The 57,671-nt window shown below is 55.7% G+C and carries 47 protein-coding genes and 1 pseudogene (2 of these 48 running past the window's edge); 25 read left to right on the top strand and 23 right to left on the bottom strand.

All coding sequences use genetic code 11. The features are described 5' to 3' along the window. The 3 genes from MKZ35_RS08320 to MKZ35_RS08310 form a co-directional block, all read left to right on the top strand. Positions 1 to 567, top strand: the end of a protein-coding gene (locus MKZ35_RS08320) for a protein adenylyltransferase SelO (protein WP_482512764.1). Its footprint begins 1,035 nt before the window's first position; 567 of the gene's 1,602 nt are visible here — the last part of the coding sequence; its start codon lies beyond the left edge, outside the window; its stop codon occupies positions 565 to 567. 334 nt (positions 568 to 901) lie between these two features. Continuing rightward, complete coding sequence (locus MKZ35_RS08315) at positions 902 to 1,678, top strand: isocitrate lyase/PEP mutase family protein (protein ID WP_482512763.1); 777 nt, start codon at positions 902 to 904, stop codon at positions 1,676 to 1,678. Further along, positions 1,675 to 1,857 (top strand): Ada metal-binding domain-containing protein, encoded by a 183-nt coding sequence (locus MKZ35_RS08310; RefSeq protein WP_482512762.1) that lies wholly within the window; start codon positions 1,675 to 1,677, stop codon positions 1,855 to 1,857. Before MKZ35_RS08315 ends, MKZ35_RS08310 begins: the two co-directional genes overlap by 4 nt. Positions 1,858 to 1,860: 3 nt before the next feature. Here MKZ35_RS08310 and MKZ35_RS08305 read toward each other — a convergent pair. Then, positions 1,861 to 2,873: pseudogene (locus MKZ35_RS08305) on the bottom strand (IS701 family transposase). Between the two features lie 44 nt (positions 2,874 to 2,917). Between MKZ35_RS08305 and MKZ35_RS08300 the strand changes: the two are divergent. The 3 genes from MKZ35_RS08300 (at position 2,918) to MKZ35_RS08290 (ending at position 7,357) form a co-directional block, all read left to right on the top strand. Further along, positions 2,918 to 3,823: a bifunctional transcriptional activator/DNA repair enzyme AdaA gene (locus MKZ35_RS08300; RefSeq protein ID WP_482512761.1), complete on the top strand. Its 906-nt coding sequence runs from the start codon at positions 2,918 to 2,920 to the stop codon at positions 3,821 to 3,823. A gap of 139 nt (positions 3,824 to 3,962) precedes the next feature. Then, positions 3,963 to 6,182 carry an SNF2-related protein gene (locus MKZ35_RS08295; protein ID WP_482512760.1) on the top strand — a complete coding sequence of 740 codons (2,220 nt, stop codon included), beginning with the start codon at positions 3,963 to 3,965 and terminating at the stop codon, positions 6,180 to 6,182. Then, the gene (locus MKZ35_RS08290) at positions 6,143 to 7,357 is read left to right on the top strand and encodes a DEAD/DEAH box helicase (protein WP_482512759.1); all 1,215 of its coding nucleotides are present in this window, start codon (positions 6,143 to 6,145) and stop codon (positions 7,355 to 7,357) included. Before MKZ35_RS08295 ends, MKZ35_RS08290 begins: the two co-directional genes overlap by 40 nt. 160 nt (positions 7,358 to 7,517) lie before the next feature. Here MKZ35_RS08290 and MKZ35_RS08285 read toward each other — a convergent pair whose 3' ends face one another. From MKZ35_RS08285 to MKZ35_RS08260, 6 genes are all read right to left on the bottom strand, one after another. After that, positions 7,518 to 8,792, bottom strand: coding sequence for a glycoside hydrolase 5 family protein (locus MKZ35_RS08285; RefSeq protein ID WP_482512758.1), 1,275 nt, complete (start codon positions 8,790 to 8,792; stop codon positions 7,518 to 7,520). A gap of 74 nt (positions 8,793 to 8,866) precedes the next feature. Further along, positions 8,867 to 9,163, bottom strand: a complete 297-nt coding sequence (locus MKZ35_RS08280; RefSeq protein WP_482512757.1) for a hypothetical protein — start codon at positions 9,161 to 9,163, stop codon at positions 8,867 to 8,869. A 138-nt stretch (positions 9,164 to 9,301) separates the two neighbouring features. Further along, positions 9,302 to 9,757, bottom strand: a complete 456-nt coding sequence (locus MKZ35_RS08275; RefSeq protein WP_482512756.1) for a hypothetical protein — start codon at positions 9,755 to 9,757, stop codon at positions 9,302 to 9,304. A 379-nt stretch (positions 9,758 to 10,136) separates the two neighbouring features. Beyond that, positions 10,137 to 10,694: a nuclear transport factor 2 family protein gene (locus tag MKZ35_RS08270; protein WP_482512755.1), complete on the bottom strand. Its 558-nt coding sequence runs from the start codon at positions 10,692 to 10,694 to the stop codon at positions 10,137 to 10,139. 76 nt (positions 10,695 to 10,770) lie between these two features. Further along, positions 10,771 to 11,538 carry a hypothetical protein gene (locus MKZ35_RS08265; protein WP_482512754.1) on the bottom strand — a complete coding sequence of 256 codons (768 nt, stop codon included), beginning with the start codon at positions 11,536 to 11,538 and terminating at the stop codon, positions 10,771 to 10,773. Between the two features lie 72 nt (positions 11,539 to 11,610). Then, the gene (locus MKZ35_RS08260; RefSeq protein ID WP_482512753.1) at positions 11,611 to 12,171 is read right to left on the bottom strand and encodes a cupin domain-containing protein; all 561 of its coding nucleotides are present in this window, start codon (positions 12,169 to 12,171) and stop codon (positions 11,611 to 11,613) included. 361 nt (positions 12,172 to 12,532) lie between these two features. On the opposite strand from MKZ35_RS08260, the gene MKZ35_RS08255 reads away from it, so the two are divergent. The 3 genes from MKZ35_RS08255 (at position 12,533) to MKZ35_RS08245 (ending at position 15,086) form a co-directional block, all read left to right on the top strand. After that, complete coding sequence (locus MKZ35_RS08255) at positions 12,533 to 13,378, top strand: phytanoyl-CoA dioxygenase family protein (protein ID WP_482512752.1); 846 nt, start codon at positions 12,533 to 12,535, stop codon at positions 13,376 to 13,378. Between the two features lie 322 nt (positions 13,379 to 13,700). Then, positions 13,701 to 14,465: a DUF2490 domain-containing protein gene (locus MKZ35_RS08250; RefSeq protein WP_482512751.1), complete on the top strand. Its 765-nt coding sequence runs from the start codon at positions 13,701 to 13,703 to the stop codon at positions 14,463 to 14,465. Positions 14,466 to 14,840: 375 nt separating this feature from the next. Further along, complete coding sequence (locus MKZ35_RS08245) at positions 14,841 to 15,086, top strand: hypothetical protein (protein ID WP_482512750.1); 246 nt, start codon at positions 14,841 to 14,843, stop codon at positions 15,084 to 15,086. A 112-nt stretch (positions 15,087 to 15,198) separates the two neighbouring features. On the opposite strand, the gene MKZ35_RS08240 is transcribed toward MKZ35_RS08245, so the two are convergent. Together MKZ35_RS08240 and MKZ35_RS08235 are read right to left on the bottom strand one after the other, a co-directional pair. After that, positions 15,199 to 15,984 (bottom strand): oxygenase MpaB family protein, encoded by a 786-nt coding sequence (locus MKZ35_RS08240; protein WP_482512749.1) that lies wholly within the window; start codon positions 15,982 to 15,984, stop codon positions 15,199 to 15,201. Positions 15,985 to 16,133: 149 nt separating this feature from the next. Then, positions 16,134 to 17,363 carry a multidrug effflux MFS transporter gene (locus MKZ35_RS08235; RefSeq protein ID WP_482512748.1) on the bottom strand — a complete coding sequence of 410 codons (1,230 nt, stop codon included), beginning with the start codon at positions 17,361 to 17,363 and terminating at the stop codon, positions 16,134 to 16,136. Positions 17,364 to 17,656: 293 nt separating this feature from the next. On the opposite strand from MKZ35_RS08235, the gene msrB reads away from it, so the two are divergent. Next, positions 17,657 to 18,103 (top strand): peptide-methionine (R)-S-oxide reductase MsrB, encoded by a 447-nt coding sequence (gene msrB, locus MKZ35_RS08230; protein WP_482512747.1) that lies wholly within the window; start codon positions 17,657 to 17,659, stop codon positions 18,101 to 18,103. 20 nt (positions 18,104 to 18,123) lie between these two features. Here msrB and MKZ35_RS08225 read toward each other — a convergent pair whose 3' ends face one another. Next, positions 18,124 to 19,122 carry an N-acetylmuramoyl-L-alanine amidase family protein gene (locus MKZ35_RS08225; RefSeq protein ID WP_482512746.1) on the bottom strand — a complete coding sequence of 333 codons (999 nt, stop codon included), beginning with the start codon at positions 19,120 to 19,122 and terminating at the stop codon, positions 18,124 to 18,126. A gap of 458 nt (positions 19,123 to 19,580) precedes the next feature. On the opposite strand from MKZ35_RS08225, the gene uvrA reads away from it, so the two are divergent. The 4 genes from uvrA to MKZ35_RS08205 all read left to right on the top strand — a co-directional run bounded on the left by uvrA (position 19,581) and on the right by MKZ35_RS08205 (position 25,068). Further along, a complete protein-coding gene (gene uvrA / locus MKZ35_RS08220; RefSeq protein ID WP_482512745.1) occupies positions 19,581 to 22,127 on the top strand; it encodes an excinuclease ABC subunit UvrA in 2,547 nt (848 codons plus the stop codon). Between the two features lie 263 nt (positions 22,128 to 22,390). After that, positions 22,391 to 23,191 carry a HipA family kinase gene (locus MKZ35_RS08215; RefSeq protein ID WP_482512841.1) on the top strand — a complete coding sequence of 267 codons (801 nt, stop codon included), beginning with the start codon at positions 22,391 to 22,393 and terminating at the stop codon, positions 23,189 to 23,191. Beyond that, on the top strand, positions 23,169 to 23,555 hold the full coding sequence (locus MKZ35_RS08210; RefSeq protein ID WP_482512744.1) for a DUF3037 domain-containing protein: 387 nt from the start codon (positions 23,169 to 23,171) through the stop codon (positions 23,553 to 23,555). Before MKZ35_RS08215 ends, MKZ35_RS08210 begins: the two co-directional genes overlap by 23 nt. Before the next feature lie 184 nt (positions 23,556 to 23,739). Then, entirely contained in the window at positions 23,740 to 25,068 is a 1,329-nt protein-coding gene (locus MKZ35_RS08205; RefSeq protein WP_482512743.1) for a leucine-rich repeat-containing protein kinase family protein, read from the top strand. 265 nt (positions 25,069 to 25,333) lie between these two features. Here the strand turns inward: MKZ35_RS08205 and MKZ35_RS08200 are convergent, their stop codons facing one another. Continuing rightward, on the bottom strand, positions 25,334 to 27,502 hold the full coding sequence (locus tag MKZ35_RS08200; protein ID WP_482512742.1) for a M3 family metallopeptidase: 2,169 nt from the start codon (positions 27,500 to 27,502) through the stop codon (positions 25,334 to 25,336). 742 nt (positions 27,503 to 28,244) lie between these two features. On the opposite strand from MKZ35_RS08200, the gene MKZ35_RS08195 reads away from it, so the two are divergent. The 5 genes from MKZ35_RS08195 to MKZ35_RS08175 all read left to right on the top strand — a co-directional run bounded on the left by MKZ35_RS08195 (position 28,245) and on the right by MKZ35_RS08175 (position 32,674). Continuing rightward, positions 28,245 to 28,913, top strand: a complete 669-nt coding sequence (locus MKZ35_RS08195) for a carbohydrate binding family 9 domain-containing protein (RefSeq protein ID WP_482512741.1) — start codon at positions 28,245 to 28,247, stop codon at positions 28,911 to 28,913. Next, positions 28,910 to 30,796 carry a DUF5916 domain-containing protein gene (locus tag MKZ35_RS08190; protein ID WP_482512740.1) on the top strand — a complete coding sequence of 629 codons (1,887 nt, stop codon included), beginning with the start codon at positions 28,910 to 28,912 and terminating at the stop codon, positions 30,794 to 30,796. Before MKZ35_RS08195 ends, MKZ35_RS08190 begins: the two co-directional genes overlap by 4 nt. Before the next feature lie 166 nt (positions 30,797 to 30,962). Then, entirely contained in the window at positions 30,963 to 31,550 is a 588-nt protein-coding gene (locus MKZ35_RS08185) for a class I SAM-dependent methyltransferase (RefSeq protein WP_482512739.1), read from the top strand. A gap of 222 nt (positions 31,551 to 31,772) precedes the next feature. Beyond that, entirely contained in the window at positions 31,773 to 32,396 is a 624-nt protein-coding gene (locus tag MKZ35_RS08180; protein WP_482512738.1) for an ATP-binding cassette domain-containing protein, read from the top strand. Positions 32,397 to 32,461: 65 nt separating this feature from the next. Then, positions 32,462 to 32,674: a TOBE domain-containing protein gene (locus MKZ35_RS08175; RefSeq protein ID WP_482512840.1), complete on the top strand. Its 213-nt coding sequence runs from the start codon at positions 32,462 to 32,464 to the stop codon at positions 32,672 to 32,674. 294 nt (positions 32,675 to 32,968) lie between these two features. Here MKZ35_RS08175 and MKZ35_RS08170 read toward each other — a convergent pair whose 3' ends face one another. Next, complete coding sequence (locus tag MKZ35_RS08170; protein WP_482512737.1) at positions 32,969 to 33,529, bottom strand: hypothetical protein; 561 nt, start codon at positions 33,527 to 33,529, stop codon at positions 32,969 to 32,971. Between the two features lie 331 nt (positions 33,530 to 33,860). Between MKZ35_RS08170 and MKZ35_RS08165 the strand changes: the two genes are divergently transcribed. Next, on the top strand, positions 33,861 to 35,438 hold the full coding sequence (locus tag MKZ35_RS08165; RefSeq protein WP_482512736.1) for a flavin monoamine oxidase family protein: 1,578 nt from the start codon (positions 33,861 to 33,863) through the stop codon (positions 35,436 to 35,438). 244 nt (positions 35,439 to 35,682) lie between these two features. Here MKZ35_RS08165 and MKZ35_RS08160 read toward each other — a convergent pair whose 3' ends face one another. Both MKZ35_RS08160 and MKZ35_RS08155 read right to left on the bottom strand, forming a co-directional pair. Continuing rightward, positions 35,683 to 36,546: a universal stress protein gene (locus MKZ35_RS08160; RefSeq protein ID WP_482512735.1), complete on the bottom strand. Its 864-nt coding sequence runs from the start codon at positions 36,544 to 36,546 to the stop codon at positions 35,683 to 35,685. Positions 36,547 to 36,972: 426 nt separating this feature from the next. Continuing rightward, positions 36,973 to 38,838: a serine hydrolase domain-containing protein gene (locus tag MKZ35_RS08155; RefSeq protein ID WP_482512734.1), complete on the bottom strand. Its 1,866-nt coding sequence runs from the start codon at positions 38,836 to 38,838 to the stop codon at positions 36,973 to 36,975. A 395-nt stretch (positions 38,839 to 39,233) separates the two neighbouring features. On the opposite strand from MKZ35_RS08155, the gene MKZ35_RS08150 reads away from it, so the two are divergent. Beyond that, positions 39,234 to 40,118, top strand: coding sequence for a transposase (locus MKZ35_RS08150; RefSeq protein ID WP_482511702.1), 885 nt, complete (start codon positions 39,234 to 39,236; stop codon positions 40,116 to 40,118). A 33-nt stretch (positions 40,119 to 40,151) separates the two neighbouring features. Here MKZ35_RS08150 and MKZ35_RS08145 read toward each other — a convergent pair whose 3' ends face one another. The 9 genes from MKZ35_RS08145 to MKZ35_RS08105 all read right to left on the bottom strand — a co-directional run bounded on the left by MKZ35_RS08145 (position 40,152) and on the right by MKZ35_RS08105 (position 54,226). Then, positions 40,152 to 43,388 carry an AsmA family protein gene (locus MKZ35_RS08145; protein WP_482512733.1) on the bottom strand — a complete coding sequence of 1,079 codons (3,237 nt, stop codon included), beginning with the start codon at positions 43,386 to 43,388 and terminating at the stop codon, positions 40,152 to 40,154. A 445-nt stretch (positions 43,389 to 43,833) separates the two neighbouring features. After that, positions 43,834 to 48,762, bottom strand: coding sequence for a DNA repair ATPase (locus tag MKZ35_RS08140; protein WP_482512732.1), 4,929 nt, complete (start codon positions 48,760 to 48,762; stop codon positions 43,834 to 43,836). A gap of 93 nt (positions 48,763 to 48,855) precedes the next feature. Next, positions 48,856 to 49,284, bottom strand: a complete 429-nt coding sequence (locus MKZ35_RS08135; RefSeq protein WP_482512731.1) for an endonuclease domain-containing protein — start codon at positions 49,282 to 49,284, stop codon at positions 48,856 to 48,858. A gap of 158 nt (positions 49,285 to 49,442) precedes the next feature. Continuing rightward, positions 49,443 to 51,611 carry a flotillin family protein gene (locus tag MKZ35_RS08130; protein ID WP_482512730.1) on the bottom strand — a complete coding sequence of 723 codons (2,169 nt, stop codon included), beginning with the start codon at positions 51,609 to 51,611 and terminating at the stop codon, positions 49,443 to 49,445. A 103-nt stretch (positions 51,612 to 51,714) separates the two neighbouring features. Beyond that, positions 51,715 to 52,113, bottom strand: a complete 399-nt coding sequence (locus tag MKZ35_RS08125; RefSeq protein WP_482512729.1) for a PH domain-containing protein — start codon at positions 52,111 to 52,113, stop codon at positions 51,715 to 51,717. A 32-nt stretch (positions 52,114 to 52,145) separates the two neighbouring features. Then, entirely contained in the window at positions 52,146 to 52,766 is a 621-nt protein-coding gene (locus tag MKZ35_RS08120; RefSeq protein ID WP_482512728.1) for a hypothetical protein, read from the bottom strand. A 62-nt stretch (positions 52,767 to 52,828) separates the two neighbouring features. Then, on the bottom strand, positions 52,829 to 53,083 hold the full coding sequence (locus MKZ35_RS08115) for a hypothetical protein (protein WP_482512727.1): 255 nt from the start codon (positions 53,081 to 53,083) through the stop codon (positions 52,829 to 52,831). A 7-nt stretch (positions 53,084 to 53,090) separates the two neighbouring features. Beyond that, a complete protein-coding gene (locus tag MKZ35_RS08110) occupies positions 53,091 to 53,807 on the bottom strand; it encodes a PspA/IM30 family protein (RefSeq protein ID WP_482512726.1) in 717 nt (238 codons plus the stop codon). 11 nt (positions 53,808 to 53,818) lie between these two features. Beyond that, entirely contained in the window at positions 53,819 to 54,226 is a 408-nt protein-coding gene (locus MKZ35_RS08105; RefSeq protein WP_482512725.1) for a YbjN domain-containing protein, read from the bottom strand. Positions 54,227 to 54,434: 208 nt separating this feature from the next. Here MKZ35_RS08105 and MKZ35_RS08100 point away from each other — a divergent pair, with 208 nt between their 5' ends. From MKZ35_RS08100 to MKZ35_RS08085, 4 genes are all read left to right on the top strand, one after another. After that, positions 54,435 to 55,211: an XRE family transcriptional regulator gene (locus MKZ35_RS08100; protein WP_482512724.1), complete on the top strand. Its 777-nt coding sequence runs from the start codon at positions 54,435 to 54,437 to the stop codon at positions 55,209 to 55,211. Positions 55,212 to 55,756: 545 nt separating this feature from the next. Beyond that, entirely contained in the window at positions 55,757 to 56,347 is a 591-nt protein-coding gene (locus tag MKZ35_RS08095) for a TetR/AcrR family transcriptional regulator (protein ID WP_482512723.1), read from the top strand. A gap of 47 nt (positions 56,348 to 56,394) precedes the next feature. Next, positions 56,395 to 57,333, top strand: coding sequence for an alpha/beta fold hydrolase (locus MKZ35_RS08090; RefSeq protein WP_482512722.1), 939 nt, complete (start codon positions 56,395 to 56,397; stop codon positions 57,331 to 57,333). A gap of 157 nt (positions 57,334 to 57,490) precedes the next feature. After that, a protein-coding gene (locus MKZ35_RS08085; protein ID WP_482512721.1) for a putative quinol monooxygenase crosses the window boundary here: on the top strand, positions 57,491 to 57,671 show its 5' portion. The gene runs 113 nt beyond the window's last position; 181 of the gene's 294 nt are visible here — the first part of the coding sequence; it begins with the start codon at positions 57,491 to 57,493; its stop codon lies beyond the right edge, outside the window.

Raw genomic sequence — 57,671 nt, 5'->3', positions numbered from 1 at the left:
AGCCTAGATCACTACACCAGCACGCTGGCCGAAACTCAGCACGCCATGATGCTGCGCAAGCTCGGTCTCACTACTCAAGCAACAGGTGATGATCACGCCTTAACCGAAGCTCTACACGAAGCAATGGCCGAGTCGCAAGTAGACATGACGTTATTCTTCCGCCGTCTCTCACATGCTGCTCCTGCTTTGATAATAAGCCCGGAAAACCAGGATGCACTGTTCCAGGAGATAATTCAGGCTGCATCCTACGGCACGTCGCCCGAAGGAGAGCAGATGTTGCATCAGTGGCTGCAGCGTTACGCCAACCGACTCCGTCAGGAATCTGCTGACCCAGAGGCTATTCGCGAAAGCATGCTCAGCGCTAATCCGAAGTACGTGTTGCGCAACTACCTCGCTCAGCAGGCCATCGAAGCTGCCGAAACGGGTGATTTATCGGTGCTGAATCGGCTGATGGAAGTACTCAAAACTCCTTTTGCCGAGCAGCCTGAGCACGACGAGCTAGCCGCTAAACGCCCCGACTGGGCGCGCACGAAGGCCGGCTGCGCAACCCTGTCGTGCAGTTCGTAACCGGTCCCTTAGAACGAGGTAGAGACACAACTATGTGTCTCTACCTCGTTCCCTACTGCCCGAATCTATCAACGCGACTAGCCTCGACACTCAGAAGCAGGTTGAGTTAACTGTCGAATGGGCGGAAATAATGGAGGAATGCACCATTTCGCGTCTTGTCATTGTACGATTCCCGCGCGAGGAGACGCCAACTATTGCGTCTCTACCTCGTTTGGTTGCCTGAAGAATTAGCGCAAACAGCTTCTCAGACTTAAAAATTATTGCACAAAAAAATAGGTGTTCAATTTCCGGTTGCTGACCCTTGGTGTGCGGTCTACCTTCGTTCAAAAAAACGATGAACTCCTCCAACTACCACGTCTTTAAACAACTACATTATCTCCCCGAGCCGCTTTTGCTGCCCAACGTATGGGATGCCCGGAGCGCCATTATCTGTCAGGAAAGCGGCTTTAAGGCCATTGCCACTTCCAGTGCCGCTATGGCCAGTATGTTGGGCTACGCCGATGGGGAGAAGCTTACTTTCGACGAATTGCTGGCTGTAGTCAGGCGAATATGTGCGGTGGCTACGGTACCCGTTTCAGTAGATATGGAGGCTGGCTACAGCCGTAGCGCAGCTGTTATTTGCTCTCATATCGAGCAGCTACAGCAGGTGGGCGTAATCGGAATTAACATAGAGGACTCTGTAGTTGAAGACAGCAGAAAATTAGTTGATGCGCCCGTTTTTGCCCGCACTTTGGAACAGCTTAAAACCTTCTGTATCAACCACGGCATTGATCTGTTTGTCAACGCCCGCACGGACACTCATTTGCTGCAAATAGAAGAGCGTGTAGCCCAGACAACGGCCAGAATGCGCGCCTACGAAGACGCCGGCGCTGATGGCCTGTTTATTCCTGGCCTCACTAGCTTGCCTCACATGCAAGCGTTTTGTCAACAAACGAAACTACCTGTAAATGTGATGTGTATGCCCGATTTGCCCGCGTTTGATGAGCTAGCGAAAGCCGGGGTGAAGCGCATAAGCACGGGAAATTTTATGTTCGAGTTTTTGGCGAAGCAGCAAGAGAAAATGAGCGCTGGTATTCAGCACGAGCAAAGCTTTAACGCCTTGTTTCAATGAAAGCCGCGCCTGAGAAAACGAGGTCCTGGAGCCAGGAATATTATCGTGCCCTGGTCGAGAAAAACGTTGCCTACGAAGGGACGTTTATTGCCGCCGTCAAGACGACGGGAATCTTCTGCCGACCTACGTGCAGAGCCCGCAAGCCGAAGCCGGATAACGTCGAGTTTTTTCTGACATAGGACTTACGCACTTGCGGGGAGCAGGGCAGGAATGAGGGGCTTGGCGAGCAGCTGGCTCAAGTAGGGAGCCCATTGGTGCTGGTGGGCCTGATAAATCGTTTGGGCCGTTGATCGGGCAAACTCGCGCAGGGACACCCACGCCAGGTAGCAGCAGGCCAGATGGTTGCGCTGGGCCTGGGCACGGCGGCACTGGCATTTCTCGGCCCCGGTCAGCTGCTTGAAGCTGCGGTGAAACTCTTCCACCTGCCAGCGGGTGCGGGTGGTGGCCTCGACCAGCGGTTGGGTAAGCGTAAAGGCGAAGTTGTTGGTCACGACCCATTCAATGTCGCCGTTTGGGGCGACCAGCCGGAACAAGCGCACCGCAAACGGCACCTTCTGCAAGCGTACTTCCAAGCCGGTGCTCCACCCACCCGGCGGCGGGGCTACGTCGGCCAGGGACTGGTAGCCCCCTCTTTGCTGGCACTCACTAACCGGTTGCTTTTCAGGGTCGTGAAAAACGTCCAACCGGCCCGCTGAATCAGCTTCAGGTTGTCGCTGCCGCTGTACCAGGCATCGAACAGGAGCGTGCGGGCCTGAATTTTATTTTCCGCCACGACGTGGGCGAACATGGCCTGGAAATGCTCGTTTTTGGTCAGGCCATCCAGCTCCGGGGCATAGACGCGGTAGTCCAGGGGCAGAAAATCCCCGGCCTGTCCGCTGCTGTGGACCAGGTTAACCAGGCAGATGCCGGTGACCAGGCCATGTTCGTTGCCCGAATACTGGCGTTTGGCTACTTCAATGAAGCGACTGTAGCGCTTGTCCTGCACGCTATCATCGACCAGCAAAAAGGCCTCCGGCGAGTCGTGGAGCAAGGGCAAGACCAACTCGCGCAACTGCGTGGGCGAAAACGAGCTGCGGCGCAGAAATCGGTTCACTTGATCGTGGCTCACCTGCGACAGGTGCTCGGCCAAGTGCGTACACGTATAATTGCGGGGCGTACTAAGCAGGTACTCGATGTAAGTCGCTTGCGTCACCATAAAGCCAGGCTTTTTCTCAAGTTACTACTAAGTGCGTAAGTCCTATGACAACAAAACAGGCTATCCTGCACGGCTACCGGCCGTGTAAAGTGTGTAATCCGCTGGAAAAGTTGGGCGAAACCCCCGCCCATATCCAGGAGCTGCTGCGGGCAATGCACGCCAATCCATCGGTCAAATTGCAGGACGCACAGCTGCGGGCAAAAGGCGTGGAGCCGAGTACTTTGCGCCGGTGGTTTCTGAAAAATCACGGCCTTACGTTTCATGCGTATCAGCGCATGGTGCGCATCAATGCCGCCTTTAAAAAACTCCAGCGCGGCGACTCCGTGACGACTACTGCCTTTGAGGCCGGCTACGAGTCGCTGAGCGGCTTTCAGGATTCTTTTAAATCTGTGTTTGGCGTAGCGCCATCCAATAGCAAGCAACAGCAGGTGATTGATCTTATTCGCCTGGAAACCCCGCTGGGAACCATGATTGCCTGCGCCGTAGCCCAGGGTATTTGCCTGCTCGAATTCACGGATCGGAAGATGCTGGAGACTGAGCTGCAAGCCATAGCCAAGCTGCTGAACGCTACTATTGTGCAAGGCGCTAATCCGCACTTCGACCTGCTGGAGCTTCAGCTCAACGAGTACTTCGCGGGCCGGCGGCGGGAGTTTTCCGTGCCACTTTCTACGCCCGGCACCGACTTTCAGCAAGCCGTATGGCAAGCTCTGCAAACGATACCCTACGGCGCTACCCGCTCGTACCAACAGCAGGCAGCGGCCCTGCAACGGCCCGGCGCGGTGCGGGCCGTTGCGGCGGCCAATGGTACGAACCGAATCTCTATTCTGGTGCCTTGCCACCGGGTTATTGGCTCCGACGGCCAGCTGACCGGCTACGGCGGCGGGCTGTGGAGAAAGAAATGGTTACTCAATCTGGAAGCTCAAAGCCCGCAACCAGCTTTAGTAATCTAGACCAGTGTGGTACCACGGCTTTGGAGTCGTAGTACCACACCAGCCCAGATCTGGGGGGCATTTATTGGAGGCAGCCCGCAACCCGGTGGGCTCTACCTTTGCGTAGTGGCCTGCCAGCGTATTCCGGGCTACGCACCGCATGTTACATTCTCAGGATTCTTCTTCTTTGCCAGCGGCCGGGCCGCATCCGCACAAGTACGTGCTGCCGGGCCTGACCCTGGCCGAGCTGACCAGCGCTACGGTGGCGCAGCGTTGCGCCGGGCTGCCGCCTACGGATAGCCGCACGCTGGCTTCTATTCAGCCCGAAATGCTGGTGCTGGATAACGGCACATTTACCAGCTTGGCGCACGCGGCCAGCGAGTTGCGGTTTCCAACGGTGATTGTGCAGCAAAACGGGTCGGACCTGGTGTTGTCCTGCGCCTGTACTACTCCGAAAACTAGTCTGTGCGAGCATCAGGAGCTGGTGCTGCTCAGCATTTTGCAACGCAAGGAACTGCGCCTGTTCTTCGACAAACCCGCCCGCCACGCCTATCTGCGTGCCCTGGCCCGCGATTATGGCCTGGAGCAGGCGGAAGACCTCGATGCGCATTTTGAGCTGATATATACTCGCCCGTCATCGGTAAGCGCGATGCCTCGGCAACCCGGCTTATACGCGGTTACGGCCACTACCAAGCACGAATTGATCACCCAGTTGCTGCCCACGAAACAAGGCCCAGCCGCTGATTTGCCCCCCAGCCAGCAGTTGCTGGTGTTGAGTAAGCACCGCTATTACGGCCACCTGACTATTTACCTGGCGGAGGCGGCTATGACGGCTACGGGCAAAGTCAAAAACCCGGTGACTGTCATCAATCCGCTGGATGGCATCTGGCAGCTTCAGCACCCCGACGAGGTCAAGTTTTACACCGCCATTTCCCACTTTCAGCGCAACTACGAAGACACCCGCTCCAGCGCTGCCATCAGTGCCTTGCGGGCCGTGGTGCATAACCCCGCCGGATTGCCAGTTTATGCGCACAATACGAGTGTTTCGGACAATATCACGGCTCAGTCGATTACCCCAGTGAAACTCCGCCATACCAAGCTGGACCTGCGAATTCTCGTCGAGCAACAGGGTGATTATTACCAGATCAGCGGCAAGCTCTGGCTCCACGACCAGCCCTTTGACCTGAAAGGCCTAACCATTCAGTACGAGTATTTTGTGGCCGTGCACGGGGCGCTGTACTTGCTCGATGACCTGGATGTGTGGCGGGTGGTTGAGTTTTTTCAGAAGCGCAACAACACCCTCCTGATTCACCAAGCGAAGTTCATTGAGTTTCAGCGCGATGTGCTGGCCAACCTGGAAAACCGCCTGCACGTCACCTACGGGTATATGCGGCTCGCTACGCCTAAGCAACTGGCGGAGAGCGATTTCAATGACGCCCCAGAACTGCTGCTTTATCTCTCCGATGCCGGTGCCCATGTGGAGCTGTTGCCGGTGATGCGCTACGGTCCGACCGAAGTTTCTATCCTGTCGCGCCGGCAGCTATACGCCACTGATGAGCTGGGCCGGGCCTTTGTGCTGGCGCGGGATGCGGCGGCTGAAAACCGCTTTTTAGCGGCTTTGCTGCGCCATTATCCCGACTTTCAGGAGCAGCTTAGTCAGGAGAGTTTGTACGTGCCAAAAACACAGTTTTTGCAGGAAGAATGGTTTTTGGATGCGTTCGAAGACTGGCGCAACCTGGGCATCACCATTCTGGGCTTTAATCAGCTCAAGAGCAATACCTTCAACCCCAATAAAGCCCACGTAACGGTGTGTGTGACGGGCGAGAATAATTGGTTTGATACGGTATTGCGGGTGCGCTTTGGCAAGCAGGAAGCATCTATGCGCAATCTGCACAAAGCCATCCGCAACAAGAGCCGCTACGTGCAGCTCGACGACGGCACCCGCGGTATTCTGCCCCAGGAATGGGTCGAAAGATTTGCCGCTTACTTCGCGGCGGGCGAAGTGGTAGAGGACCTCATCCGAACACCCAGCGTCAACTTCGCCACCTTGGAAGAGCTATATGAACCGGAGGCACTGCTACCGAACGCCCAAAACCAATTAGCCTGCTACAAAGCCGCCGTGGCCGATTTTGCCGGCATCAAGCCCGTGAATTTGCCCCCCGACTTGCGTGCTACCCTGCGCGACTACCAGCACCAGGGCCTGAACTGGCTGAACTTCCTCGATACTTTCAACTTCGGCGGTTGCCTGGCCGACGATATGGGCTTGGGCAAAACCCTGCAAGTGCTGGCCTTTATCCTGCTTCAGCGCGAAAAAGCCCCCCAGGCACTAACTTGGTCGTGGTGCCAACCTCCCTGGTGTTCAACTGGCTGGCGGAGGTAGAAAAGTTTGTGCCCACACTGCGCGTCCACGTCCTGCACGGCGCCGACCGGGGTCTCCATACGCGGGAGTTTGACAACGCCGATATCGTGCTGACGACCTACAATACCGTCGTGTCGGACATTCGCTGGCTGCGGGAGTATCGCTTCAACTACGTGTTTCTGGATGAAGCTCAGGCCATCAAAAACCCTGATTCTCAGCGCTACCAGGCTGCTTGTTTGCTCCAGGCTCGCAACCGCGTGGTGCTTACCGGTACGCCCGTCGAGAATAGTACCTACGATTTGTACGGACAGCTTTCCTTCGCTTGCCCCGGCCTGCTGGGTAGCCGACAGCATTTCCAGGACTTGTATGCCGCGCCCATTGATAAGTTTAAAGACGCGAAGCGGGCGCGGGCGCTCCAACGCAAAATCAACCCGTTCGTGCTGCGGCGCACCAAGGCCCAGGTGGCCGCCGAGCTGCCCGACAAAACGGAAATGGTGCTTTATTGCGAGATGGGGGCCGAGCAGCGCCGGGTGTACGAGGCCTGCAAGCAGGAGTATCGGGCGAAGCTGATGGGCTTGCTTGAGGAAGCGCCCGGCAAAAGCAGTCTGCACATTTTGCAGGGCCTCACCAAGCTGCGCCAGATCTGCGATGCGCCGGCCTTGCTGCGCGAGCAGGAATACTACGGTTCGGCGTCGGCCAAGCTGGAAGTATTGCTGGAAGAAATCAGCACAAAAGCCCCCCAGCACAAAATCCTGATCTTCTCGCAGTTCGTGGGCATGCTCAACCTCATCAGGCGTGAGCTCGACCAGCGCAACGTTACTTACCAGTACCTCACCGGCCAAACCCGCAACCGCGCCGCGGCCGTCACCGCGTTCCAGGAAGACGATTTGGTGCGCGTGTTTCTCATCAGCCTGAAAGCCGGCGGCACCGGCCTGAACCTCACCGAAGCCGACTACGTCTACCTCGTTGACCCGTGGTGGAACCCCGCCGTGGAAAACCAGGCCATCGACCGCAGCCACCGCATCGGCCAAACCAAAAAAGTAGTGGCCGTCCGCCTCATCTGCCCCGATACAATTGAGGAGAAAATTATGAAGCTCCAGGAGGCCAAGCGGGAGCTGGCCTACGAGCTAATCAAAACCGATACCTCGCTAGTAAAGTCGCTGACGAAGCAGGAGCTGCTGACGTTGTTTAGTTGAGGTTAATTGCTAACCTTCCGAACGTCATGCAGCGCGCAGCGCAGCATCTCGCTCGCGGTAGTAAGAGTAGTAATCCAGCTAAACACGCGAGATGCTTCGCTGCGCTCTGCATGACGTTCGGAAGGTTTTACAGCACTTGCTTTAATGCTTGTAAGGAATGCTACTTCCCCTTCACATAAAACGGAATATTCGCCGTAGCTACGTTATCATGCCCATCATAAGCATACACAAATAACCGATACGCGCCTTCCTTCGCTGGGGCGGTGAGCTTGGTTTGGTCTTTGGCGCCGGCTGGAATTAGGCCCGGAATAGCAACCGGGCGGCTTTCCCGGTCGCCGCCGGATTTGAGGTCAGTGCTTTCGGGGAGCAGCTCGTAGCGGTAGGTGAGCGGGTCTTTGTTGGGGTCGGTGACGGTGGCCACGACGGGGTAGCTTTGGCCGGCTTGCAGGTAGATGTTGTCGGTGGCTTGCTTGCCATCCAGCAAAAAGCCCCCCAGGTGCGGGGCCCGATTTTGGGGCCACTTGCCGCTCCACAGATACTGCATTACATCCACCACTTCCGATTCCTTGCCATCCTCCGTGAAGAGGCTGTACCAGGTAGGCGTGCGCTCCTGCTTCTGGCCCCACAAAAACACGTAGGTGCCCAGGCACTGCGTTTTGTCCTTGGCAATGGAGGCCTCGTAGCGGCTCTGGTACACGGCGGCTTTCTGGCTGCTGGTTTCCTCCACCGACGCTTTCCAGGGCGTGACGGGGCTTTCCCAATGGCCCGTCGGTCCCCACTCGGCTACCACGTAAGGGCCGGTCCAGCCCATGTCGCGCACCTGCCGCGGCAGGGCAGCCAGCCCGGCGTAGGTGTTGATGCCGAGAATATCGACGGCCGGGCACCTGGCCTTGATGTAGTTTACTTCCTTTTGGTTGAGGCCGGCCAACACAGTGCTGGTAGGATGGTTGGGGTCCACTTCGTGAATCATCTGGGCAATCTCCTGCACGGCATCCCAGACTTTCGGGTTGGTGTACTCCAGGTTCAGCTCATTGCCGATACCCCAGAATAAAACGGTCGGATTGTCTTTGTACTTCACCACCTCGGCGCGCAGCTTCCGAAGCTGCTCGGCCACGGCCTGGGGGTTGTTGTAGTCGAATCCGTGGCGCTCGGGGGTTACATACAAGCCCATCATCACGGTGAGGCCGTGTTTATTGGCGTCGGCCAGCACCTTGCCGGCATCGTTGGTAGCCCAGGTACGAATAGAGTTGCCCCCGCAAGCCTTGATGCGCTCCGGAAATTGCCCCCCACCGGCTCCCTTAATGAAGTAAGGTTGCCCGCCCCGTAGCAGCTCATAGCGGCCGTTCACTTGCTTGACTTCAACCTTAACGGGGCCAGTCTGGGCGCAGGCTACGGAGGTAAGTGCGAGCAGAGAAAGGCAGAGGAGGAGCTTCATAAGGTCTGGGGGCTTTTCGGGTGAAGCTAGCTGGATCCGGCCGCTATACAGCCTGTGCGGTTATTCACCAGCTGCTACAGCGGCTCGTCGTTGCTGGTATTGCTGGCGCCGGGGTCCGTGTCGCCGCCCATGTCGGACTGCGTACCGGCTGCGGTGGGGTCGGTGGGAGTTTCCGTCGCGGCTTCGCTTTCCGTGGTGGGCGTGGTATCCTCGGCGTCAGCTGTTGCGGGTGGCGCGGCCGTGGGGGCGCTATTGGGGCGGGGCTGGTTGGTAACGGTAGGGGCGTCGGCGCTCTGGGTATCGGCGGTGCCTTTCGTGGGTAGCGTATTATCAGCCGGATTAGTCTGCCTGGGGGGCGTTTTGGGGTCCATAGCGGTTGTGCCTAGAGGGTGAGAAAGGGCCGCTGAAGAGGCAGCAGCTGCTAGGCGGCTATACGGCGTAGCTGAACCGTTGGCTGTGCTACACTAGCGCTAGTTGGGAGCTGTTGACTTTGCTTTATTACTAGAAAATCAACCAGCGAAGAACACCAAGTAGAGCCCAACGAGAACGACTAGTACAACTAATACAGGGGTTACGTAGCGATTATCATTTACTGAGCCAGCCGACTTTGCAGGTGCGTTATGATTCGGGTTTTTCAAAAAAGCGCTTATGGCCTCAAGCACATTACTCATGTGTGTATTAGCATTTTCAACTTCGTGCGCTTCGTCGAATGAACCAACTTTGCGTCGTATTTCTATATGTATGTCTGTTTTGTCGGCAGTTAAGCTCTTTAAGGTTATATCGATGTATACACCAATTGAAAGTGTTTCTAAGGCACTGAACGTGTATATATTCATTACATCGTTGATAGTTCTTAGCGTGTATGCTTTATCAAAATAAGCTGGGAACTTTTGGACGGCTGATGCGACCTCGATTATACCAAAATTTACTACAACACTTTTTGTAAGATTTTCTACTGATGCCATGATTAGCTTATTTATTTTAGATAGAGTTTTTATAAAAATATTCGTAAAAATTTTAGTCACTAGTGCTCTCAACTAGCGCGAGTTTAGCGCAGCGTAACTCGTGCAGGTTTTGCTGTGGGGCGCAGCCTCACCCATCAGAACGATTTTGACTACTCAATAATGGTGCGGTCCCTAATTGCCGCTCACGCGGCAGTGAAGGTACAACCTCCACGCTAAGGTCAGTCACAAGTATGCTGCGCTAAACTCGCGCCAGTTGAGATGCAATTGGCTAACCTGTAGAAAATAGCTATTACTACAGTTTCTCAGGTTGCTGATGTAGCCCTGGGGGCTTTTAGAGAAATGTAGCCTGGGCTAACAACTAGTGGTTTTCCCTACATACTCAATGGGCGTGGTCGTAGCTGACGACGCGCGTTACTTTCCACTGACCGTCTTTTAGTCGCCAAACCATCATGTTTTTGAAGGTGCCGCAGTCGTCTTTGCCATTCTCGACGTGGCAGAATCGGTGCAGATGGGCATCTACCGCCCCGTAGCCCGGAATGGGATACACCTCCAGGCTGCCGGGCACCAGCTGCCGGTTCAGGCCGGTCGTTTTATTCTGTTCAAACAGACTCCGGAAGCCTTCCATCGTTTTGCGGAAATCGGCCAGGCCGCCTTTGTCGTGGTAGAATTCGAGGTCTTCAGCGAAGAAGGTTTGCAACTGCTCCGCGTCGTGGCGGTTGAAGGCCGCGAACATGGCGCTGTCGAGGCGGCCTATGGTGGTATACAAGTCCTTATCGGCGGGCGACTGCGTGGCGGCGGGTGGCGGCGCGGGTTTGCTCGTGGAGCAGGCTCCAGCTGCCAGGAGCAACGCTGTACCGAGCATTACTGCACCTATAGCCGGGCGAAAATTTGTGGTAAATAAGTGGTGGGCGCGTGATAGGTAGAAACGAACCTCCATAGAATAGTGGGGGGCTTTTTTACTACTACTATGCTTTGAAAAGCTGCTGCCTCTCTGCAAAGCAAGGCAGAACAAGCTAGCCTGAAATAGCAGGAGCTGTAAACAAAATGGGTTTGCCAGGCCAATTCGCAGTGTTTCCGGAGGCATCCATTAAGGTAAATGTCACGGAAAAATTCCTTCCTTTTTCCAAAGCAAATGCCCCGGCACACATGCCATGCCCAAGTGAGAGAATATTCTTGGTAGCAAACGGCAAATAGTAAGCAGTTGTCTTGCCGCTAGCTAAGTTCTTGACGGTCGCTTTTATCAAGCAATACGATTGGTCTTGCACTACGCCATAAAAATCAACGGCTACCTCTGGCCCGCACCCCATTTGTTCGTAGCGCTTCGCCATTTCTCGGGGCATAGCTTTCCACACAGGTGCTACGTTATCTACTCCGGCTACTACCGTGTAAACGATTCGGCTGCTATTGTGTGCAAGAATTATATTGCTGATGCCGTCTGCTTTTGCGCGTTCTCGGGCATCATAAATTATCAGCTCGTATTGTTTCCCTATTTTCAGCTTTTGTTTGGGCTTCAGAACGGCTTGCGTCAAGTGATATTCACCCACTAGTATCTGCTGCACTTCAAGAGGGACTAGCTGGGTTCCGGATAATAAAAAAGCTGTATGGGTAGTGCGGAGGCCTTTGATTATCACCTGGCTCTCGTCATAGCCATCAATCACAAAGACCGCGCTTTGCTGAATTGTCTTGCCAAGAGGCCAGCATGTGATTCGACTCGAATAACATTTAGCGTGAGTCGTGAAGGCTGCCAGAACCAATAGAAGCAAGACTGTTAGGGCTTTCATGCTAGAGAATAGTAAATGACTGGAATAAAGATGTTTAGCCGAGGTATTTTAAGGTGTACTACTGTTTCGGGTTTAGCCAATTTTCAGGGGCGGGCCCACTACTTTCATCTCGTTAGCAGCAAATATTTTGGCAATTTCCTGGGGCGTAGGCTCCGTTTTTAAAGCCGCCAACGTCATAAAAAACTCTTCCAGTTTTCCAGCGGGCTGAAATGTCACCACCATGCGGCCGGTTGCGCTCACCTGGGTCCAGGCATGGGGAACCTGCCGGGGCAGGAAGATGCTTTCGCCCGTTTTAAGCGAGTATTTATCTTCTCCTACCTGGAAGTAATATTCGCCGTCCAGCACATAAAACACCTCGTCCTGCTTGAAGTGCACATGCAGAGGCGTACCTCGGCCGGGCGAGAGGCTGGTCTGCTCAAAAATGGCTAAGCCGCCGTTGGTGTCTTTGCCCGATACCTTGAGGTCCAGAATGTTGGAGTTGACGCCCAGCAGCTGCATGTGGCCGTGAAGTCGACCTTCGCCGGCGCTTACCTTAAAGCCTTTGCCTATTGGGTCGGAAACGAGCTGTATTTGCCCCCCAGCTACGAATGGCAGGCCGGCCAGCGATGTTTGAATAAAGCGTCTGCGCTCCATAGCGAGTAGGGTTGAAAGATAGTGCGGTCTGGTTTGCCTGCAAGCAGCCTAGCCGCTAACTGACACTGCCATGCGGGCTGGTGATTTCACTATACCGCTCTAGCTGTCAGTTGAATATACCATATTTATTATTTAGAACACTGATTATCTGAGTTGCCCGGCAGTTCTGGCGAAGCGGCTTACTTTATTGCTCAGAACTCTAAGTGTCTGACTGGCCTTAAGGCAATGATAGGCTAAGGAATTGCTCTATAAACACGCTGGATGCGCCAGGAAATGCGTATAGCTCAAAGGCAAGCGCCCGTACTCAATGCCGGACGATGCCAATAGATGTCAGGCTTAATTATTCGGAAAGCAGAGCAGTATGGAAACAGAGCAGATAAACACCAGCACAAGGCTCACCTACGAAGCAGCGCCGATCATGGGTGGGCTGTACGGCGATGGTATCATTGGGCTCAAAAGTGCCTTCACTCGTAAATGGGCGCAGCAGCTCGGCGAAGATATTGCCGTGCTGTACGAAGCGGCCCTGAAGCGCCCCGGTGGTGCGCTGGGCCGCGGCCCCAAACGCCACTACGTCGAGATCCACCCCGAAGACATTCGCGGCTTCGTGGAGCTGGCCACTCATCCTTGGGTAATAGCGGTTTGTGAGGCCGTGCTCGGACCAGAATACAAAATCGTGGAAATCGGCTTCGACGTGCCCAATCCTGGGGCCATGAACCAGCCCTGGCACCGCGACTTTCCCGCCCCCGACGACACGATTATCGGCCGCCGCCTTAATTCACTGGCCTTCAACCTCACCACCGTGGATGTGACCGAGGATATGGGCCCTTTCGAAATTGCTCCCGGCACCCAGTGGGATTTGCCCCTTGGTTTTGAGCACGATATGTTTCCGCCTAAAGCCAATAGCCCCCGCTATGAGCAGCGCGCCCAGCGCAAATATCCGCAGATGGGCGACATATCGGCTCGCTCGGCCCTCACCATGCACCGCGGCACGGCCAACTATTCCACCAAGTCGCGCCCCGCGCTGGTGCTCGGTGTAGATGCTCCCACCGCCAACAACGCCGAGCGCCACGACCTGCAAATAACCCATGCCTTCTACGCTACCCTCCCCGAAACCCTTAAGCAGCACCTAACCTGCCGCTTGGTCGATGAGCTGGAATCCATCGTGCAAGGCCACACGATTGAAGGGTTGATGATGGGTGAGGCGTAAAGGGGCGCGCTTTTATTCTAAGCCAGAAATTCTATAGCCTAGAAAGCTAGTTCCCCTCCTCCGCTGAATTTCGCACATCAAGCATTGGCATGAAGCAGTATGGGCTAGGGGTGGTTGGCGACCGTTGTTTTTCTCAACTGGTAAGTTACGCAGACGCAGATGCCAGGCCCAAAACACGTCCACAATGCATTGCGAAACAGCTTCTAAAGGAAGTCAACAGCTCAGGTTCTGAACAGATACCTAATTGAAGCCGTACGTTTCATCTCCCCGTCCTGAAGAAGCAATGTCGCTTACCTACCATCAAGCTTTAAGGCTTGCTGTCTTGTTGCTATCCAGTCTACTAGCAAACCCGGCGTGGGGGCAGTCAGCCGAGCGCATCGTGGACCGCAATTCTATTGGTTGGCTTACGTATAATGGCGACCACCAAATAGGCGCAAACTGGGCTGTGCACACCGAGCTGCAATGGCGTCGCACGCGCCTCGGTCTGGGCCGGCAGCAGCTGCTTTCGCGTCTGGGCCTGGTGTACACCCTGACCGAGCAGGTGACGTTTTCGGGTGGTTACACCCAGCTGACCACCTTTCCCTACGGTGGCTACCCGACGGCTAGCCTGGGGGAGGCCACCCCCGAGAATCGAGCTTACGAAGATGTGACGCTGGCCAGCAACTACGGCCGGCTCCAGCTCTCGCACCGGTTCCGGCTGGAGCAGCGCTGGCTGGGGCAGCTGGCCGAAAGCAACCCGAAACGGGTTGCCAGCTGGCAATACCAGAACCGCGCCCGCTACCAGGTAGCCGGCGAAATACCGCTGCAAGGTTCCAGCCTCGACGACGGCGAATTCTACTTCACCTTTTTTGACGAAGTGTTTATCGGTTTCGGCTCGAACGTGGGCCGGAATGTGTTCAATCAAAATCGTGTTTCCGGCGGCCTGGGCTATCAGTTCCGCGACAACTGGAGGCTGGAGCTGAACTACTTAAATCAGTGGACTCAACACGCCGAGCCAGCTCCCGATACCCAGCAGTCGGTGTTTGAGAACAACAACGGCTTTCGCCTAGACGTGGTTTATGACCTTGATTTTACGCGGCCTGAGTAGGCAGATGTGCTTCATCAGAAGGTGATCTGTCTGGGGGGCTTTTTGGGTGAGCGTACGCAGCAAGCGGCGGGCTTTTGTGCCATCTGATTCAGACAAATGAACTGACTGCATCGGCCGGCCAGATAGCTGCCTTTATGAGTAGCTGGCCCTTGGCAGCAGATGCAATAAGCTCAACATTAGAGGCATCCATTGCGAATTGCTTGGTATATTTTACCAACCATACTGCTGGTATTTGCGTTTATTTCACTCCCGACAATGGTAGTGCGTGTAAAATATGTATTCGTAATACTTAGCGGCGGTTTGCTGCTGACGGCCTGCTTCGCCCGCGATAGGCGCAAGGTTAATTTAACGCAACACAACTCTAAACCTGCTTTTATGAACGATACCTCAACAACCGATAATTCTCAGCAGCAGTCGACAGACAGCTCCGAGTCTACCGCTTTGTCTCAGGCTACCGCGTCACAGGACCAATCCACTGAAACCAACCCACTGAAAAAGTATCAGGACCTGGTCAATTCGCCCACCACTCCCGATGGCCACAAAGTAGTGGCCGCCGTGGCCGCAGCCAGCACCGTGACGGTAGCTGCGGTAGCCAACTGGCTAATGAATAGGAAAAAGTAAAAAGCAAGGCACGCGTGATAAGTCGTGCCTTAACGCACGAAAAAGCCCCAGCAACCGCTGGGGCTTTTTGTGTAAATAACCCGCCGCGAAACAAGCTCGGCAACCACGTTTCTTACTGAGACAAGTGAACAGCGGGCCGGGCGAACTCGGCCGGCTCGCGGTCCAGGGCTTGAATCTTAGCTTTATATGCCGGAGGCAACAGCGCAGCTTTCACCCACTGGCTTAGAGACAAATGCTGAGTCTGACGGTACACCGAAACGACCGGCCGCAGCCACGACTTAGTGCCCAAATGGAGCAAGTCGCGCACGGTAGCCGGCACTACTAAGCGTTGGGCTTGTAGTAACAGCCAGTACCGTATCGGCCCCAGATGCTTGCGATACTGCCGGTACAGATCGTTGGTGAAGCGGCTGTGCTCGAGGTTGGAAGACAAATGCTCCTGCCGCACTACCAGCCAATCGGGGTAGGTGGGGGGCAAATTGGGGATGCCCATGCGCTGACCAACACGCGTAAATACGGTGAAGACCTCTTCTTTTTCGGAGGTGCTCATGGGGCGTTCCAACAGCTCAAACGAACGGACGGAATAGTCGATAAGCAGGAACAGCACATCGCGGTAGGCCCAGTCGGGAATGGCCATGCCGCGCTTCACTTCCACGGCCGCGTGGATGGCGGCAATGGTATCAATAGCTCGTTCGGCGGCGGGCTGGGGGGCAAATACGATTTGGCGGGCGTATTCTACGGTAGAGAATAAGCGCGCCAGCGGGTCGGCGGGCAGGCGGCCGGTAAAGTAAAGCCAGTCCACGGCTTTGTTCAGCGCAAACTCCGCCGCCGCACCGGCAAAAATGAAGAGCACCGTGTCCGCCTTGCCCCAGATGGTGCGCACCACAGAATGCTTCGGCACAAAATATTCCATATAGCAAGAACTGGAAAATCGAGTAAATAGCTCCTGCTTGAAGTTGATAGCTAACCGAAATGAGCCTTCGTAATGATGCCTGATCTGTCATGCTGCGCTCGGCAGGGCAGAATCTCAGGAAACTGCCCGGCAAGTTACTAATGCACCGGCTCCGCCATGTGCCCGGCAGATACTTCTACCTGCTCGGCAATCTGCTTGCGGCCCATTAGCAAAAGCACCAGCGCCAGCACCGACGTAACGGCCATAATAGCCACCATGGGCACCGCCGTGCCATTGCTGAAAATGCTGACCGCCATAGAGGCCAGAGCGCCCATAGCCATCCGAATAGCACCCATGAGGGCGGAGGCGCTGCCGGCATTTCGGGAAAAAGGAGCCAGGGAAAGCGCGGCCGTATTGGGGCTGCTAAAGCCGAGGCAGCACAAAAAGACAAACAGCATCGCAATAGTCCCGTAGAGGCCAATCCAGCCGCCGCTGATTAGCACCAGAAAAACCACGCCGGTTAGTACCTGACAGATGAGGGCAGCATGTACCAGTTGTTCATTTTGGTAGTAGCGTAGCATGTAGCTATTTACTTGACTGGCGCCAATCAGTCCGATGGACAGGAAGGCAAAAATCCACCCGTACACTTGGCCATCTACCCCAAAAATCTCCATGAATACCAGCGGTGAGCCCGCCACATAAGCGAAGAGCCCACAGAACGACATGGCGCCGGTAAACGTGTAGGTGTAAAACTGCGGCTCCCGTAGCACCGACCAGAAATTGGTCAGGATAGGCTTGGGCTTCAACGACATAGTCACATCCGGCTTGTAGGTTTCGGGCAGCCAGAGAAAGGTGGCAACCAACAGCAACAAGCCCATTGCCCCAAGCACAATAAACACGCCGTGCCAGCCGAAAGCCGCCGTTACGTAGCTGCCAGCGGTGGGCGCAATCATGGGTGAAAGGCCAATTACCAGCATAATCAGGGCAAAGACCTTGGCGCTGTCTTTCACCGGGAACAGGTCGCGTATCATAGCCACGGAGGCAACGCCCGCCGCACAGCTGCCGATGGCCTGTATTAGCCGCAAGAAAATGAGACCGTCGATAGTCTGAATCATGGCGCAGCCGATGGAGGCCAGCACGTACACGGCCAGTCCAACATACAGCGGTTTTTTGCGGCCAAAGCGGTCGAGCAGGGGCCCGTACAAAAGCTGGCCCGCTGAGATACCCACAAAGAAGCTGGATAAGGACAAGGTCACGCGGGCGGCCGTCGTGTTCAGGTCTTCGGCAATGGCCGGAAAGCCCGGCAGGTACATATCGATGGAAAACGGGCCGAGCGCCGAAAGGCTACCCAGAATCAGAATCAGAAAAAAATACTGCTGCTTAGACATAAATGCTACTGGGGGGCTTTTTTGACCCCTATAATTTCACTGAGGAGATGTGCGTGTGTTTGATGGCCAGACTAACTTGGCAGAAGCACCAAACTGCCCCCGGCCGATAAGCCGATAAATGGATACGAGAGAACCAAGTGAAAGGCTAGGAGTTCGGGAAGGAATAAGATGAGGCAACGGCCATGAAGACCAGATAATTCACTAAGCGAAATATTTTAATTCTTATCGGAAGAATGGCCGTAGCTGATGAAGCTTAACAGAAACATCATCCCAATCTACTTGCCACAAGCCCGATGCTCCGCTGGATAGACATACTCAAATTTGCCAAATACAGCAACCCCGAGCCGCCCAGAAGACTGGAGCAGTCGGAGGCGGCGTGGCAGGCCCAGCTGACGCCCACGCAGTTTGAGGTAATGCGGCAGAAAGGCACTGAGCCGCCGTATCGCAACGCTTACTGCCGCTCCTACGAGCCGGGCGTGTACGCCTGCATCGGCTGCGGCAGCCGGTTATTCAGCTCCACCGAGAAGTACCATGCCATATCCGGCTGGCCCAGTTTCACGCAGCCCCTTGCCAAAAACGCCATCAAATATGCCTTTGATAATAGCCACAACATGCAGCGCCTGGAGGCACTCTGCAACGTCTGCGACGCTCACCTCGGCCACGTTTTTCCCGATGGACCCGAGCCGAGCGGGCTGCGCTACTGCATGAACTCAGCAAGCTTACTTCGGACCGAATCGTAAGACTGGGGGCAAATTTCGACCTAACGCCGGGAGCGGTAATCAGCAATGATGCCTTCGCAGATCCAGTTGGCTAAAGCCTGCCGGTTATCAGGAATGACGAAGCGGCGCTGGTCTTTGTCGTTGCGAATGTTGCCCAGTTCCATAAAAACGGTCGGTGCGAGGCTATTGCGCACCACGTATAGCGAATTGCGCGTCGACACATTGCCGGAGTAGGGCCGGTTGGGCTGGGCGCGGCGGTAGCGGTTGGTAAAGGTTTGGTGAATGCGCTGGGCTAACTGCTTGCCGGCCGCACTGTTGGAGTTGTGGTAGAAAAATACGTCGATGTTCTGGCCAGCGCTACGACTGTCCACGTGCAGAGTCAGCAGGCGCTGGTAAGCGCCCTTGTGCCGGGCGTGCAGCTTATTTACGGCATTGATGCCTTGGCGCAGCCGGGCCAGCTGGTTGAGCGGAATGGTCTGGCGAGGGTATGTCACTTCATCGTAATCGACCTTGAGCACAGCCTGGTCGCGGATGCCATCGTTGGGGTCCTGGATAATCATATACACCTGAGCGCCATGCTCCATCAGGACCCTGGCCAGCCGCAGCGTCACGTCGTAGGCATACTCATCTTCGGCCAGCGCATTGCCGCCATACTGCCCAATAGCCCCCGGATCGGGCCCACCGTGGCCAGCCGATACGTACAGCACCGCCCCCCGCAGCTGTTGGTCGCGCACGGCAATATTGGCGTACCCGTTGCCGAACAGCTCCGCCCGCGAAATGAGCGCCGAGGTTGCTCGGGTAGAAGCCGGGGCACTGGCCGTCTTAGTGCTTGAACTGGCAGAAGCGGGAGGTAGCCGGTATTTTTTGCCGGCAATCAGCCCCTGGCTTTTGCTCAGGTTTGCTCGGTTCAACGCCAGAAAAGCGCGCAAATGCGTGGCCGGATTCAGGCCATACCGCCGCAATAAAGTGTGGGTGCCGTCGCCGGCTCGGGCCGTGACTTGGCGGTAGGTGCCTTGGCTAAAAGCCAAAACGGAAGCCAAAAGCAGTACTAGGAGAAGAGAAAGCGCACGCAAAAGTAACGGCCGGTAAGTGGGGAGAAAGTTGTGTTCTACGATACGAGCGTAAAAGTAGTACCAATGAGTAGATGGCCATAGCAACGCAATAGTTAGCGTCTTCTTCGTGCTGATGTTGTTTATCGTGTCATCCTGAGCAGCGCGAAGGACCTTATCACGCCTGAACGACTCGTTGGGTTGCTACTAGTTCAAGTGGCAGAAGGTCCTTCGTGCCGGACGCCAGATTAAGGATGGCAGACTGATACTATTCAATGACGAGGCGCCAAATGTGGCACCTCTACGGTTGCGCAGGAATTGCAAAGCTGATATAATAGATTCATAACCAAGCATCAGTAAAGTTCTGGAGGTAGCTGCCCGTATAATACGGAGCCAGATACGTACTGGAAGACTGATTAATTCGCTGTTCAACTCTGCGCTCTTCCTGCATGCCCAAGTCCACTTCCCAACCTGCTTCAACAGTCTTTACCGGTTTCGTACACGTACGCGGAGCCCGCGAACACAACCTCAAAAACGTAAACCTGGAAATACCGCGCGATGCGCTGGTCGTATTTACTGGCGTATCAGGTTCAGGCAAGTCGAGTCTGGCATTCGGGACGCTCTACGCGGAGGCGCAGCGGCGCTATCTGGAGTCGGTGTCGCCGTACGCGCGGCGGCTTTTTCACCAGATGGCGGTGCCCGAAGTAGATGCTATTGAAGGCCTACCGCCGGCCGTGGCCTTGCAACAGCAGCGCGGCACGCCCACCACGCGCTCCTCGGTAGGCAGCGTCACGACGCTCTCGAACCTCGTGCGCATGCTGTACTCGCGGGCCGGCGACTACCCGGCCGGGCAAGGAATTATCTACGCCGAGGCGTTTTCGCCTAATACCCCGGAAGGCGCTTGCCCCACTTGCCACGGCCTGGGGCGCATTTATGAAGTGACTGAGCGCTCCCTGGTGCCCGACGACTCGCTTACCATCCGGGAGCGGGCCATTGCCGCCTGGCCCCAGGCGTGGGGCGGGCAAAATCAGCGCGATATTCTCGTCACGCTCGGCTACGACGTGGATCGGCCCTGGCGCGAGCTGCCCCAAAAGGACCGCGACTGGATTCTGTTTACCGATGATCAGCCGGTAGTGCCGGTGTATCCTGGGTACTCACCCGCCGAAACCCAGCGCGCCCTGAAGCGGCGGGAGCCGCCAAACTATATGGGCACGTTTAGCAGCGCCAAGCGCCATGTGCTGCACACCTTCGCCAACACCCAGAGCCCGCTGATGAAAAAGCGGGCTTTGCAGTACATGCTCAGCACCGAATGCCCGCTCTGCCACGGCAAGCGTCTGCGGCCGGAGTCGCTATCGGTGAAGTTTGCAGGGCTGGATATTGCTGAACTTTCGCATCTGCCCCTGAAGCGCGTGGCTACCCTGCTGCGACCTTACGCCGACGGCACGCACACCGGCCGCAAAAAGCACGACGCCGCCCACCCGGAGCAGGTTATCGTGGCTCAGCGTATTGCCGCCGATTTGGTTGCGCGTCTGGCGGTGCTGCTCGATCTGGGGCTGGGTTACCTGTCGCTGGAGCGCAGCACTCCTACCTTATCGCCGGGGGAATTGCAACGCCTGCGACTGGCTACTCAGCTGTATTCAAACTTGTTCGGAGTAGTTTACGTGCTGGACGAACCATCCGCTGGCCTGCACCCTTCCGATACAGAAGCCTTGCTGGCCGCGCTGGCGAGCTTAAAACAGAGTGGCAATTCGTTGTTCGTGGTCGAGCATAATCTGGACGTCATCCGGCAGGCCGATTGGCTCGTGGATGTGGGGCCGGCGGCCGGCGAGCAGGGCGGCGAAGTGCTTTACAGCGGGGTGCCGGCCGGGCTTGCCGAAGTGCCGGCTTCTCAGACGCGCCGTTATCTGTTTGGCCAGGAAATGCCCCCCACGCGACCTCCCCGCACGCCCAGCGGCTGGCTACGGCTGACGGGCGTCACGCGCAACAACCTGAACGAGCTCGAAGTAGCTTTTCCCCTGGGCGTGCTCACTACCGTTACCGGTGTGTCAGGTTCGGGTAAGTCGAGCTTAGTAAGTCAGGTGTTGGTGGAGCTGGTCGCCGAACATTTGGGCCAGACTATTGAGGCCGAGGAAGAAGCCGAAGGTGACGAGCTGGAGCGCGCCGCGCCCATCGCGACTGGGGGGCAAATTGTGAGCGGCATGGAACATATTAAGCGCTTGGTTCGCGTCGATCAGAAGCCGATTGGCCGCACGCCCCGCTCCAATATGGCTACCTACACGGGCCTGTTTGACCACGTGCGCAAGCTGTTTGCCGCCACCAAAATGGCCAAAGCGCGTCGCTACGATGCCGGCCGGTTTTCCTTCAACGTAGCCAAAGGGCGCTGCGAGAACTGCCAGGGCGAGGGCTTCGTGATGGTGGAGCTGCTGTTTTTGCCCAGCGTGTATGCGCCCTGCCCCGTTTGCCACGGCGCCCGCTACAACGCCAAAACATTGGAGGTCAAGTATCAGGATAAGAACATAGCTGAGGTGTTGGGCATGACCGTGGACGCGGCTTGGGAGTTCTTCGCCGCCGAGCCATCGGTACACCGCGCCCTCACCGTCCTTCGCGAAGTGGGCTTGGGCTACCTGCGCCTGGGTCAACCCGCCACGGAGCTATCCGGCGGCGAGGCTCAGCGCATTAAGCTCGCTACCGAGCTCCAACGCACGCAGCGCGGCAACTCCCTCTACATTCTCGACGAGCCCACCACCGGCCTACACCCCTCCGACGTGGAAAAGCTCATGGCCCAGCTCGACGGACTGGTAGAAGCCGGCAACACCGTCATCGTAGTAGAGCACGACATGCGCGTAGTAGCCGGCAGCGACTGGGTGATTGATATGGGCCCCGGCGCCGGCGACGAAGGCGGCCAGGTAGTAGCCGCCGATTCGCCCGCCAAAGTAGCCAGGATAAAAGCGAGCCGCACGGCCCCGTACTTGGCGCGGTTTCTTGGTGGTGGGTAGTAAGGAACTCAACACTAGACGGTCATGCTGACGTTGAACGTCATGCTGAGGAACGAAGCATCTCGCGTGCAGCCGTCTGATTACTACTCGGATTAAACACGCGAGATGCTTCGTTCCTCAGCATGACCACCTTTCTTAATGCAACGACGCGAGCGAGATGCTTCGATTCCCCAGCATGACAACCTAGTAAGTAAGCTTATTTGAAATATACTCCCCGCATTATGCGTCCTTTGCGGGCCTTCATTCTTCCGTTTCGTGTGCCTATGCCGGCTGATTTTTCTTTGAGAACCGTTGATGTAACGCGCTATGTGACGCCCCTGCGCGAGGGCGGCTCCCTGCCAGCCTTGGCGGAGGCCGATGATGGGTTTCTGTACGTGCTGAAATTCAGAGGAGCAGGGCAGGGAATCAAAGCTTTGATTGCTGAGCTCATCGTCGGCGAGCTGGCGCGGGTGCTGGGCCTGCGCGTGCCGGAGTTGGTTTTTTGCCGGCTCGACGAAGCCTTCGGACGCACCGAGCCCGATGAGGAAATTCAGGATTTGCTGCGGGCCAGCACCGGCGTTAATCTGGGCCTGCATTACTTGTCCGGGGCCAGCACCTTCGACCCTTTGGTTACTTCCATCGACCCGCATTTGGCGTCGCAGATTGTGTGGCTGGACTCACTGACGCTGAACGTAGACCGTACCGCCCGCAACACTAACCTGCTGATGTGGCATAAGGAGTTGTGGCTGATTGATCATGGCGCGGCCCTGTATGTGCACCACGCTGGCCCCGGCTGGGCTCAACCGGAGCGCCAACGTTCCTTTACGCAGGTAAAAGATCATGTACTACTGCCTAAGGCTGCTGAGCTGGAAGCCGTAAACACCGAAAGTCGGGCGCTGCTTTCAGGCGATGTTATTAGAGGAATCGTGGAGCTGGTGCCCGACGAATGGTTATTAGAAGCTTTTCCGGCAGATACCACGGCCCAAGAGCAGCGGGCTGCTTATGTGAAGTTTTTGGAAGCCCGCCTCGCCGCATCAGATACTTTTGTTCAGGAAGCGCAACATGCCCGACAAGCACTTATTTGAGTACGCCGTTCTGCGCGTAGTGCCGCGCGTGGAGCGAGAGGAATTTCTCAACGTCGGCGTTATTGTGTACTGCCGCGCACAGGGCTTTTTACAAACGCAGTTTGAGCTGCCCGAAGCCCGGCTGCACGCTTTTGCCGGCGACCAGCTGGATATGCAGGAGCTAACCGACCGTCTGCGGGCATTTGAGCGTATTTGCCGGGGCCGCGCCGAAGGTGGTCCCATTGGCCAATTGCCTATTGCTGAGCGGTTTCGTTGGCTTACGGCCACCCGCAGCACCGTGGTTCAAACCTCACCCGTGCACCCTGGCCTGTGCGAAGATGCTGCTGCCACACTGGCGCGGCTGCACGCTCAGCTTGTGCAGTAAAGCCACTGCTTATTTTAGTCATCCTGGCCACGCTGCCTGGGTAAATGAGCGGCGTGGAAGTCAAAAAAGCCCCCCAGCCATTGTGCAATGGCTGGGGGGCTTTTTCCGCGTTCTACAAGGAGTGAGGCAGTCAGGTAATCTTTGACAAACTTTGGCCGGAGCCTTCTCGTCCTACCTTTGCCGCATGCATACGCTTAATCAACTGCGCACCGGAAAGCTAACCGGCGCGAAACGCCTCGATTTATCTGAAGGCCTAACCGAGTTTCCCACCGAGATTTTTGAGCTGGCCGATACGCTCGAAATACTCAATCTTTCGGGCAATAACTTATCAAGCCTGCCCGACGACCTGGGGCGGCTGCACAAGCTGCGCATTCTGTTCTGCTCAGATAACCTGTTTACCAGCGTACCCGAGGTATTGGGTCAATGCCCTGAGTTGAGCATGGTCGGGTTCAAGGCAAACCAGATTCACACGTTGCCGGCGGCGGCGCTTACACCAGCTTTGCGTTGGCTTATCCTCACGGACAACCAGCTCCGCGAGCTACCGACCGGGCTTGGGGCCTGCACGTTTCTGCAAAAGCTCATGTTGGCCGGCAATCAGCTCACAGAGTTGCCCGAAAGCATGGCCGCGTGCACTCGGCTGGAGCTGGTACGTATTGCAGCGAATCGGTTTAGGGAGTTGCCTCAGTGGCTTTTATCCCTGCCGCGGCTGTCATGGCTGGCGTATGCGGGCAATCCTTTCAGTGAGGAAGCCGAACAGGCGGCCGTGGCCCAGCACCCCATTGCTACCATCGACTGGGATGCTCTAACCTTGCAGCACAGGTTAGGCGAGGGGGCATCCGGCGTTATTTATCAGGCACAATGGCACCAGCAGGCTAGCTCGCCATCAGGCGTGGCCGTGAAGCTGTTCAAAGGAGCCGTGACCAGCGACGGCTTGCCCCACAGCGAAATGGCCGCCTGCATCAGCGCCGGCTCGCACCCCAACTTAGTGGCGGTGGAGGGCAAAGTCGGCGGGCATCCTGAGGGCACGGAAGGTCTGGTGCTGGAGTTGATAGATCCGGCGTTTCGCAACCTCGCTGGCCCGCCCAGCTTTGCTTCCTGCACCCGCGATGTTTACGAACCTGAAACCGTTTTCAGTGTGCAAGCCGCGCTACAGATTGCCCACGGTATTGCCGCCGCCGCCGAACACCTGCACGAGCGCGGCATCATGCACGGCGACTTATACGCCCACAATATTCTGACCACGGAAGCTGGCGCCAGCCTGCTCAGTGACTTCGGCGCCGCTTGCTTTTTCGACCGCGAAGACCTTGAAACCGCTCATGCTTTGCAACGCCTGGAAGTGCGGGCCTTTGGGTGTCTATTAGAAGAATTAGTGGACCGCTGCCAAAGCTCTTTGAGCGTATCAGACTCGGTTCTAGAAACGCTGAAGGACTTGCAACATCAGTGCGCGCAACCTACTGTTTCGGCCAGGCCGTTGTTTGCTGAAATTCGACAGACTTTGGCAGATATATCATAGCGTAATTTGGCATAGAGCCTACGTAATAAGGGCTGTTGCTATAACGTTGCGTAGCCCAGCCCAAAAACAATAAAGCCTCAGCTGCTGGTGCGGTTGAGGCTTTATTGAATTGAGAATTTGAAGGGGCTAGCCCAGTAGAGACGCAACATCTGGCGTCTTATCGTTGAACGGCAGGTGCTGAATACTACTAAACAACAGCAGCAACCGAAGGTCAGCGAAGCTAACGACAAGACGCCAGATGTTGCGTCTCTACTGGGCTAGTTAATTAGCTTTTCTTCTTGCTGGGGGCCTTTTTCTCTGTGGTTTTGCTGGCTTTGGCCTCCGTCACCGGGAAGCCACGCTCGCGCATCAACGCTTCCGTTTTTGGGTCGCGGCCACGGAAGGATCGGTAGGCTTCGGCGGGATCTACGGTATTGCCCACGGAGAAAATCTGTTTTGTCAGGCGCTGGCCTACGGCTTTGTCGTAAGGACCGCCAGCCTCGGTGAAGGCACCGTAAGCATCAGCCGCAATTACCACCGACCAGAGGTAGCTGTAGTAGCCAGCCGAGTAGCCATCAGATGAGAAAACGTGCGAGAATTGGGGCGTGCGGTGACGCATTACAATTTCGCTCGGCATACCTAGCTGCGCCAGGGTTTCACGCTCAAACTTGTCCGGGTCAATCTTCTGGTCGCCGGCCAGGTGCAGCTTCATATCAATAAGAGCACTGGCCAGAAACTCGGTAGTTTCGAAGCCCTGATTAAACGTGGCGGCCTTTTCAATACGGTCAACCAATGCCTGCGGAATCGGCTTACCGGTCTGATAATGCACGGCAAAGCGCTGGAGTACTTGCGGCGTAGACAGCCAATTTTCGAGTACCTGCGACGGAAACTCGACGTAGTCGCGCACCACGCTCGTGCCGGATAGGGTAGGATAGGTCACGTTGGACGAGAGGCCATGCAAAGCGTGACCAAACTCGTGAAAGAGAGTAGTAGCGTCGGTCCAGGAAATCAGGGTTGGCGCACCGTCTTTACCCTTCACAAAGTTGGAGTTATTCGAAACAATCGTGGTGACGGGCTTGCCGTCCATGCGCTCCTGTTTGCGGTAAGCATTCATCCAGGCACCGGAACGCTTGCCGGGGCGCGCATACGGGTCGAAGTACCAGAGGCCCACATTCTTACCGGACGTTTTATCCTTCACTTCCCACACCTTCACGTCGGGGTGGTACACGGGCACATTGGTGACGGGACTGAAAGTGAAGTTGAACAGTTCGCCGGCCACCCAAAACATCCCTTCGCGCATCTTGTCGAGCTGCAAATACTGCTTCACCTCGTTTTGGTCGAGGTCGTAGCGGTCTTTGCGCACTTTCTCGGCGTAGTAGCGGTAGTCCCAGGGCTCAATCTTGAAGGTAGCACCTTCCTTTTTGGCCAAAGCCTGCATATCGGCCACTTCCTCTTTCACGCGCGCCACGGCCGGGGTCCACACTTCTTCCATCAGCGCCATCGCCTTTTCGGGCGTCTTAGCCATGGTATTATCGAGGCGCAGATGGGCGTGGGTGGCGTAGCCCAATAGCTTGGCCCGCTCGGCGCGCAGCTGCAGAATCTGGGTAATGAGGGCGTTGTTGTCGTGGGCGCCGCCGTTGTCGCCGCGGTTCACAAACATGCGCCAGGCTTTCTCGCGCAGCTTGCGCTGGTCGGAATACGTTAGGAACGGGTCAATGGAAGAGCGCGTATTCGTAATCACGCCAGCGGCCGACAGCTTGCGGTCAGCGGCGGCCTTGGCCGCGTCTTCACGTAGGGAGGTGGGCAAACCACCGAGGTCAGCGGGCGTTTTGAGCACCAGTACCGAGTCCGTCTCATCGGCTAGTACATTCTGGCTGAAGCGCGTGAAATGCCCGGCTAGCTCCTGGTTAATGGCTGATAAGCGCGTCTTAGCTTTCGCATCAAGCTTAGCACCGGCGCGCACGAAGTTATTGTAGTAGACAAACGCCAGGCGCTGCTGCTCAGGCGTCAGCTTCTTTTTGTCAGGCGAATTATATACCGCCTCAATGCGGCGGAAAAGCGGCTCGTTCTGGGTGATCTGGTCGGAGAAGGCGGCCATTTTGGGGGCCATTTCCCGCTCCACCAACTGCACCTCCGGGCTGCTCATAGTCCCAGTCCAGACGCCGTATACGGTCCGCACCTGGTCAAGTGCCTGGCCGGCCTGCTCTAGCGCGGTAATGGTATTCTCGAAATTAGGAGCCTGCGAGTTGCTGGCAATGGCCTGAATTTCTTTGAGGTTTTCGGCCATGGCAGCTTCGAGGGCCGGCTTGAATTGGGCTACTTCCACCTTGTCGAAGGCCGGTACGCCACCGTAAGGACCAGCCCAGGGAGCTAGCACAGCGTTGTTTTCGGGGCGGGTGGCCGTAGCGGTGAAGGTGGGGGCCGTCGTTTGGGCGAAGCTAGGAGTTGAATTCACAGAGGCAGCAAAACTGAAGGTGACAAGCGTGTTTGCTAGTAAAAGTCTACCAGGAGAAAAGAGTGGTTTGGGCATGAGTTGGAAGGTAGTGGATAAGTCAGTTTGAGCCTGAAAGGTAACAAGGAGCGCTTCGGTTCCTTTTCGCCGGACGTAGTTTGCTTATCACCTGAAAGCTGCATTGTGCCCTGCTGCTATTTATTATTAGAACGGTGTAGAGACGCAATATTTTGCGTCTTGTCGTTGCTGAGGTTGTTATTTCTGAACGGCGCGGCCTTGGTCGTTCAACGATGAGACGCAAAATATTGCGTCTCTATAGGGGAACACCACTTCGATTTACACCACCATAAAAATATTTTTCTGCCCCACCTGTAACCTTGCTGAAATCGCGCAGTTACCAGCGCCGAACACGGTTACTATCCCGGCCGATTGTTGCGCTTGCAAAAATATTTTCTTCCGGCTGTAACGTTTAGACTTAACTCTGGTAATCGCCTCGTTCAACACTCTGGCTCTCGTTTTCAGTACCCCGCCAGCTTATCCTTTAGGCAGCAAATTTCTGTTAGAAGCAGACTGTTTTATTAGCTGATTCCGGCCGCATCACGCGGCTGTCAACCTTTCTATTTCAACCGCTTTTAGCGCTGCTTTTTTGCTGCTGCCAGCCACTAGTACGCCCAGATTTTCGGGCGCTGTTCTGCCGCTATTTCCACCTCACCAGCTACCCTTTCTTTCCTAATTCCACTGCGCCATGTCTTTCAATTTTACGCTACGTTTTTATCTTCTGCTGGTTGGATTAGGGACTGGGGGGCATTTTGCCGTAGCCCAGACGCCTGTCGTTTCTAAGGCGTCGGCCACGGCCGCCCCCAAGCGCCAGCTCCAGGCCCTGCGCATCACCGAGCCGATTAAGCTCGACGGCGAGCTGAATGAAGCCATGTGGCAGCAGGCCCCCATCGCCACCGACTTTATCCAGCAGCGGCCTAACCCCGGCGTGCCCGAAAAGCAGAAAACCGAAGTGCGCGTGCTCTACGACGACGCCAACCTCTACATCGGCGCCATCATGCACGACATCAGCCCCGACTCTATTCTGCGCGAAATGACCCAGCGCGACCAGTTTGGCAACACCGATCTGTTCTCGATTTTTCTGGATACCTATCACGACAAGCTCAACGGCTACAACTTCACCGTAACCACCTCCGGCGTGCAGCTGGATGCGCGCTACTCGCCGGCCAGCGGTGAGGACTGGAACTGGAACGCCGTGTGGGACGCCCAAACCAGCCAGCGCGGCACCGACTGGATAGCCGAAATGCGCATTCCGTACTCGGCTATTCGCTTCAGTAAAGCGCCCGAGCAACTCTGGGGGCTGAATTTTGCCCGTCAGCGTAAGCGCGACAACGCGCAGTTTTTTGGAATGAAGTGAAGCCGGAAGTAGACGGTTTTGTGAACCAGTGGGGCGAGCTGCGCGGTATCCAAAACGTAGAGCCACCGCTGCGTCTGTCGCTTACGCCCTACGTGTCGGCCTACGTGAACCACAACCCGCTGAACGCCGACGGCACCCGCCGCACTACCACTAGCTTCAATGGTGGCGCCGATTTGAAATGGGGTATCAACGAAAGCTTCACCTTAGACGCCACCCTGGTGCCCGACTTTGGGCAGGTGCAGAGTGATAACCAGGTGCTTAACCTCTCGCCTTTTGAGGTGCAGTTCAATGAAAACCGTCAGTTCTTTACCGAAGGCACTGAGCTGTTTAATAAAGGCAACCTGTTCTACTCCCGGCGCGTGGGCGCTACGCCTATTGGCTTCTATAATGTAGCCGCTGGTGAAAACGAAAAGATCGTGCGCAACCCCGCCGAAACCCGTCTGCTGAACGCTACCAAAGTATCGGGCCGTACCAGCACAGGGCTGGGAATTGGCTTATTCAATGCCCTCTCAAACGACGTGTACGCTACCGTGCGCAACACCGAAACCGGCGAAGAGCGCGAGGTGCAAACCCAGCCCTTCAGCAACTACAGCATTGCCGTGCTGGACCAGTCGCTGAAGAATAATTCTTACGTGAGCCTGGTCAATACCAACGTTACGCGCTGGGGCAAAACGTACGACGCCAACGTGACTGGGGGGCTTTTTCGCTTCGCCGATAAGAAGAATGCCTACGCCGTCGATGGTAGCCTGGTGTACTCGCGCCGCCGCGGCACAGCCTTTGGCTCCGACCAGGAAATCAGTGACCAGGACGGCTACAAGTATCGGGTGGGCGTGGGCAAAATCAGCGGCAAATTCACTTGGGGCCTGAACCACGGTATCGAGTCGGATACCTATAATCCGAACGACCTCGGTATTCTCTTTGGCAACAACAAAATAACGCAGTCGCTGGACCTGGGCTACTGGAAGTACAAGCCGTTCTGGAAGGTGAATAACTTCTATCTGTTTGGGCAAGCCAGCCACACCTTGCTCTATAAACCCACGCGCTACCAAAGCACGAGCTTTTACCTGGGGGCCAACACCACGTTCACTAAGAACTTTCTGCAAATAGGCTTCGACTTCAACGTGGACCCCCGCAACCACGACTACTTTGAGCCCCGCGTGTTTCCTTTGGGCGAATACTACGTGCGCGTGCCCGGTAGCACCAGCCTGGTGGCGTTCTTCAACTCAGACACGCGCAAGAAATTCGCCTTGGTCATGGACGCCGGCTCCAGTATTTATGCCCTCGACAACCGCCTACCCCGCGACCGACGCCTGCGCTACCGGTTCGGCGCTTATCCGCGCTACCGCGTGAATGACCACCTCACCTTCCGCTACAGCCTCGATTGGAGCTTCGATGTCAACCAGATTGGGTACGTGAACGGCGGTCTCTCCCGCGATGAGCCTATGGATGAGCCGTTTATGGGACGGGTTATGCTGGGCCGCCGCGACGTAGCGACGGTGTCGAATGTAGTGTCGGTGGCCTACACGTTCACCAACCGCATGTCGTTCACGCTGCGCACGCGCCACTACACCAGCAACGTACGCTACGCCGACTTCTCGGCCCTGGTGCCGGGCGGCGAGGAGCAGCTGGTGGACTACCGCCGCAACCGCGACAACACCTACAATGCCTTCAACGTGGACGCCGTGTACTCGTGGTGGTTCGCGCCCGGCTCCCAAATAAGCGTGGTATGGAAGAACGCAGGCACGTCTTTTCTGCAGGCTAATGAGGCCACGCCGCTCTACTTCGATAACCTGAGCAATACCATCAACACGCCCCACAATAACTCCGTCTCCGTTAAGGTTCTGTACTACCTCGACTATCTGGCCTTCAGAAAAAACAAGTAGCTACAGATAGCCAAAAAGCCCCCCAGCGCTACTATCTACAGCTGATAGTGGCGCTGGGGGCTTTTTTCGTGCAGCTATTGTGGCAGAAAATCTTTACTTCTGCCGAAAACTGTCGTACAATCTGCTGCCAGCATCGACTTTTCCTGCCCCTGATATTCGCTTCATGATGTCATCCTTTTTAGAAGAATTTCTGCGCAACCCGGCCACGGTGGGCTCTATGGTGCCCAGCCCCCGCGAGCTAACCGAGAAAGTAATGGCGCCCATCGACTTTGCCAACGCCCACTGCATCGTAGAATACGGCCCTGGCACGGGCGTTTTTACGGACATTCTTATTCAGCGCCGAAAAGCAGAAACGGCCATTGTGCTGGTAGAAGTAAACCGGCGTTTCAGTCAGTTGCTGAAGGAGCGATACGCAGGCCAGCATACTGTGCACGTCATCCACGGCTCAGCCGACAAAACAGGCGAGCATTTAAAAAAGCTAGGCTTGGATACGGTGGATTACGTGGTTTGTGGCTTGCCATTCTCCTCACTACCGCGCCGCTTGGGTTGGCGAATTTTGCAGCATACCCAGCAGCTGTTAATTCCGGATGGCAAGCTTGTGCTGTTTCAATATTCTCTGCAAAATAAACGCCTGTTCGAGCGCTTCTTTCGCCTCCTCGACGACACGTATGTACTGTTAAATCTCCCGCCCGCCTACGTGCTAACGTACGCCCCGCAAAGCAGCGCGGCCACCGCCAGTAAAATAGCTGCCTGATGGGCTGTACAGTGGTGCTACGACTCCAAAGTCGTAGCACCACTATCGTTGCTGATGTCTGGTTCCCGAGGGTTGTTCCACGATAGTAGTACTACGGCTTTGGAGTCGTAGGACTACCCCACACTCTTTTTCGCTTGTATGAGTTTATTAACCGTATCAGGAATTACACTGCGAGAAAAAGAGAAATACATTCTAAAGGACGTAAGCTTTACCCAACAAAAATTGCAGAAAATTGCCTTAGCCGGCGAAACCGGGGCGGGCAAAAGTACCCTCCTCCAAACCATAGCCGGCTTAGTGCAGCCCAGTGCCGGTGAAGTGTGGTTTGACGGCCGAAGAGCTAAAGGCCCAGCTGAACAATTGATGCCCGGAAATCCGGGTATTTCCTACCTGTCGCAGCAGTTTGAGCTACCCAAATTTTTACGGGTGGAGCAGGTACTAAAATACGCCAACAAGCTGTCAGTGGCGGAAGCGAAACAGCTGTTTGAGGTGTGCCGAATTGACCATTTGGGCGAGCGTCGCACCGACCAGTTATCGGGCGGTGAAAGGCAGCGCATTGCGTTGGCCAAATTGCTGCTCTCTTCACCCAAACTACTCTTGCTGGATGAGCCGTTTTCCAACCTGGATATGGTGCATAAAAATATCCTGAAATCGGTTATTCAGGATATCGGCGAGAAGCTGCAAATCACCTGCATTCTCATCTCCCACGACCCGCTGGATACGCTTTCGTGGGCCGATGAAATCCTGGTGATGCATGGGGGGCAAATTATCCAAAAAGCCCCCCAGCGCAGATTTATAACCAACCCGTCAATGAATATGTGGCTGGCCTATTTGGGACTTACAATCTGATTACGAGCGTCGCACAGACCAAGGCTTTTTCGGCTGCGGCTGGGGTGAAAGCCAAGCGTAAAACCATGCTTATTCGCCCCGAGAATTTTAGGTTACATCCAGTCGGCGAAACCAATCTTTCAGGGGAGGTAAAAAGGGTGCGCTTTTTCGGCTCCTACTCCGAAATTGAAGTTCAGGTGGCAGGCAGTACAGTTAGGGTGCGTACCAATGTAGGCAGCGCTGTACCCGGCGATACAGTTGGTATTTCGCTGTCCGCAGATGGGGTTTGGCACTTATAGGCATTATCAAAAAACCAAACTACAGCCATACGCTAGCAAGATTACTGTCTCTGCGTGCGTGCTTAGAGTGGCCAACCAACTAGAACTAGAAGGCATTGATCACTCACTTCTACCATGTTTTTTAGGTATATCTAGAGCGAGGCCAATACCCGGACACGTCTGGAACGCAGCTTATCTCCCAGCCGAATAGAAACAAACTAATATACTCCAGTAGCCACCGGGGCATATTAGTTTGTTAAAACACTTATCAAAACTGGCCGTTGCTTTGGTGTGGACTTTCGCCCTTTTACTTAGTTACTTACGGTCTTTGTTCCGTAGCCTTTTTACTACATAGCTTGGAAATGCTTTGTTTTGATCGTGGCTAGCCAAGGCTTGATAAAGTTTTTCGTCGCCGAAGCGGGCTAACTTGCCGATGCCGATGCCTCCGAATAAGCCTACTAGTATTCCGTAGCCCAGGGGCTTAACTTCAAAGGTAGTTGTAACGCCTGAGTCGTTAGTTTGGGTGCCGGTTTGGGAGGCGATAAGTCCAATCGTGGCGGCCCCAGCGGTCAGCCATAAAAAGCCGCCACGCTGTTTGCGGCTAAATAAGTGAATAACGGCGCGGGCTTCTTTGTCTTTAGGGTAGCGCTTAATCAGATAGTCTCTATATTTTCCTTCCTTATACCTCGCTTCTTGCAGTTGGGAAGGAGGTAGCAAAGGCGACGGAGTAGCAGCGGCCAGGTGAGCCGTTGTGTCCGTTTGAGCAAAACTGGCAATCGATAAGCTTCCGATAAGAGATGTGGTCAAAAAGCTACGGAGTAAAAAAGACATTCTTAGAGAAAATAAAGTGAAAACTGTTTCTGTATAAGCCGTCAAATATAGGTGGTATATATAGAAATAGTACAGTTTTTGGCACTAGAAAAATCATTTTCTTAGTAATCCTATAATGCCTGTAGCGCCTTTAAAAAGGAAGGTATCGCAAGAAATATTCATTGAATTAGGTGGACTAATACTTGATTTTATTTGATAATATTTATTTTAGTATATCTCATTTTAGTCGAATTTATACTTGTATGGGTGTATGCAACAATCATCTACCCCTCATTTTAAAGCTCGCACTCCTTTATTACGAGCTCTGCAAGGAGCCTTCGGGCTAGCCACTATCGCCAATGAACCGGGGGCGCCTTGAGCCGAAGAGCTGGCTCATATGGCCACCAGTCAGAGTAGGCGCGATTTTCTGGCTAATACCGCCAAGCTGGGTTTGCTTATAGGAGCCAGTGGGCTGCTTACCGCCTGCGAGGCTGAGGTGGTAGAACCTACTTCCGCGTTGAGCGGCACCGCCACTACCGATGCCAAAGGCCCGCAGCCGCGCATTGTGATAGTAGGAGCGGGGATAGCCGGGCTGAACTGTGCGTATCAGTTGCGCAAAAAAGGCGTGCGCGCCGATATCTACGAGGCTAGCAACCGCGCCGGGGGGCGAATATTTACGGTTACTGGTGTGATGGCTCCTGGTCTGACCACTGAGCTGGGCGGCGAGTTTATCGACAGCGGCCACCGCGACATGCTGCAGCTGGTTCGGGAGTTTGGGTTGCCGCTCTATAATGTGCAGGGCCCAAGTGAGGCGGTGCTGCAAAAGGATGCTTACTTCTTCAATGGGCAGCACTATTCTGTGGCGCAGATAATTGAGGATTTCCAGCCTTATGCCCGCCAAATTGCGGCTGATATCCGTTCATTGCCGGGCACCATTACCTACGACAAGCTTACGCCTGCCGTCGTGCGCTTTGATCGGCTTTCCATTGCCCAATATTTCAATTTCCTGGGTATGACGGGCCTTATTAGAGAGTTGCTGGATGTGGCCTATCTCACTGAGTACGGCCGCGAGGTGGACGATCAGTCAGCTATCAACTTCCTGTATCTGTTTTCGGCCGATACCCACAAGGGGAGCTTCGACATTTTTGGGGAGAGCGATGAGCGCTACAAAATTCAGGGCGGCAACCAGCGCCTCACTGACGCGCTTGCTGCGCAGCTTACCGGCCAGATAACCCTGCAGCACAAGCTGGTAAAGCTGGTCCAAAACACCACCGGGCAATACGTCCTGACCTTTGAGCGCCCCAATAGCACCTCTATCAACGTGGTAGCCGACCACGTAGTGCTCACGCTTCCCTTCACTGTGCTGCGCAAAGTTGACATTCAGGTGCCGCTGCCTGCCTGGAAAACTAATGCCATCAAACACCTGGGCTACGGCACCAACGCCAAGCTCATCTTAGGCTTTAAGAGCAGGCTCTGGCGCACCGACGGTTATACGGGCTACATCTTCTCGGACCGTCCTGTGCAAACCGGCTGGGACTCCGGGCAGCTTCAGCCCACCAAGGCGTCGGCCTACACAGTGTACGTGGGCGGCGAGGAAGGAGTGCGAATAGGCACGGGTACGCCCGAATCGCAGGTGAGCCGCTACCTGCCGGTGCTGGAGAAGGCCTGGCCTTCCACCAGCGGGGAGTATAACGGACGGGTAGAGCGCATGCACTGGCCCACACACCCGCACACGCTGGCGAGCTACGCCTGCTACCGGCCGGGCCAGTACACTACGATTGCTGGGGCGGAGCGCAAACCGGTGGACAATATGTTCTTTGCCGGTGAGCACTGCAGCGCCTGGTATCAAGGCTACATGAACGGCGCCGCCGAAACCGGGCGCATGGCCGCCGAAGATGTGCAGGCTGTTTTGCGGGGCAATGGTCGTACGGCCTTGCAGCGCCGGATGCAGCAGCGTGAAGCGATGTTAGCTTAATAAAGCGCATCCATCAACACAAAAAAGCCCCCCAACGGCCGCTGGGGGGACTTTTTTGTGTTGATGGATGCGCTTTCATCTATCTCGCTCCCGCCTTCTAGCTACTTCGGACATCGCCTCTTAAGCAGTGTGCACCTTGGTCGCAACTAGCTATGCGCTCTTCCGAGGAAGCTTTTTAAAGCATGTCTGGTGAAGCCCCATTTTTAGCAGCTTTCCAGCCAATAATGAATTTTTAAATCTTCGCTTAATACGTCTCTGGGTGGAAGGTGAGCACCGGCGCTTTGGTTTGCACCGCTACGCTTTCGGCTGTGCTGCCGCCGTGCAGAAAGTGCCAGAGGCCGGTGCGGCCATGAGAAAGCATCACCACCAAGTCGGCGTGCGACTGCTCAGCGTAGCGCGGCACCCCGACGCTCACCTGGGGGGCATTTACGACATCGGGCTCGTAGTTGAGCAGGTGGTGGCGGTCGGCAAAGGCGTGAATGCGGTCGATGGCATTGGAGTAGTCCTCAGCGCGGGTCACTACGTCGAGCAGATGCAGGGTAGCCTCGGGGAAGGCGGCGCACACCTGCCGCATACTTTTCACGGCAAGGTCGGCTTCGTGGGAGAAGTCGGAGGCGAAGACGATGGAGCGCACCTGGAAATGGGGCGCAGGCAGCTTCACGGTAAGCACCGGGCAGGGCGACAGGCGCACCAGCCGCTCGGCGTGCGAATCCAGCTCAAATAAATGAAAGAAGGCGGGAGCATGAATCTGGGCCCCAATCACCACCAGGTCAATGTTCTGCTCGCGGATAACTTCCAGAATGGACTCATCCACACCGCCGGTAACCACCCGGTCGTGCACCGTTACTTCGGGCGCGGTGCGGGTCATTTCGGCTATGAGCTGGCGCATTCGGTGTTTGGTGCGTTGCAGCAGCTGCACCATAAACACGCCGTGGCGCGACGCTCCACCCGATACGCCGCCGGTAGTTACCATGCCGGAACCGGCCACCGAATCTACTACGTGCAACAGCGTGATTTGCCCATGCGTGCGGTGGGCCAGCTGCACAGCTACCTCGAAGGCATTATGGGCCTCGGGCGAAAAATCGGTGGGTACAAGTATGTTTTGCATGGCGGTAAATGGTGAATGGTGGGCCATACGGGGGCTGCGTGCCTTTGTAGGGCTGGTGTAATAATTTACATATTTTATTTCAATAAAAAAATATCGTTACTCAGCTTTACACTCTGTTGAGTTGCTCCTGTCAGCAACTCAACGGTTTGAAGTGAAATACAAACAAGCCAATTCTTTTCAAAATAGTGGGGCATTGCCACTAGCCATACCTTAGTAGCTCCAGCAGCGTCAGGCACCAGTCGTTGCAAAGGAAAATAGCGGTCAGGTCACACGGCGCGGGCGCAGCCACGCTGGGGGGCTTTTTTGTTGGTCGCAGCTCCCAGCCAGCAGCAAAAGAAGCCCCAGTTGCGGTGGCGGCTGGGGCTTCTGGTGGGGCAGTGTAAAGTGTCGTTGCTTTTTACTCGGTTAAAAGCTGCATCTCAGTGGCTACACACTCCACAGCTGCAACCCCAGCCACCCATACGTCCCCAATACCGTTGCTACCAGGCCCAGGGCGCCGTAGGTGAGCAGCAGGTACCAGGCCACCACGCGGCTGCGGAACAGGCGGAAGCGGCGCACCGTCAGAATCAGGCCCCAGAGCGTGAGTACGGTGAAGGCCAGCGGCGCCACGAAGAGCAGCACGCTTAGGATGCTCACGCGCCCGGCCGCTTCCACATTGCCCGCCAGACTGCCTAGGGCAAACCCAAGTGTAATTAGCGCCACCGTGGCCAGCAGCGGCAGCAGACGCGGCAGCAATTGGGGTCGGGGTAGTTGGTGGCGCAAGGCATAAATCAGCCAGGTCAGGCCCGCCACGCTGGAGGTAGTAGCCAGCAATATGCTGATCCAGAACAAGGTGGGCGGCAGCCACCACCATATTCCCGCTTTGAGCGCATAGCCCTGGGGCGAAACAAGTACTGGCTCGCCGTCGCGGTCGTGAGTGAGGGCCACGCTCGGCAGCAGCTGGCCGCTGAGACGGAAGGTGAGCGGGCCGGTAGCCAGGAGGGTATCGGGGTCGCCAATGAGGGGCTTGAGGGTGAGCAGCTGCCCACGTCGCTCCAGCGAAATGCCCCCCAGCAGGTGAGTACTGAAACCCATTAGCGCATTGCGGGGCGCCCCGCCCCGGTAGTGGCCCAGGTAGGGAGCAATGGCTGCCGTATCGAGGGCCAGGGTAGGCGGTGGGGGCGGAGTAGGCTGGTCGCGCAGCAGAAACTCCCGCACCAGGGTGCTGATGGTGGTGAGCGGCTGGCCGCCGTTGTTGGAAAGAGCATAGCCCAAGCCTAGCTCCCGGTTGTAGGCAAACATGGAGATGAATCCCTCGATGCCCCCATTATGCCCCCGAAACGTGGCCTTGCCTTTCCGATTGATGAGCATGTTGGCCAGGCCGTAGCCGGTTTGCAGGCCCGCGCGAGCTTCGAGGGGACTGTGCACGGTTTCCATGTCACGCAGACTAGCGGGCTGGAGCAAAGCCGTGTCGCCGGGGGTGCGGAAGTCGCGGAGGAAGAACTGCACCCAGCGGGCCATGTCGGTGGCCGAGGCGCTCAGGGAGCCTGCCGGACCCGCATAAATCGGCAGTAAAGACACGGGCTGGTACTGGCCGTCGGCGTAAGCATAGCCGCGGGCCAGCTTTGGGTCCGCCTCCTGGCGCAGGGCCGCGGTGGCATCGGGCATACCCAATGGGCGCAACACGTTTTTGGCTAAATAATGCTCATACGGCTCCCCGCTCAGCTTTTCGAGCAGATACCCCGCCACCTGATAGCCGGGGTTGGAGTAGGACATTCGCTCGCCGGGCCGCCAGCGGCAGCGCAGCTCTTTGCGAAAAATCTGCACTACGGCCGCGCCCCTGGGGTCGGTGGCGGTAGTGTTGTAGACGTGGTTGAGGCCCATGTCGTCGAAGCCGGCAGTGTGCTCCAGCACGTGTACCACGCGCACTGGGTCAGTGGCTTCCCAGGGGTTGTCGATGGGCACCTCGGGGGCAATTTTGCGTACCTCGTCGTTGAGGCTCAGCTTGCCCTGCTCCACCAGTTGCAGCAGCCCCACCGCCACAAAAGACTTGGTGACAGACCCCACCCGAAACAGCGTATGCGGCGTCACAGGCTGCTTTTTCTCCACATCGGCTAGGCCCAGCCCGCCCGCAAAGAGCACCGAGTCGCGGGTAACCAGGGTGAGCAGCAGCCCCGGAATATGCTCCCGCCGCATAATGCGCTCAATGGAATCGGTAAGCTGGGGGATGGTGGTGATTGGCCGGGCGGTGCGCTGGGCGTGGGCGGTGAAATAAGGCCCCAGCAGCACGAGGAACAGAAGTAGTCTTTTCACAATAATCTTAGGGAGGAATAGAAAGGTTGAGGTGCTGAAAGATAGAAGTTTTACTATTTATATAAGAAAGATAGATGTGGCTATAGAATTTTGGGAGTCAGAGCGCCTGGCTGGGGGTTTTTTTAGATAATGCGCCTCAAATTGACAGGCTAAACAACCGCTATAGTGCTATTGAGTACTAACCAATAGAGATGCTTCGACAAGCTCAGCATGACCGCCATTAAAGCAGTAAAGCACGCGAAATGCTTCGTCGCCGCTTTCTGCGCGGAATGCTCTGCACGACAGACTACTTGAATGATGCTGTAAAGCATGACAGATTTACTTCGAATACAATAGATTTTTTATTATTTGATAATCAGTAGCTTGTGGGCATTAACAGTTCTTTTCATTTTTGTATGGCTTTCAGCATCTACCACAACCTGCGAACGGACAACCAATACAAAGCGGCAACCGGGCTAACTCAAGTTCAGTTCGACCAGCTTTACGAGCTATTCGCGCCTTTTTATGAACCCAAAATCCCGCAACCCTACCTAAAATCAAACCCGGTTTTAACCGATACACGCGAAGCCTTATTTTTTATTCTGCACTACTATAAAGCCTATCCCACGCTGCATAATATGGCCATCTACTTCGGCTTTTCTGAATTTGCGGTGAGCCAGTATTTAGAGCGACTAAAACCGTGTTTAAAAGCAGCTTTGCAAGCACAAGGCCTGACACAACGCGTTTTATTTACCAAGCAGACGCAATTTGACGACCTCTTCGCGGGTATCGACGATTTAGTCATTGACGTAACCGAAGTTCCGATTGAACGGGCTGCTAATCAGCAGCTTCAGGAGGAATTTTATAGTGGTAAAAAAAGGCACACCCTGAAATGGTTGCTCATCTGCTCGCTCAGCGGCCGGCTGTTGTGGATCAGCAAAGCCTATAGTGGCCGAACGCATGACTTCACTATTTTCAAAGAAATTTTCGCACATATAACCTTAAAAAACTATCGGATTCATGTGGATGCAGGCTTTGTGGGTATTAAAAAATTTATTAACTGCAAGTATGTTTTTATTCCTTTTAAGGCGCGAAAAAATCATCCACTCACGCCACTCGAACGCCTTATTAATCAGGTGTTGGCTCCACTTCGCGTCGTGGTGGAGAATGTCATTGCACGACTCAAATCGTTTTTCGTGCTTCGTACAACCAACCGGATGAGAAAAAAGGAAAAGCTAACCGATGCCTTCGCTTTGTGCGCCGAAGTAGCACATTTCAAGAATATCTGCTCAATCTGCTGATTATCAAATAATAAAAACTCTAATGAAGGCCCTTTATGGCCGCAAAAGCCGCAGTGTAGTATCCAGGCGGCCGGTGCGCAGCAGCTCCTGGGCCTGCTGGCGAAGGGCTTCCTGCTGCTCCCGTTGTTCGGCTTTCTTGAACAGGCGCACCTTATAAGGGCGGCGGGCGGCGGGGCGGCGCAGGTTGATATAGGTAGGGCGGCCCCGGGCGCTACGAATCAGGCGGCCCTGATTGATGCGCTCCACCCGCTTCTTGTTGTTGCCAAAAAGAACCTGTAACGGATTGAGGCTCACATATAAGTTCGCCCGCCCATCCAGATGGTAATAGCCGCTTACTTCCAGGTTGCTCAGGTTACTGTTGAGGCGCAGGCTGGGAATCAGGATGCGCCCATTATGCAGCAACAGCTGAGTGCTGACGGGCTCAAAAAATAGATGACTGGTGCGCTCCGTTTTCATAAACTTCAACGCCTCCGTAAACACATCCACATTGAGCAGCTCCAGATTGCGGATATCCGTTTTGAGGTAGCCCAGGGTGGTAGCGAATACGGGCAGAAAAGTCGAGTCGAGGTCGGTGTGGATGTCGGCGGCGCAGCGCAGGGTGCCGCGCACGTTGTGGCCGTCGAGCAGATTGATGTTCATGTCCGTGAGCGTGGTAAACAGCTCCGGCAGGGCAATATCCTGAAGTTGGGTCTGAACGTGCAGAGGATGGTGGTTTTGGCCAGCATTAGTGAGCATGCTTCCGCGCAGCTTAATTTGCCCCCCGAGGGCATTCAGGGAGCATTCCTCCAATACTGCTTCGCCCTCCCGCAGCCGCGACACCAGCCGAAATTGCGTGCCGCGCACCGCCGTATACTGCACCTTGTCGGCCTGCACCCGCACCACGGCGCTCAATATCCCATTGGAAAGCAGTGACTTATCACGCGGACTGCCATCGATTGTTGCACCCGGCCGCTTCCGGCGAGGGCCATTTGGGGAGGACTGGGGGGCTTTTTCTTCCTTCATGTCAAGGCCGGCCAGCATCTGCAAAAGCTGCTGCACATCGAGGGTCGCGTAGCGCAGATCGAGGGTCGCGTTGGCAGCCAGCACGCGGGTGCCTTCCACGCGCACCGTGGCCGTGGCTTTGCCTATTCCGCCCCGCGTGGTGGCGAAGTCGAGGTAAGGCATTTGCAAAGAGCTACCCGTCTTTTCCAGGCGCAAGCGCAGGTCCCGGATGTTTTCGCCGGCCGACAGCTGCATGGCCCCGATCGTGCAGGTAACGTGGCCGTTGGCAGCAAGCAGCAGCTCCCGCAGGGCCGGGCTGGCTGGCTGCTTGGCCGAACGCTGGGGCGGGCGTGCGGCGTGCCGAATTAAATGCTGATAGTTGAGCTGATTGTAATTTACGGCCAGCTCGAAGCGAATGGGAGCTACCTGCTGATTAGTGTCGGAGGGCCAGGACGCCCGGCCGCGCACGTCGGCCCCCCATACTTGCCCGCGCAAATTATCGAGTTGCACGCGGCGGCCATCGTGGTGCACAAGTACGGCCAGGCGACTGATGGTATCGGCGGGCAGCAAAAGCCGGTCGCAGCGCAAGCCCACATTCAGGCGCAATCCCAGCGGAAACATGCTCATGTCCAATTTTCCGGACGGAGCCGGTACGGATGGCGCGGCCCGCGCGGAACTGGTAGCAACAGGCCGCAACAGCTCGCGTATGCGGTCCAGGCGTACCTCATCGACGGCAAAATTGCCGGTAATATTGGTGGTCGGGTGTCGCTTGGTCAGATACTCCAGCAGATGAGTAGTGGTGGCCGTGGCTTGAAACCGCATGCCATCCAGCACCCCCGTCGCATTGGTAAGATGCCAGCGGCTGTCCTGCAAACCCACCCGCACGTTTACGCCCGAGAAATTTGCCCCCCGGTCGAGCAGCACGAAGGAAGCATCGCGTAAGGTCACATTGCCCCGCACCGACAAGCTATCCAGGTAAGGCTGCGTGTTGCGATGCGATGATGGCGGCAGCGGTCCTTGCAGCTGCAAATCGAGTTCGGCCGCGCCGCGCCGCGCCCGCAACAGCTCCGGGGCTACCACGGCCGCCAGCTCGGGCAGCTCGGTGCGCCCAAGTAGCTGCCCGGTCAGAAAAGGACGGGTAAAGTCGCGGATGGTGAGGGATACATCGAGCCAGCCCGGCGCGGTATGTATGCGACACTGGGGCAGCGTGAGAGTAGTCGTCTTGAGGTTGTGCTCCGGTCCATTGTCGTAGGTGCCGGTCAGGTCCCAGTTTTTTATGTGACGGGTGGTATCGGGCCAGGTAAGCTGCGCATCGCGCAGGGCAAAGCGCAGCACATTGCGCGGCCGGACGGTAGGCCCGCTCAGCCCCCGAATAGTATAGCGAATGTAGGCCTTGCTAGGACTGGTGGCACCTTCCACAATAGGGCGCAAACTCTGTGGCAGCGCGAGGCGCAGCACATCAGGTAGGGGTTGGGTGCCCACAAACCGAAAGTTGAGCTCAGTGCCCGGCTGACCAGGGTTGACGGTATGTGTACCGTTAATCTGCATCGTATCCCCATTAAGCGTAGCGCGGGTGCGATAGATATAGCCCTGGCGCTCCCGGAATTTGTACCGGTAGTTTACCCAGGCCTGCATGGGCTCACGCTGAAATAATGGCTCCGTGGTAGAGCCCAGCCTACCGAGCTCACCGTCGAGAGTACCATTTATCCGCAGCACGCCCTGTTGCATGTAGGCTTTCAGCCGGGCCTGGCGCACATGCGCCGCAAATAAGCCCCCCGTGAAGTCGTTGCGCGTCACCATGCGGAAGTTGTTGATGATCAACGCGTCCAGCTTCAGGTTCATCCTCGGCGCCGAGCCCGGCCCTGGCTTGCGCTTACCTTTGCGTCCCACGCTCCAGCTACGGCCCAGCGAATCGACCCGCTCCCGCAACACAGCGTCATTGATAACCAGCCGCGTAACGTGCACCTGACCTCGCAGCAGCTCCCGCACCGACAGTCGCATATCCGTCCGGGCGATGCGTAATACCGTCATGGGCTGCTGATAGGCAGTATCAGTGAGCCGCAACCCCAGCAGCGAGGCCGTAACGTGCGGAAAGTCGCGCCAGGGCGAAATGCTCACTTCAAAGGGTGCCAGTACCAGCGCTGAGTTTTGCCGATGCTGCTCGCGTACCCACTGCGCCACGCGCCGCTGCCCGGCTCCGGTGCCCACCAGCACGGCTACCAGCCCCAGCGCAAGCAGTACCAGCAAAAACACCGCAAACAGTACGCGCCGAAGCCAGCTCCATTTCATAAATACGACCGCTCCAGTTGCGGCTACACGCCTAATTACGAGTAATTATGGGTTGCTGACTAGTTGAGCTTAGGTTGGGGAAAGTAATATAGATAAGTCCTGCTTAAGATTAGTAGATAAAGAGCACAGTGATTTATATGAGCGTCATGCAGAGGCAAAGCCGAAGCATCTCGCGGGTCATGATATTGTCATGCTGAGGAATCGAAGCATCTCTACTGGGTACTAATCAATACCACTGCAACGAAGCGGTAGAGATGCTTCCTGTCGTCAGCATGACCGCCTCTTTACCCCGTAACGACCGCGAGCAAGATGCTTCGGTTCCGCCGTTGCCTGACCGCCGCTTAACCAGGTAACTCAAGTTGAGGACCACTAGGTTTCTAGCTCTAACCTAGTAGTCCTCAACTTGAACAGGCATCAAATAGGGTCTCAACAGCTCCAAAAGGAGCTATTCCCGCGTCAATGCCTCCCGAATCCCGCTTAGCCCGCCGGCAATATTCTCCATCTGGGTGAGCACCTGGCTTAATTGCCCCCCGCTGCTGGTGCGCAGGTTGCGGCGGAAGGTGTCCTTGATGGCTTCCCAGCGCTCGGCTTCGGTGGGGGTGAGCCAGCCCAGTAGCTCGCGGAGCTTGAGCAGGTTGGCTTCGGTGCCGCTGGTCAGGGTTTGGGCTTCGTTTTCGTAGTGGGTGAGCAGGAGGGTGCGGGTTTCTTCGTCATTCATCACGGGGCGCACTTTTTCGGCCAGCTTGCTCATGTTGCGGTAGGAGCCTTGCAGCTTGAAAGGTGGCTCGGTTCGGTACTCGTTGGCCTGAGCAGCGGAGCGAATGTACTCCTCGTTCACGCGGGCCACCACATCGCGGATGCGCAGCAGCTTTTGCAGCACGGCCACGTACTCGTTCACTTCCTCCGGCGAGTGGTTGCCGGTGAGGTTGAGACCGGTGCCGTCGCCCGTCTGAGCCAGGCGGATGAGCGGGTGTACATCGGCCAAATTGCCCCCCAGCCGACTGAGCACGGCATTGCTGGTGAGGGAATTCTCTAGATAACTCAGGTGAAAGACGTCGGCCGTGTCGCCGATGATGTCGCCGAGGTTGTAGATGTCGGCACGGTTGGCGAGCATGTCGGGGATGCGGAACTGCTCGCCGCTTTCGGTGTAAGGGTTGCCGGCCATCACCACGCACACTTTGCGGCCCCGGAAATCATACGTTTTCGCCCGGCCCTGATACACGCCTTCAATCTTGCGCTGAGCGTCGCAGAGGGAAATAAATTTCTGCAAAAACTCGGGGTTGCAGTGCTGAATATCATCCAGATAAATCATCACGTTGTCGCCCATCTCAAAGGCCAGATTCAGCTTCAGCAGCTCCTCCCGCGCGGCAGAATTCGGCGCCTGGGCCGGGTCTACGCTCGTCACGGCATGACCGATGGCCGGCCCGTTGATCTTCATAAAAATCAGCCCCAACCGATTGGCTACGTATTCCATCAACGTAGTTTTGCCGTAGCCCGGCGGCGATACCAGCAGCAGCAGGCCCATCAGGTCGGTGCGCTTGCCCTCGCCCGCCGTCCCGATTTGCTTGGCCAGGTTAGCGCCGATCAGGGGCAGATACACTTCATCAATCAGCTTGTTGCGCACAAAAGACGAAAGCACGCGGGGCCGGAACTCCGACAAACGCAAGTCAGCGGTAAAACGGGCCAGCAGCTCCTTTTTCAACTCTCCAAAAGCTTCAAACTGCGGCACTACCGCCTGGGCATAGTGGTGCAAGCGCCGCCGAAATTCCGGGAAATTTAAGTTGTAATTCCGATCCTGAATGCGCGGGTGCGTGCCCTGCAATCCAGGCAGCGTTTCGCGCAAGGGCGTACGAATTACTTGCTGCGGCGCGTAGCCCTCGGTAGCCAGCAGCACCGCGCATTCGCTGGAGTACTCCCGCAAGGCCTCAGCAGCCGGCGTCTGGCGCAAAAACGCCTGTAGCCACTGCCGAATCAGCTCCACCTGAGCGGCCGGCTGCTCGGCCAGACCAGCCACCGACGTTTCGTAGGCTTCCTTAGCCCGCCGCTCCTGCAAAGACTGCTGAAACACTTGGTACAGCTCAGCCGCTTCGTCAGCAATGATAAAGGAGGGTTTGGGTTGTTGGTTTTGAGTTGTTGGAAAAGCGATTAGCGCACTGTTAATCGACCTGGTCAATTCGTGGAACAGGTATTCGCCGGCTTCGGCCAGACTGGGGGGCAAAAACAGGCCGGTAGCGGCAGCAAACTCGCTTATCGCCCGCTGTAGCTCTGCCATCAGCCCGGCAAATTCGCGCGAGTCGGGGAATACCTGCAGGAGCACCGCGATGCTCTGGAGCTGGCGCTGCCAGGTAGCTTTGCGGTCCTGGGGGGCAAATTTCTGCCAATACAGCGCGGCAGCAGCACGCACGTCGGTAGGGTAGCGCAGCAGACTGGCGGTGCGGGTGAGGCGCACCAAGGCTTCGAGCAGCAGGGCCGCGTCGTGGTCGTGCACGCCCTTGAGGTAGCCTTCGGCGTAGCGCGGGGCCATAAATTGCTGCACGTGGGTAGTTAGCTCGGCGGTAGTCAGGTGAGCCAGCTCGGCCAGCGACAAGGCCGCCGGAGCGCCATCGCGGGCCGCGGTGGGGTGGGCCGCGGCTTGGAGCAGGAGCCAGGCCAAATACTCGCCCCGGTACACTCCCTGGTTTTCCGACACTACGGTTTGGTCCCACACGGGCCGGGCCGCGAGGAAAGCCGGCTCAGTTATTTTCTGGAAAAAATTAGTGCCCGTGAGGTGGTAGTGCAGGTCGCCGTCGCGCAGCACCATCGTCAGCTCCAAGGGCTGGGTATTCACGGTGAAAGCATACGGGCCAAACTTCAGCGCCTGACCACCATCCACGAACAGCTCGGCGCGGTCTTTCAACTGGCGTAGGGCATCTTCCTTCCCCGTTTTAAGGCGGCTCTGCAAGTCGTCGGCCTTTACCGGGTCGCCCAGAGCCAGTAGGTCCTGCACGGTTTGCCGTACTTTCTCCACCATCAAATCGGCCGCGAAATACCCGTTGATTTCAGCCACCGTGGTCAGGCGCCCCAGCCGGTTTTGCACGGCTTTCAGAATGCGCTCCGCCGATTGCACCAGGGAAGAAGCGCGCTGGTTGCGGGCCTCCATCAGGCTCACCTTGCGCGACTCAAACGCCTCGTACACTTCCTCGCGTCGCGTGGCTAGCTGGGCCAGAAACTCATCAAATTCCGGAAATTTGCCCCCCAGCTCTTCCAGCTGCACCTGCAATTTGGTGCTGTATTCTTCGCACTTAGCCGGCGTATCGCTCAAGTCCAGGTAGTTGACCAGCGCTTGCTCCAGCAGCTTCATTTGGGCCGTAAATTCCGCCTGCGCCTCCATGCCGGCCAGCGCCTGCCGCCGCCGCTTCAGCGCCGCCCGAATCTGGTTGAAGCCCGCATAAATCGTGGAGATATTATCAATGATGCGCGTGGTCTGGGTGGGGTCCTCGATGGTGAGGTTACTGACCACTTCGATCAGCAACTCCAGCTCCGCCGATACAGCATTCGCTTCCTTTTCGCGCTCGTTGGCTTCTGTTACTTTCTGCACCTGCTCAATGCCATCGGCACTGGCCTGCACGCGCATGGCATACGGTTGCAGGGCGTCGGGCTGGAGCAGAAATTCAACGGTTTGACCGGCAACTTGCTTGGTCGTTTGCTCTAGATCGGCAGCGTATTTTTCAATAGCTGGCGCATCGGCATACCGTAAGTCTTTTAGTGAAATAACCTCGCCCCGCACCGTGCGCAATTCGGCCAGCAAGCGCACATATTCGTTCACATCCTGCGCCGACGTACGCTTGATGCGCCCCATCAGCTCATCGGCTTTTCCGAACACGCGCTGGGTCTCGGTGCTCGTGCTCTTGCGGATGCTTACGACTTTCTCGTACTCCTCTACCGCCGCGTGGGCCGCCTGCTGAATTGCTTTCAACGGCTCTGCCAACGCCTGGGCCGCCGGTTCGCGCAGCCAATGATAGGTGTCGGTAAGGGTAGTAGTGAGGCGAATTAAATCGAGGTACAAGCCGGCGTAGCTGTCGTCTTTGCTGAGCAGCGTTAGGATTTCATGAGCTTCAGCCATGGCCCGTACAATCTCTTTATTCCCCAGTTTGTAGAGGTAAGAATCGGAAGTAATGGGCAGCTGAAAATCGGGCGCTACGTACGGCGTCTGCCAGATCTGAACGACGTGGTGTTTCTTGACCTCTTCATCGGCGCGGAAGTAGCACAGCTCGCCGTTGGCAAACAAAGCGTAGCCGTGGCAGCTGATAGGATTATCAACGCGCTGGGCAATCAGATTGTACGACAAGAGCAGGTAAGCGCCGTTTTCTTTGTTGTAAAAAACGTACAGAAAATCTTCCCCATTAGGCGAGGCAATACGCTTTTCAAACAGCATGTCGCGCAGGCCATTCTCGAACAATTTTCCGGCGCCGGTTTGCAGATAAAATCCGTGCGGAAAAATCAGCCCTTGTCCGTCGGGCAACAGCACGCAGGCCTCGGCCAGCGCATCGAGCCGCTGGGCTGTTTTCAGCTTTTCGTTAAACAGAAAATGCCGATAATCCGGCTCCTGATACGGCCGGATTTTAAGCAGAATAATATGCCCGACTGCGGCATAATATATCTCCGAATCGTCGAGCGTCTGGTCTTTATCCGCCACGGGTTCGGAGTAAATTCCCTGGCCGGTTTCGGTGTTATTTTCAACTTTGATTGTAAGGTCGCCGTGGATGGTTTCCACAAAAACCTTGTCCTCTATGCTAATATGCGGGTATTTGCCGGCCCGCTGCATATCGCGAGTGGCCCGCTTCCAGGTAAACTCGTGCTGGGGCGGAAAGGTGTATTCATGGTCGCTGCGGTTGTCCAGGTAGGTCAGCGTATCGCCCTGTAGCAGCCACTTAAACGTCTTGATGTCGTTGGCGCTTTTGCCCACCCGAAACACCATGAACAAGTGCGCCCCCAGCACCGCAAATTTCACGAACTGCGTGTTCTTATAATACCGGTACAAGTTGCGGAATTCCTCCAGAAACTGAGGTGCCGAAATCAGCTCCAAACTGAGCGGCCGAAACTCATGATCCGTGTAGTCATACACGCCAAAAACGTCGGTTATTTCCGTCTCCGTTTTCAGCCCGATCAGCACGTTGTAGCCAAACAAAAATTTGCCCCCCACGGGCACCATGTCCCAGGGCACGCAATTGTTTTCGGTAGTAATGCGGCCGGTGCCAATCAGCTTGGTGTCGATAGCACCAAATACGGCTTTGCGCTCGGCGTTTAGCTTTTCTAACCGCAGGCGCAAATCGCCGCCGCTGGTGCTGAGGCGGTTGCGCAGAATTTCATAAGTGCCGGTTTCGAGTTGTTCCATTGTATTACTTCACTCTCTAGATTTCGCTCTTCAGCGAAATCTAGATGCTGCTTTTAGAAAGAGCTGATGTATAACTAGGTTAGAGCTAGAGAGCTAGTTCCCCTCCTCAGATGAGGAGGGGCTAGGAGTGGTTGACGGTCGTTGCACGTCATCTGCCATTATAAATTCTGCTTTAATTGCTGCTAATACTCCATCAAGCTGTTGCAAAATCCACTTGTTCTCGAACCGTAACACCCGTAAGCCTAGCTCTTTCAAATAACCCGCGCGTTCCATGTCATACGCCTCCCCACTTACCGTAAAATGACCAGCGCCGTCTAGTTCAATAATCAGCTTTTCGCTGGAGCAGTAAAAGTCCACGATGTAAGGACCGATGCTGTGCTGACGTCGGAATTTGCGGCCAGCCAACTGGCTGCGCTGAAGAGCCCTCCAGAGGAGAGCTTCGGCGGGAGTGAGGTTGGTGCGTAGTGTTTGGCGGGTGGGTTTTAAATGGGCCAGGTTATGAACGTGATTTATGTCAGGCATAAATAGTGTAGGTTAATAACCACAGGATAAACAACGATTGTCAACCACCCCCAACCCCTCCTCATCTGAGGAGGGGAGCTAGTTTTTAGAACTAGTTCCCCCTCTCTTTGGGAAAGGGAGCTGGGGGTGAGGTCAATCGTTGACCGGCCTGAAGTGCCCTACTTCAAATCAATCGTATGCACCTGCCTATCCGCAATGCCCAGCGCCTTGGCTGTACCGGCTAGCTGCGTAAGCATATCCCGCGTTGGCTGATTGTCGGCCTTATTCATCAATTGCAGCAGCAGCGCCGATACACTCAGGTTTTTCACATCTTCCGAATTCAGCCCAAACTGGGAAATAAACCGGTGCAGATTCGCCTTGAAATCGCCGTTGCCATCGACGTGGAAAAATGCATCTTTTACGGTGCCCAGCACTTCGCTGTTATGCACGGTGCGGTCGATGGATTTACCTTTGGTGATGGAGCCGATGATCTGGTCAAAGAACATGGTTTCGCCGCCCACAATATCGATTTTGGCTGACTTGAGGGCTTCCGAAATGACGCCGGCCTGAGCGCTGGCAATGTCTTTCTGAATGCTGATTTGAGCCAGCTCAATCGACTTGTCTTTTTCGAGGCGGAGCTTGAATTCTTCGTGGTCTTTGCCCACGCCGTCGAGCTTTTTCATGGCGTCGGCCTTGGCCTCAATGCCTTTGGCTTCCACGGCGTACTTTGCTTCGTCCACGCTGGCTTCGGCCAGACCTTTTTTCTGCTCAGCGTCGGCGCGGGCCTCGATGATGCTGACTTCGGCCAGACCTTTTTCGCGCTCCACTTTCGCGGCTACGAAACCTAGTTTTTCGTCGGCGTCGGCTTGAGCAACTGACTTCACCTGGATGGCAGCGGCCTCGGCCGTGGCTTGCAGTTGTAGCACGTTGGCCTCGCTCTCGCCTTCCTTTTGGCGGGCAGTGGCTTTGGCTTGCATTACCTGCGCTTCGGCCAGGCCTACGGCGGTGGCTTTGCTGGCTTCAGCCTCGGCTAGTATGCGGATGGCTTGGGCGCGGTGGTCGGCCGACGACTTCTCGGCTTCGGCGTCAATGAGTAGTTGCTTGGCGCGGAACTCGGCGGCGTTTTTATCGGCTTCGGCGCCGCGGGTAAGGAGCACACCGGCTTCCTGCGCATCCTGCTCGGCCTTGGTTATGGCCACTTTCATCTGGCGCTGCGCCTCAGCGAAGGCGCGAGTGTCCTTGATGCGCTCTTCCTCTTCTACGGTTGCTTTCTCTACCGTAATCCGCTCACGAATAATACCTTGAATATTTTTTCGCTCTTCTTCCAGCGCTTTTTCCTTCTCAATCTGAGCCAGGGCTACGATGCGCTCCCGCTCGTTTACTTCCAGGGCGCGGGCCTGCTCCACGCGCTCCGTTTCGATGGCGTCGGTGCGCTGCTTGTTGCGCTCGGCCACCAATATTTGCCGGTCGCGATTCTGCTCCGAAATCTTGATTTCTTCGTCGGCAATGATGCGGGCTTTCTCGCCTTTCAGGCGCTCTTCGTGGCGCACTTTCTCGGTTTCGGCAAACTCCCGGGCCTTGATGTTGGCAATTTCGCGGCGCTGCTTTTCTTCGTTTTCGGCCAGCTGCTTTTCTAGTTGCAGAATGGTTTCCTGCGCTTCTACATCCTGCTTCTTGATCGTTTTTTGCATGTCGCGCTCAATCAGGTTGGCTTGAATTTTTTGCTCCGAAGTCAGGGCAATAATTTTCTTGATGCCTTCCGCGTCCAGAATATTATCCTGATTGAGGGAAGAGAGCGGCGTTTGCTCCAGGTAGTCAATGGCGCAGTCGTCGAGCACGTAGCCGTTTAGGTCGGTGCCGATGATGCGTAGAATCTCTTGTTTAAACTGCTCGCGGGAGTTATACAGCTCAATAAAATCGAACTGCTTGCCCACGGTTTTCAAAGCTTCCGAAAACTTCGCGTCGAATAGATTTTCCAGCGCCGCTGGGTCGGAGCCGCGGCGGGTGCCGATACTCTGAGCTACCTGCACCACGTCTTCCTGCGTCTTGTTGACACGCACGAAAAAGTTGACTTTTACATCGGCCCGCAGATTGTCTTTGCAGACCAATCCTTCGGCGCCGGCGCGAGAAATTATGATGGTTTTGAGGGTGATATCCATCACCTCCAGCTTGTGGAGAATGGGGACGACAAAGATGCCTGAAAACGACACCATAGTATCGCCTAAGCCGGTGCGTACGAGGGCCTCACCCTGCACGGCTTTCTGGTACATTTTGGCGATAACAGCCAAGAGTCCCAGCAACATAAAGCCGAGAATAAGAAGCACGGCCCAAGAAAGGGAAGCAGCCATGAAAGTAGGGAATAGAAGTAGGAAATAAGAGAAAATTTGGTTTGTCAAAAGAGGAAAAGGTGGCTGACTTTGTGCCTAAAGTAAGGACAGCTTGACTACGCTGTCAGGCGACCTGAATAGCAGGATTTAGTTGGCACAAAACGGCGATAAATTCCTGCGTATCGCGGGGTGAAATCATCAGCTCATCGTACTCGTTGTAGCTGATGGCAAGGCGGTCTAGGGAGGGCGCGGGCGAGCTAAGAGGATTGTGCGTCTCGACGATACGAGTAATGCGTTGCGTAGGAATATTCCAGCGCAGAAAGCTGCACCGTACCATTACTTGCTCAGGCGTAACTGTATAGGTAGTGCTGACTAAAATGTGCAGGACGAAAACCAGTGCCAAGAGCGAAAAAATGCCCCCCAGAAGCGTCGTGCGCCACTGCAGAATCGCGCTGGCGCTTGTCAGTACTATTATAGGTGCGAAAATCCACCAGCTTATCTTGGCTTTAAATACGCGTTTCATCGTCGTAAAAAATGAGGTAATGTCGTTGCTTGCTACGCCTCGTAAGGCTCGATCAAATACACCCGGCGCTGGGCATCAAAGTCGATTACCAGGGCCGTGTCGCCTTTGCGCAGCTCGCCACTTGAAGCTGCTTTCACGTTGAGCATAAGCGGCGCCCCATCAATCCGAACGGCGGCCTGACCGAGCTTTTCGGCCGTAGCCGGCAGCAGTACTGTGCAGACTTTGCCGATAACTACTGCTCCTGCGCTGTGGTCTTTTTCCAGCACAGTGAACAGCTTAACAAAAGGCAAAGTCAGAACTTTGGCCAGGAAAAGACTAGCAATAAACAGGGGCAGCAGGAATATCAGGCCTAGTAAAAAAGATGTATTGCCCGTGTAGTAATTAACGAGGATACTACCGGCCCACAGCGGCAGCGCCACAAAGCTCAGAAACACCATGAGCGGAATGCGGCCCAGATTGAAAAAAGCCAGCGCTCCGTTGAGCCAATCCGCGCTCAGGCCATCGGCGTCAGCTTCTACCTCAATATCCAGGTCTAACGAGCTGACATCCAGTAGCCCGACAATGACCGTGAGCCAATACAGCAACACAAACACCAACAAGGCCGTGGGGGGCAAATTGGGTGGTGAAACAGCGGCTTGTAGAAGTTCGAACATAGGCGTAATCTGGGCAGCTTAAAGGTAGATAAATGGAAGTGACCTGAGTGAGCCAAGAGAATTTAAAATTGTGCTGATCGAAGTTGACGAATTTCCTCCTCCAACTCTTCCGTACGAACCTTCAAGCGCCTTGCGTATCGGCCGTAAGCCATGAAGCCAAGCACAAACCCAAAGGTCATCAGCACATGCGCGGTAGAGATGTCAAGCACATGAAAGATGCGCAGGCCGGCACTCGTAATCACTATTATGAGTGCCAGGTAATTGAGCGTTTTTTCCAGCGTATTCATGCGTGGGACCAAAAAGGATGAGTGATACATAGCAGGCCTAGCTAGCTTCGTCCGTCAGGCCTAGTTTGGCCTTCAGGGCTTGCAATTCTTCGGCCGCTTTGCCGACATTGGCGGTGCCCAGAGCTTTGTTAATTTCCTGGTCGATGCTCTTGCTTTCGTTGGCGATTTCACCATAGGATTCAGCCAGGGCTTCTTCCACGGCAATCTTTTCCTTCATGCGCTCCAGCAAGGTTACCGTGCCAGAGGAGTCGAGCTGGGCGAGCTGCTTGTTGATGTTTTTGGTGGCGGCGCTCACCGTGGCGCGGGCTTTCAGCGTTTTCAGCTCATTTTCCCACTGGCTGATGGTTTGCTTGAGTGTCTGCACGTTCTGGTCCATCTGTGCCGCCGACTTCTCGAACTGCGCCTGGTTCTGGGCCGATAAGGCAGCCTGAGCTTCGTTTTCGGATTTTTTGACCAGGGCTTCGCTGGCCAGGCGGTCGGCCTCACTGGGGGGCAAATCGCCTTTGTGAGCGCGCTGGAGCAGGAGCACGGCCTTGTTTTCGTAGTCCAAGCCTTTGGCGCGGAAGCTTTCGCCCTCGTTGCGCGCCCGGATAACCATAGCTTTTACCTCGGCCAGGCCGTGCAGACTTTTGTCGAGGTCCTGGCGCAGGTCGCGCAGGCCTTGCTCGGTCAGGTTGATGGGGTCTTCGAGCTGATTGACAGCGGCGTGGGCTTCGGACTGGCCGATTTTGAAGAGGCGGTTTAGAATATTCATCGTGGGTAGAGTTAGGCGGTGACAGGTTTAGAAAACTGAATCAATTCGTCGGCAAACTCGCTTAGCAGCAGCCCCAGCGAGTTGACCACAGCTTCCAGCTCGGCCAAGTCCAGGGTTTCGATTTGGAGAGTGTCGCGGAAGATGAGGCGGTGACCGGTTTCGTCGAGGGCAAAGGCGCCGTGAATAATGTCACGGTTTTTCTGGAGTAGGCGCTGGTACACTTCCAGGGAGGGCGCGGGCAGCTCCAGCAGGTATTGCTCCAATAAGAGGAGTGGGTCGCCGCAACCCAGCACTAGGTTTTTGATGCCCAGCTCCGGTTTGTCCACCACAAAAATGCCGTCCTGCTTATCGGCGTGGCAGATGTCGAAGCCCAGCTCCAACAGGAAATCCTTGATCTTAAAAAAGTAGCGGTTGGTCATGGCTAAAAGGGAGGCTGGGGGGCAAAATCAGAAATGCAGAAGATAAGCAGGACGGCCGAGCTTAAGGCTGGCAACTAAGAAAATGTATGTTAGCTCAAAAAAATAGAACCCTTAGTAAGGCTGCTGCCGTTATTGTGCTAGATTTACGACACAAGTGTACTCAAAGTTTTAGATATGCTCAAGCTTTGAGCAATAAATATTTTTCCGCATGTCGCACGTTGGTAAGAACATTCGCAAGCTCAGAACCGTCAAAAAGCTTAGTCAGGCCGCTTTTGCGGAGCTATTTGGGCTAGCGCGTCCTAGCGTAGGAGCTTACGAAGAAGGTCGCTCAGAGCCGAAGATGGAGACGCTGATTCAGATTGCTCAGCATTTTGGCTTATCCGTTGACTTGCTACTTACGAAAGAGCTCACGATAAATGAGCTCTATAACTTTGATATCTTTAAGGATAAGCTGCAGTCGGCCCCGCCGCCCGAAACGCTGGCCGAAGCCGACCGCAAGCAGAACGTAACGCCGCTGGTGCATGCTAATCGGGCCCTGGAGTACATTGTGCACCACCACGATCCGGCGTTTATCGATGCTTTGCCGTGGCTGCAATTTCCGCATAACTTAAGTGGCCCTACGCGTGCCTTCGAAATAACCGGAGCCGATATGCAGATTCAGCAGCAGGGACTCCGCCATCAGGATATCGTGCTCTGCTGCCGCGTGGATAAGGCTCGGCCTCACCTGCAAGCGGGCCACGTATATATTTTCGTCACGCAAAGCAATGTCCTGGTGCGCCGCCTCACCGAGCGGACATCGGGGGGCAATTTGCTCAAACTACGAGCCGATAACCCTGATTACGGAAGTCAGGATTTTGAGCTAACCCAAGCTCTGGAAATTTGGGAAGTGAAAGGCGTATTCACAACGCACTTGCGGCCGCCGGCTCAGCTGGATGAGCGGGTGCTGGCGTTGGAGCAGAAAGTGGAAGAGTTACTAGGCCGGTAGGGGCGCGTCGCACGTGCCCCATCGTTATTCGGGTGTTAATTTAGATAACCCAAACTCCATACTATTCAATCAGAGCTAAAACTAGAAAACTAGTTCCCCTCCTCCGCTGAATTCCGCGCATCAAGCATTGCGCATGAAGCAATATGGGCTAGGGGTGGTTGCGGGCATTGCTGACGTTGTTTAGTTAGCTGTGTCATCCTCAATTCCGGCGTCCGCTTGCAAAGGATCTTCTACCCTAGCACGAGTCGTTATGGCGCTAGTCGTTCCCATCCTATAAGGTCCTTCCTCCGTCAGGATGACAATTAAATAAGCAAACACCTACATAAGTAAACAACGCTCCGGCCAACCACCCCTAGCCCATATTGCTTCATGCGCAATGCTTGATGCGCGGAATTCAGCGGAGGAGGGGAACTAGCCTTTGGTTTTCTAGTTCTATAAATCACGATTTGGGCCGGGTTATGAAGTCGTCATCGTTCATTGGTGGGCAAAAATATATTCCATATGACATTTGCTTACTTATTAATAAGTAAGTATGTTTGGGCAACATGTCAACCAAAACAGAAACGGTAGCGCCGGATACCCGCACGCGCATCCTGGACCTTGCCGAGCAGCTACTGCTGGCGCGGGGCTTTAATGCCTTTAGCTACCAGCATATTGCGAAAGAACTAGGGGTAAAGCCTGCTGCCGTGCATTATCACTATCCCAGCAAAGACGATTTGGGCGCGTCTATTATTCAACGCCAGCGGGGCCGACTGCGCAAGTGGCGGGCGCTGCCGAGTCTCATAGGTTTGCCCCCCGAGGCTCAGTTGAATGCTCTTTTTGAGGTGTATCTGGGGCATTTGAAGCGTGAGCAGCGGGTGTGTCTGTTTGGCTCGTTGGCGGCCGAGTTCCTCACCTTGCCCGACACCATGCAGCAGGAGCTACGCCTGTTCAACCAGGAGCTAACCGAGTGGCTTGCGCAAGTGCTAGCCGCGGGCCGGGAAGTGGGTACGGTAGCGTTTCGGGGTGAGCCGACAGCGAAAGCAGCCCAGGTGCTTACCACGCTGGCCGGCGCTCTGCAAGTTGCCCGTGTTCACGACGAACGACACTTTTACCTTGTTTTTGAACAGTTACGAAGCGAGCTGCTGCCTGATTAGGACAACAATGGGCTTCTCTGATTGACTACACCCAAACGTATTCAGCCATGATCAATACTTACTCGCCCGCCCTCACTGTGTACCCCATGGAATCTTCTGTAGAAGCCGCTCCGCGCCCTACCAAAGTGCAGTATCCTTCGGTACCACCCGGCCTGAAGCTGCTGCGGCTCAAGTTTCGGGTATTGTCGGCGGTGTCGGCAGAGTGGGCGTTTCGGGAGGCGTGGAAAGTGTTTACTACCCCGCGCCAGCTGCCGCTAAAGGCCTGGGAGGCTAAGGCGCTAGCTGGTGCTAAGCAGCAGTGGACGCAAGCTGAAAGTGGGCGAGTGGCTTACTACGAGTGGAACTCCGGCGGTGAGCGTACCGTGCTGCTAGTTCATGGCTGGGAGCACCGCTCCAGCTTCTGGGGCCACATGGCGGATGGGTTGGCCAAGGTGGGGTTTCGGGTGGTAGCGCTGGATGGGCCGGCACACGGCTTGTCGGAAGGAAATCGGGCTACGCTCGTGAGCTTTGCCGGAGCGGTACAGGCCGTAGCCGATGCCATTGGACCCGTGCACGCCACGGTAGCGCATTCGTTTGGGGCGGCGTGCACGGCGGGCGTGCCGGTACGGTTCAATCAAGCGGCTGGGGGGCAATTACCTCGTCTTATCTTAATGAGTGCGCCCAGCAGTACGCGCAAAGTAGCTCGGCGCTTCGCCGCCTTACTGCATTTGCCCCCCAGCGTAGTCGAGCGGATGGGGCGCTTTATTCAGGAGCAGTTTGGCCGCAGCGCCGAGAGCTTTAGCCTGCTTGAAGCCGGCCGCCACCTGCCCGTGCAGCGCGCTCTGCTTCTCCACGACCGCGAAGACCCCAACGTGCCCTTTGCCGAGGGCGAAGAAATAGCAAGTCACTGGCCGAGTCTGGAGTTTCGGCCCACTACTGGCCTCGGTCACAACCGCATCATGCGCGACCCCACTGTGATTCAGCAAGTGATAAAGTTTATTGGTTAAAAGGCGTTAAGCATTTGTACAAGGTGTGTGAACTGCCACGGCGAAAGTGATTTATTGCGCCTGGCTCACCTCCGTTAAGCTGAACAATACGTAGGGTGTTAGACTTGACTAGCCAGTAAGGCTACTCACTTCCATTTACTCTTTAACACCCAAGCGCATGGTAAAAGTAGGACTGTTGGTGCGGCTAGAAGCCAAGCCCGGAAAAGAACAAGCAGTGGCCGATTTTCTGCGCAGCGGCCTGCCCCTGGTGCAGGAAGAGCCCGAAACCATCAACTGGTACGGCATTCAGATGGGCCCTTCGACGTTCGGTATTTTCGACACCTTCCCCGATGATGCCG

The sequence above is a fragment of the Hymenobacter sp. R533113 genome (genome assembly GCF_056835965.1).
The sequence above is the reverse complement of the archived record's forward strand: the minus strand, read 5'-3'. Positions and strand labels throughout refer to the sequence as shown.

Bases quoted from the DNA above. Each gene is read 5' to 3' on its own strand.
- MKZ35_RS08315 (WP_482512763.1), top strand. From the start codon at position 902: ATGAACTCCTCCAACTACCACGTCTTTAAACAACTACATTATCTCCCC.
- MKZ35_RS08310 (WP_482512762.1), top strand. From the start codon at position 1,675: ATGAAAGCCGCGCCTGAGAAAACGAGGTCCTGGAGCCAGGAATATTAT.
- MKZ35_RS08300 (WP_482512761.1), top strand. From the start codon at position 2,918: ATGACAACAAAACAGGCTATCCTGCACGGCTACCGGCCGTGTAAAGTG.
- MKZ35_RS08295 (WP_482512760.1), top strand. From the start codon at position 3,963: ATGTTACATTCTCAGGATTCTTCTTCTTTGCCAGCGGCCGGGCCGCAT.
- MKZ35_RS08285 (WP_482512758.1), bottom strand. From the start codon at position 8,792: ATGAAGCTCCTCCTCTGCCTTTCTCTGCTCGCACTTACCTCCGTAGCC.
- MKZ35_RS08280 (WP_482512757.1), bottom strand. From the start codon at position 9,163: ATGGACCCCAAAACGCCCCCCAGGCAGACTAATCCGGCTGATAATACG.
- MKZ35_RS08275 (WP_482512756.1), bottom strand. From the start codon at position 9,757: ATGGCATCAGTAGAAAATCTTACAAAAAGTGTTGTAGTAAATTTTGGT.
- MKZ35_RS08270 (WP_482512755.1), bottom strand. From the start codon at position 10,694: ATGGAGGTTCGTTTCTACCTATCACGCGCCCACCACTTATTTACCACA.
- MKZ35_RS08265 (WP_482512754.1), bottom strand. From the start codon at position 11,538: ATGAAAGCCCTAACAGTCTTGCTTCTATTGGTTCTGGCAGCCTTCACG.
- MKZ35_RS08260 (WP_482512753.1), bottom strand. From the start codon at position 12,171: ATGGAGCGCAGACGCTTTATTCAAACATCGCTGGCCGGCCTGCCATTC.
- MKZ35_RS08255 (WP_482512752.1), top strand. From the start codon at position 12,533: ATGGAAACAGAGCAGATAAACACCAGCACAAGGCTCACCTACGAAGCA.
- MKZ35_RS08245 (WP_482512750.1), top strand. From the start codon at position 14,841: ATGAACGATACCTCAACAACCGATAATTCTCAGCAGCAGTCGACAGAC.
- MKZ35_RS08235 (WP_482512748.1), bottom strand. From the start codon at position 17,363: ATGTCTAAGCAGCAGTATTTTTTTCTGATTCTGATTCTGGGTAGCCTT.
- msrB (WP_482512747.1), top strand. From the start codon at position 17,657: ATGCTCCGCTGGATAGACATACTCAAATTTGCCAAATACAGCAACCCC.
- uvrA (WP_482512745.1), top strand. From the start codon at position 19,581: ATGCCCAAGTCCACTTCCCAACCTGCTTCAACAGTCTTTACCGGTTTC.
- MKZ35_RS08215 (WP_482512841.1), top strand. From the start codon at position 22,391: ATGCCGGCTGATTTTTCTTTGAGAACCGTTGATGTAACGCGCTATGTG.
- MKZ35_RS08210 (WP_482512744.1), top strand. From the start codon at position 23,169: ATGCCCGACAAGCACTTATTTGAGTACGCCGTTCTGCGCGTAGTGCCG.
- MKZ35_RS08205 (WP_482512743.1), top strand. From the start codon at position 23,740: ATGCATACGCTTAATCAACTGCGCACCGGAAAGCTAACCGGCGCGAAA.
- MKZ35_RS08195 (WP_482512741.1), top strand. From the start codon at position 28,245: ATGTCTTTCAATTTTACGCTACGTTTTTATCTTCTGCTGGTTGGATTA.
- MKZ35_RS08185 (WP_482512739.1), top strand. From the start codon at position 30,963: ATGTCATCCTTTTTAGAAGAATTTCTGCGCAACCCGGCCACGGTGGGC.
- MKZ35_RS08175 (WP_482512840.1), top strand. From the start codon at position 32,462: ATGCTTATTCGCCCCGAGAATTTTAGGTTACATCCAGTCGGCGAAACC.
- MKZ35_RS08165 (WP_482512736.1), top strand. From the start codon at position 33,861: ATGGCCACCAGTCAGAGTAGGCGCGATTTTCTGGCTAATACCGCCAAG.
- MKZ35_RS08160 (WP_482512735.1), bottom strand. From the start codon at position 36,546: ATGCAAAACATACTTGTACCCACCGATTTTTCGCCCGAGGCCCATAAT.
- MKZ35_RS08150 (WP_482511702.1), top strand. From the start codon at position 39,234: ATGGCTTTCAGCATCTACCACAACCTGCGAACGGACAACCAATACAAA.
- MKZ35_RS08145 (WP_482512733.1), bottom strand. From the start codon at position 43,388: ATGAAATGGAGCTGGCTTCGGCGCGTACTGTTTGCGGTGTTTTTGCTG.
- MKZ35_RS08140 (WP_482512732.1), bottom strand. From the start codon at position 48,762: ATGGAACAACTCGAAACCGGCACTTATGAAATTCTGCGCAACCGCCTC.
- MKZ35_RS08135 (WP_482512731.1), bottom strand. From the start codon at position 49,284: ATGCCTGACATAAATCACGTTCATAACCTGGCCCATTTAAAACCCACC.
- MKZ35_RS08130 (WP_482512730.1), bottom strand. From the start codon at position 51,611: ATGGCTGCTTCCCTTTCTTGGGCCGTGCTTCTTATTCTCGGCTTTATG.
- MKZ35_RS08125 (WP_482512729.1), bottom strand. From the start codon at position 52,113: ATGAAACGCGTATTTAAAGCCAAGATAAGCTGGTGGATTTTCGCACCT.
- MKZ35_RS08120 (WP_482512728.1), bottom strand. From the start codon at position 52,766: ATGTTCGAACTTCTACAAGCCGCTGTTTCACCACCCAATTTGCCCCCC.
- MKZ35_RS08115 (WP_482512727.1), bottom strand. From the start codon at position 53,083: ATGTATCACTCATCCTTTTTGGTCCCACGCATGAATACGCTGGAAAAA.
- MKZ35_RS08110 (WP_482512726.1), bottom strand. From the start codon at position 53,807: ATGAATATTCTAAACCGCCTCTTCAAAATCGGCCAGTCCGAAGCCCAC.
- MKZ35_RS08105 (WP_482512725.1), bottom strand. From the start codon at position 54,226: ATGACCAACCGCTACTTTTTTAAGATCAAGGATTTCCTGTTGGAGCTG.
- MKZ35_RS08100 (WP_482512724.1), top strand. From the start codon at position 54,435: ATGTCGCACGTTGGTAAGAACATTCGCAAGCTCAGAACCGTCAAAAAG.
- MKZ35_RS08095 (WP_482512723.1), top strand. From the start codon at position 55,757: ATGTCAACCAAAACAGAAACGGTAGCGCCGGATACCCGCACGCGCATC.
- MKZ35_RS08090 (WP_482512722.1), top strand. From the start codon at position 56,395: ATGATCAATACTTACTCGCCCGCCCTCACTGTGTACCCCATGGAATCT.